The sequence below is a fragment of the Paraburkholderia sp. RL17-347-BIC-D genome (assembly GCF_046027915.1).
In the GTDB taxonomy this organism is placed as follows: Bacteria; Pseudomonadota; Gammaproteobacteria; order Burkholderiales; family Burkholderiaceae; genus Paraburkholderia.
The window spans coordinates 1-57,671 of record NZ_JARESS010000050.1; the positions used below are offsets into that span (position 1 = coordinate 1).

The window sequence follows — 57,671 nt, forward strand, 5'->3', positions numbered from 1 at the left end:
GCGGCACCGGATGAACGCCGCATGCCATCGCACCGAACTGAAGGCGCGTCTGCTCGCATGGCAGGAATGGACGGGTGTGAAAGCTTCTCAGGAAAATTAATAAGGAAACCATATCTTCTCGCGATAGCCAAACTATCTACCTCAACTTGACAAAGCCCTCTGCAGGGATATCGTCGCCGACAGGTGGTCGGCCATTGCGGAGGTTCGGCTGTCGGCGGTGGTGAGGTGGCTCCAGGCTACTTCTCTGCCGTTCTGAGAATGATCAGGCGACTGTACGTCATCGGCCTGGTGTGGACCGATCGGCGCGGCCGCGATGCTGACCCACAGACTCGCTGCCTTCTCACTCCCAAGCCCCGCTTTCACCAACTGCGCGCCGCAACGTCGCCGGCAGCGACGTTGCGGCAGCGCGACGAGTCGGCTCAGCGCGTGCCGATCGTCATCACCAGATTTGCCTGCGAGCTAAGCCCCGCCGAATCGACCGCGGTCAGCGTTAGCGTGTAGGTTCCGGCGACCGGGTGCCGCCATTTGGCAACGAAGCCCGGCCCGCTCTCGATGAACACCATGCCGGACGGCGCGCCCTTGATGTCGACCTTCACGTTGTCCGCGCCTGGGTCCTCGATACCGATCACGCCGCTGACCGCGCGGCCCTCAACACCGCTGATCGGCGCAGCCGAGATCGCGGGGCCCGTTGCCACGGACGAGATCCGCACGCTCATCGTCGCCGAACCAGACTGGCCGTTGCTGGTGTCGGTCGCCTTGACGCTGACGCTATACGTGCCCTTCGCAGGCGTTCTCCAGCTGATCACGCCGGCGCTGCTGATCGACATGCCCGAAGGCGCGCCGCTGAGCGAGAACCTGACCGGATCGGCCGCACTGACGTCGACCTGATAGCTGAGCGGCTGTTTCGCCTGGCCCACGATCGTCGCTGCCTGCACGACCGGCCTCGATGCCGCGACGACGGTCACGTTCGCACTCGCGCTGCCCGTCGAGCCGGTGACCGTATCCTTCGCGGTCACGGTCACCTTGTAAGTGCCGGCGATCGGCTGCGCCCATGTCACCTGACCGGAGCTATCTATGCTCATGCCCTGCGGTGCATTCACGAGCGACCAACTGAGCGGGTCCGACGAGCTGGCCGCCACCGTGAACGACAGTGCGCTGCCCGCCGTACCCTTGACCGTCGCGGCCGACACGACCGGCGGCGGCGCCTTGGACACGCCGAGCGTCGACAGCAGGCTGCCGACCACCGGTGTACCGAGACCCGACGGCTGATCGTAGCCGGTATGGGCCGAGCAGCTCGAGCAGTAACCGTCGTTGCCCGAAGTGACGTCGTAAAACGCAGTCGCGTACAGACCCGCGTCGGTCGAGACGGTACCGTACAGCTGCGTCTGCGCGAGGCCGAGTGCGCCGAGACTGTTGCGCGCCCGCTGTGCATTGGCGACGGCGACGATGCCGGCCCATTGCGGGGTCGACAGACTGGTGCCGCCGACGCTGTACCAGCTCGGCGCGGCCGCGACGGGCGTGATGACCGCGACGTACTGACCGCTGAACGGATCCGCGTTGAACGACACGTCTCCAACCGATCGCTTCGTCAGCGTGCCGAGGCTAGGCACCGACGTGTTCTGATATGCCGGTACCGAGGTGTACTGACTGATGCCGCCGCCGGTACCTGACCACACCGTTTCGTTCTTGGCGGTGCCGTCGTAACTCAGACGGGTGCCGCCGACGGCCAGCACGTTCGGCGACACGGACGGCCATTCGACGCCGGTGCCGTTATCGCCGGTAGCGGCCACGTAGGTCATGTTCGCGTGCTTGAACGCCGAGTCGAGGGAGCCGGTCCACGAGCCTTCGGGGGCGCCGAAGCTCATCGACACGACGCCGGGCCCCATCGCGTTCGCGAGGTTGACCGCCGCGGTCATGCTGCCGGTCGACGCATCCGGCGCCTGGATCAGCACGATGCGCGCGAGCGGCGCGGTAGCGTGGACCCACTGCACGTCGAGCGCGATTTCGGTGGCCCAGCCCGAGTCGTACGACGGCGCGTTCGACGTCATCGCGCCGCTGGTCGTCGAGTGCACGACCGAGAACTGGCACGCGTTGCTGTCAGGGGCCGCGAGCGGCAGCGACGCGTTCGGCGCGATGGTGGTCGTCGTGCAGCCCGGCAAGCCGAATTTCTGGTCGAACGCCGCGAGTTCCTTGACGATGTTCGGATCGCTCATCGCATCGATCACGTAAATCGTCTGGCCGGCGCCCATTTGCGCGGCCTCGCTCGCGCTCAGATTGCTCCACGACGACGGCAGCGGCGGTAGCTGATAGGCCGCGCGAATTTGCGCCGGCGTATACGTCGTCACCTGCGTTGAATTCGACGCCGCCCGCGCAGTTTTCGTGGCGTACCGAGCAATCGTTTGCGGCGTCAGCTGCGCAAGCGACACGACCGCCATTGTCGACGTCGACGCTTGCGCGGCAGGAGGCTGATTGGCCGACGCGAAAGGCGCCGCGCTGTCGATGTCGGAAGGCGCGTTCAACACCACCGGGGCCGTGTAGAACGCAGGCCTCACCAGCGTGCTCGCCACCGTGCTCGACAGCGGCGACAACGACACCGAACTCGTGGCTGACGAGGTGTCGGCGAGCTTCACGGAGCTCGTGCCGCTCGACGCTGTCGAGTCGTCACTGCCGCCGCCGCATCCCGCCAGCAGTAGCGGCGCGAGCGCTGCGGTCACAAGGGTGGCACGCGCGAGCGTGCACAGAACCGGTCGGATAGTTTTCATTTCGATCGTCCTTCTTCGGGAGGCTGGACCGGAATTACCAGCACGGGTGGAGAAACCGCGGAGGCGGGCAGATCGGGCACGCGTCGCTGCCAGCCGCTCGAACAGGTCTGTACGGACGGGTAATAGCCGGGCGGTTCGGCGCACCAGAGTCTGACGCTTGCAGGTGGCTGGGCAGAAGGTGAAACGCGCGATGTCTGCGCTTGCGAGCTGCATGCGCCTAATCCGGACACCAGCGCGCAGGCGGCGCAGATTGCCGTGACGATGCCACGTAAGCGATTCAAGCCTGCCCACGCGTTACGTTTACCTAATGAAATAGAACGGGCTGCCGGCCTCGCGACATAATCAGAGAATTGAGCGTGCTCGTCGGTTTCAACAAGGCCAATAGCAATCCGATTGAGCTGGATCATCGTTGTTCGCGTCAGATTGGATACAGGGTTTGGGCGCACAAAGCGATGATTGGCCTGTCGGCACCGCGCGAGCAAGCTTGATGGCCATTCGCGGGTTAGTTGCCGGACAGACGGTGAGAGGACCTTACCATTTTTTATGCGACGGGAATATCGCATGCAGCGCGCGAAAACGGGGCCACATTTTCGGCCCCTACGACGCCCCGCTTCCACGTCTGGATAGTAGGGATTGTCCTTAAAAAAGAAGGGCCGTGCGGCGCATCACTAAACACGATCGTTCGATCCCGCGCGGCGGATTGATGCCGCTGACTTCTCGCGCGGCATACCGCGCAGTGCTCATCCGGCGGCTTGCGTGTGCGCGGCAACCGCATCGAGCGTGCGCGCCGAGTACACGGGCGTCTCGCGCGGTGCATGTCCTTTCGCGGAGGTCCGGGACCGATCGGAAAACGCCGATTGGTCCACACCAGGCCGATGGCGTACAGTCGCCTGATCATTTTCTCCGAACGGCAGAGAAGTAGCCTAATGCCACCTCACCACCGCCGACGGCCGAACGTCCGCAATGGCCGATGACGAGCGTTGGTCATTTACGATTCGACGGCCGGTTACGAGGTGTAGCCGACGCTTGAACGTCCGACCGCCGGTGCATGTGAACGGCAGGTTGTGGCCGGTTGCTCCCCCTTGAGCTATGACGCCACAAAGCGGCCACTTGCCCGGGCGAATCGTTCCGACCCGCGGCTTAAGGTGCTGAGAGCTGAATGCGTACAGTCGGCCAGTTTCCGCCATAGCACATCGACTCGCGACCGTCCGTAAGTGAACTCACAGGCGCCGCTCATTCATGGGAAAATTCAAAAAGTCGCTTCCGCGCGAAGAAGCATCGTCTTTCAGCTAACGAGCCATCGCCTTTCCGATATGTTCGGCGAACGCCTTCACCGTGGCCGAATGCGGGCGCTCCAGCGGGCTGACCACATGGATCGGTATCGGGATGGTTTCCCAGTCCGGCAATATCTGCTGTACCTGGCCACTTGCCAGTTCGTCGTCGAACAGCCAGGACGGGAAATATCCGATACCCATATCCCGCGAGGACCGACGCCCGCATGACCTCACTGCTGTTGGTTTGCAGATTCCCTTCGATCCGCACGATCCATATGGTTCCACCGGACGCTGATCACCTCGTCACGCAGCGGGCGCAGGCGGGGCATCCGATGTGTATTTGCGTAGTCGCTGCGAAACCAGATGAGAAGGCCTCTCGATCATCCGATAAAACGCATAGCTGATGACAAACGCCAGTGCCACCTGCACGAACCATGCGAATCGGGAAGTACTGTCAAATTGAGTCATTTCCAGAAGTGCAAGCGCCATCTTGTGACAAAGATAGAGGCTATAGGACCATGCGCCTAAAGCAGCGAGTTTGGTCCATACGCTTGCCTCGGAGGGCGTGGCTGTCTCCGTCGCGATCCAGATTGCCGCGAGGAACTGAAAAAGCGGAAGCGTGATGTCCGGCGTGACAATCGGCACGAATGCCGGTTTGAGATTCGACCCGGATAGCAGAATCATGATGGCCGCGCCTGCCATAACAACGGTCACCCTTAGCGCCACGAGGTGGCGCGCCAGGAACCGGGTGCTCAGATCAAGGCCGCGACTGATGATCATGGTGAACGGCGAATAGGCGCCGCGAACGTTGAACTGCGTCGTGTCGCGCTGCGTTTCCGCGATCAGGCAACCGGAAATCCATCCGGCGGCATACAGCAAAGCTGTACCGGGAACTCCGTAAGTCTCGTACACGCATCCGTGACATGCCGGGTGCCCAACGAGGCGAACCACCGCCACCATCGCGCCAGCCACAATCGCGCTGCCAACAATCATTTCGCCGATGTATCGGAAGCGCGCGCGCAAGAGTGGGTACACGGCGTAATACACCATCTCGCAGTAGAGCGACCAAAGCACGGACTCGAGATAGTTTTGTCCGGTGGGTAGAGGCTGGACGAGGCATAGCAGGATGACCAGTGGCAACCCGATGCGGACGAATCTGGACCCGTAATAGTTGATCGGTTTGAGAGAGACGTCCCTCTGATATGCGTTGTGGATGCAATAGCCGGAAATGACAAAGAAAACGATGACGGCGGCGGGGCCGGCAAACAGCGCTGTTGACCCCGACCACAATGCGTTGCCCAGAAAGGCTAGCCGATGTGGTATCAGCTCTTTAAATTCGGGCGGTCGAAAGTGGTACATCAGGACCCAGACGGCCGCGAGGAATCGGATGGCATCTAACTTGGGCGACTTCTTCAGATTTGCAGACGCTAACGGATTCGATGTGGTTGCCATTCTGTCTCCCCCATATTCTGTCTGTGACGATTCTGCCTCCGCTAGACACGAAAAAAATCGAAAACAATGGCGAAATTAATGCACTTCCCTGGTTGCGTCGAAATGCGTGTGTGCTGAAGGGCGATTCAGGTGGCGATGCGGAAGGGCGCTACGGATGCGGTTGAAAAAGTCGCTGACTGTCTCTCTCGCGTTCGACCGGTTTTACGAGGTGGCAATCCGCTGGCAAATAGGTGCGACAAAACAAACCGCTGCCGTCGTCGCTCAACGCCGCGGTTCTATCCTTGCGTTTGACATTGGGTGGTGTATAGCGAGTGTCTCGTTTGCGCCGTCTCGGAGACATTGGCCGGAGAGGCATGATTGACTTTTGTGGGTCGACGACGCTAATCACGAAGTTCGCCGATGGGAGGGTCACGACCGACAAGCCCCAATTTGATTAGTGGGTGACTGAGGCAAGCAAAGTGCATTGAGGCTGCAGACTCCTCCATGCCGGTCGGCACACCACTCGCGGCACGAATGAAAAGGCTCCCGATGCACTGGGAGCTAGATCATCTCGGTCCATACGGGACTAAAACCCGCGACCAACGGATTAAACGGTTGGGTTAAAGCATCACGGCACCGCTGTGCGCGCGCTTACAGACTCCGCGACTGCAGGCACCGTGCTTTCGGGGGCTGCGCCCACGGGCACCGCGGCTGCAGGTAGTGCTCGATAACTCCGGTCCAGATACGCAGCAATGCTGACGCAGATAGTGATTACGAACCCGACGTTCAACATACTGAAGTTGCGCAATTCTCCAGGATAGCAAAACGCCAGGAATAACGGCACATTGACCAGCAGGGCAATCTTCAAATGCTGTCGCACGGCCGGCAAAAGTTTGCCCCACGCGGTGCGCACGAGCGCCGCGACCAAAACGATATTGATCACATTGAAGCCCTTGGTCATTGGAATGCCGTAGTTGTATTCGAAGCCTATGTAACTCGACGGATGGATAAGGAAAACGAGATTCTCCATCAGGTGGTATGTCACGACGCCGCCGCCGTTGTGCGCGTACTTCAGCTTGATCACCACGTTGACCGCCCCTGCAACGACCAGCAACACACACTGGACCGCCAACGTTGCTTTAACCGAAAACCGTGTGCGCAAGAACGGGAACAACGTGAGGATGAAAAAGAAAAAAGACTCCTTGTTCAACGTCGCCAGTGCGGTAATCGCGATGAGCCATAACACCCGCCCTCGCATTGAGAACCAGACCGCTATCGCCATGAACAGAAGCTCCGGCGGATCATAAAAATAGCCGCCAACGGTGAGGATAAGCGGCAGGATCGCTGCAAAGGCGATCGGCGCCAGCGTGGCGGCAACCCGGTTGGGCTGCATGTCGATGCATACCGCGCGCAGGGCGAACATCGCCAGCAGCAGCGACGCGAACGACATGGCATAGATCAGGTAATAGCGTAGGGCGTATTGGGGGTTGCGGGCGTCGACGGCATTTGGGTAGAACTCTGCAATGGGATGATAGTTGCGCTTTTTGTCGAACAGTACGGCGGTGGCGTGATCACGGACGCTGATCGGCAACGCGCGCTCAATGCTGTTGGCAATGAGCGGCAATAGTTGTCGGTATACATACGGGCGCTCGGCGGTTCCGTCGACCATCGCAGGCAGCGACGCGTTGGTCGCAAACAGAACTGGCATGTCCTCGCGAAACTGCCACTTTGTGAAGAAGCCGCTGAACGACGCGGAAGCCATCACGAAATAGATGAAAGCGAGAAAAAGCCAGCGAATGCCCGGACGGGAAAGTGGTTCGTTCATCAGGACTTCCTCCAAGAAGATGGGATTGCTGGCAAGGCGCCAGATATCTTTCCCTACCGCAGTCGCCGCATGTAGCCGCGTGTGCGCACAGGAATACGTCGAGCAAAAGAAATGCGCTGGCTGAATGTTCCCCGGTTTTCGGGGCGATGAAGGTGGCCTATCGCACGGATCGATACGATACGCCGCGTACCATCGCATGCAAATCACCCCAAGCAGGCTGTTCATAGGCCGACAGTTCGTTGCGTCGGCATACAAGTAAAACTAACGACGACAGTCCGAGGCAAAACATGTCTGATGCAAGCATTCCCCTGTGTGTCGACCTCGACGGGACGCTAACGTGCACCGATCTTCTTGTTGAGTCTTTTCTTGTTCTTTTTAAGAGGAATCCTCTCTATGTGTTCTACTGCATCGTGTGGTTACTGCGAGGGAAGGCGAATCTGAAAGCACAGATTGCTTCGCGCGTGGCAATCGATGTGTCGGTGCTTCCGTACGACCCGAGGTTTGTCGAGTTCTTGCGCGAGGAACAGTCGAACGGGCGCGACCTGTACCTTTGCACTGCATCGAACCAACGATTCGCGGAACAAGTCGCCACCCACTTCGGCTTTTTCAAAGGTGTCATGGCGAGTAACGAGGCGCGTAATCTGTCCGGCAAAAACAAGGCGGGCGCGCTATCGGCGGAATTCGGTGTGGGTGGCTTCGATTACTGCGGCAATGCGCTCGCCGATGTCGCCGTCTGGAAGCAGGCACGCAGGGCGATTGTCGTGGGAAGCCGTCATATCGCTGCCGCGGCGCAGAAGGTCAACAATACGACCCTTTTCTTCGAGCGGAAACGTTCCTTCGTGCGCCTCGTCATCAAGGAAATGCGGGTTCATCAGTGGGTCAAGAATCTGCTGATCTTCGTGCCGCTACTGGCGTCGCATCGCTTCACCGATGTCAATTCCATCTTCGCCGAAGGCATCGCCTTTTTGTCTTTCAGCTTTTGCGCGTCATCCGTGTATTTGCTGAACGACATGCTCGATCTCGATGCCGACCGGCGTCACATGCGCAAGCGCAACCGGCCGTTCGCGTCGGGCCAGCTATCACTGACCTTCGGTATTTTTCTGACGCTTGCGCTGCTCGCGGCAAGCGCCGCGCTGACGGTTTTGCTGCCTTCTGAATTCGGCCTGGTGCTGGCGTGTTATCTCGTCGCGACCGTGGCTTATTCGTTCGCGCTCAAGCGCATGATGCTCGTCGACGTCTTTACGCTCGCTGCGTTGTACACCGTACGTATTGCCGCTGGCGGCGCGGCCGACGACATTCCGCTTTCGCATTGGTTGATCATGTTTTCAGTACTTATCTTCCTGAGCCTTGCGATGGTCAAGCGTTACACGGAACTCGATGCACTCTTGTTGCGAGACGGCGAATGCGCGGTAGCAGGGCGCGGTTATATCACTCAAGACCTGGGGATCCTGCGTTCATTCGGTACCGCGTCCGGATACCTTGCCGTGCTGGTTCTTGCACTCTACATGAACTCTTCCGAAATCAGCATCCTGTATCATCATCAACACGCCCTCTGGTTCTTGTTCGGCCTTTTGTTGTACTGGATCAGCCGAGTCTGGATGCTTGCATTCCGCGGCCAGATGCACGACGATCCAATCGTGTTTGCAATCAAGGACCGGCTGAGCATGCTGGTCATCGGCCTTTGCATCGCGACAGTTATTGTCGCTATCTGACTGGTTCCCTTCGTTCCTATGTCCATTTTATTTCTTTTGCTGAGCGGTACTTTTAGCGCGATGGCCAGTATTTTGTTGCGTGTGGCCGGGAAAATAGTCGTTGCTCAAGGAGACGTATTGATAGCAGGGTTTGCTAGCCGACCCTTGCTTTTGCGGATGGCGGCGATTGGTGCGTATGGAGCTGGATTCCTGTTTTATGCGCTGGCACTAAGGCGCGTTGAACTCAGCGTTGCCTATCCATTGATGGTCGCGGTGACGATCCTGGAAATCCTGTTGTTCGGCTTTTTTGCCGGCGAGGCGGTATCGCTGCGTACCTTGGCGGGCGCGGCGCTCCTGCTCGCCAGCGTCCTGCTGCTGTATCTACCGGCGGCAGCAGCGGTTCGGCCGTGAGAGTGCCTTGCGGCTGGCCCATTAGATGCGCCGCATAACTTGGCGAACTGACGATGGGGCGGATCACAGGTTGCAACGAACCCGCCTGCTGCCGCGGGGAGAAAGCAACCGCTTTGCACCGGTTGAATCCGCCACCCGAAAGCCGCCGTTGAGAATGGCTGTTCTGACGGGCCGAAGTGGGCGCCGCGCATTGAGATCGGGTGCCAGACGACACGTTCGGATGGTGGGGGCCTTGCAAGCCCTGTGAGGCTGGAAAGGCGGCGATGGGCAAATAGCGCGAGGCCGCACGACGTGTGGGCCGTGCTGTTTATCTCCCGCGCGAACGGGATGCTCTGACACTGCAGACGATTGCAGAGACGGGCATAAAATGCTCTTGTATATTGGGCGTCAAAAGGACCGCTATCGAACCGGTAGCGTTCGGTGGCGTCCTGTCAGTCGAATGACCGAGGGGGCGATGGTCGAAATTTGTCGCGACGACGCTTTCGTGGATCAACTGGGCGGCGACGAACGTTCGGGAGCAACTGGTGCTCGATGTGCGAACCGACGAGCATATGGCGGCCGACTACCGCATCTAGCGCGTATGCTCCCGAAAAGCATCGCAGTGAAACAGTAAGTAGCCAGCATTAAAAGAAACCGTAGCACTCACACTCTTGCGAGGTCGTCATGCTTTCCTTCATTGGTACGGTGATCGTAGGGCTGGTCGTCGGATTGATTGCGCGGGCGCTTAAGCCCGGAGACGACAGCATGGGCCTCATTTTGACCATCATCCTCGGCATTGCGGGCTCACTGATTGCGGGCTATGTCGGGCGTGGGCTGGGCTGGTATCAACCAGGCCAGGCGGCGGGCTGGGTCGCGTCGGTCATTGGCGCGATCGTCCTGCTGGTCATTTACGGACTGGTGCGCCGGCGGCGTTAATCTGCGCGCTCGCGAGAATCGGGCGAAGCATGCCGTTTGGGTAGGCCAGTATCCTGGCCACATTCAGCCATTCGGCATCAACCGGCGGCGCGCACAGGTTTTCCGGTTCACTCGATCGTGTACTTGACAGGGCTTTCGCACATTCTGCAATGTGCAAGTTGCGTCTTCGCCAGATGGCGAGTGCCTTTTATGTAGTTCGTGGGCCGGGAGAACGGGCTTTCCGTGCTGCTCCAGGCGCGGCATGACGCGCTTGGTGCGCAGCCGCAGGTGGTCGCGCTTGTCGCGCAGCCTCGCCTTGGGAAGACCCGCGTCTTGCAAGAGTTCTACCGTTGGCTGAACCAGTTTGAGGATCCCGGCAACTACTGGCCCGACGCGCTTCCTGGCGGCGATGCCAGCCTGCGCGTCAATCCGATCTTCGAAGGGTATCTCCCACCATGTTCAATATTCTCCTCGTTCCGCTGGACGGCTCAGCCCAGAGTGTCTACGTCGTCGACCTGGCCAGCCGCGTGGCGGTGCCAGGTACGGCAACCGTACACCTTCTATGCGTTGTCGACCCATCCTACGCGTTGCCTCCCGGTTCCGAAAACGGTGTCGCGCCCGATGGCCTGACCTATCCGCCAGCACAGGCGCAGACATCTTTCGCACGATCCGTCCTGGCTGCCGCAGCCGCACAGCTTGCCGACCGGAATCTCACGGTGGAACAGCACTTCTGCGCGGGAAATCCGGCCGACGTCGTCATCGAACAAGCCCGGCTGCTGACAGCGGAGGTCATTGTGATGGGACATCACCATTTGTCACGGCTACGCCGCTGGGCCAACCCGTCGACCAGCGGAGAAGTCATCGACCGGTCGAGCTGTCCGGTACTGATCGAAACCCGCGACAAGGGCTAACCTCAGACCCTGGTCAGGTGGTAGCCGCTTTAGAGAGCTGCGAGTGGCGCTTGTGGGGCGACTCCTGCCAGAGGAACAACCGGCGTCGGTCACGCTTGCGCTCAGCGTAAATTAACTTTTTGGGGCGTCTGCGCGAGCGTTATCAAAAAATCGACTGCCCGGTAAGCGTGGTCAGCCGTTCCAATGCCCGGGCGCCGACAAGCGAATTGCCATTGCTATCCAGCCCCGGCGACCACACGCACACCGCCATCTCGCCGGGCAGCACGGCGACGATCCCGCCGCCCACGCCGCTTTTCGCCGGCAAGCCGACACGGTAGACGAAATCGCCCGCCGCGTCATAGGTGCCGCAGGTCAGCATCAGCGCGGAAAGACGCTTGGCTGAACTCGTGTCGAGAATCCGCTCGCCGGTGGCCGGCACCACCCCGTGATTGGTCAGAAACAGCGCCGCCGTCGCCAGCTCGACGCAACTCATCGAGATCGCGCATTGCCGGCAGTAAGCATCGACCACCACCTCCGGTGGCATCTCCATGTTGCCGAAGCTCGCCATGAAATGCGCCATCGCGCGATTGCGGTGGGCGTTCTGCAACTCCGATTGCGCGACGCGCGAATCGTAGTCGATGCTCGTTTCGCCCGTCAGCCGGCGCATGAATTCGACCAGCGCCGTCTCGGCTTGCACGAAACGGCGGCACAGCACGTCGGTGACGACCAGCGCGCCCGCGTTGATGAACGGATTGCGCGGCTTGCCCTGTTCGGCCTCGAGCTGAACCAGCGAATTGAAGGCGGTGCCCGACGGTTCGCGTCCTACGCGCTGCCACAACGCGTCGCCGAGCAGGCGGAAGGCCATCGTGCAGGCGAACAGCTTCGAAATGCTCTGAATGGAAAAGCGCGTGTCGGCGTCGCCGGTACGGAAGACCTCGCCCGATGCCGTGACGATCGCCATGCCGAAACTATCGGCGGGCACTCTGGCGAGTTCGGGAATGTAATCGGCAACTTTGCCGGTGCCCAGATAAGGCTGCAGATCGCCGTGGATCTGTTCGAGGACGGATGCGTAGTTCATGGGGCTCGGACCGTTGGAGCCGCGATTCTACTGGCAAGCCGGAACGAGTTGTTCCCGCCGCACATCGCGCAGGTCGCCGTGCGTCGCGTCCAGGTTCGGGCGGCGTTCGGCGAGCGTCCCCGAGCGTCCCCGAGCGGCTATGCTAATCTTGCTGTCTTTCTGGCAACAATCGGGCAAAACGGACTCCATGATGGAGACTTTTGATCCAGACGGCGTCGAGCAACCGGTCTTCGTGATCGGGGAGCGGTACGAGACGCTGGACGAACCGTTGGGCGCCTATCGTCGCGCGCGGCTGATCCACGTGAGCGCCGGGGTGCTGATCGTGCGCACCGAGACCGAGCGCTGGGTCGTGCCGCCAGGCCACGCGGTCTGGATGCCCGCGGGTCTGCTGCACCGCTTGTCCGCCGCCGGTCCTGTCGAGTTTCATGCGCTCTATGTCGGCATGGACGCCGCGCCGCTCCCACCGCACAGCTGCGCCGTCGTGCCCGACCCCTTGGTGGCAGCGTTGCTGATCGCCGCGGCTGATCTGCCGCGCGACCAACCGTTCGACGAACCCGCCGCGCGTCTCGTGCAAGTGCTGCTGGACCGTCTGCCGACTCTGCGCACTGCGCCGTTGGGGTTGAACTGGCCGCGCGATCCGCGTGCCGAACGGATCGCCGACGGGTTGAGCGCTAACCCGGCCGACGCCGCGGTACTCGAAGAGCTGGCCGCGGCCGCCGGCGTGACGGCCCGCACGGCGGCGCGCCTGTTCGTCAAGGAAACGGGGCAAACGTTCGGCCAGTGGCGCCAGCAGCTTCGCCTGCTGGTCGCGCTGGAACACCTTGGCGCGGGCGCGAGCGTCACGCAGGTGGCGCTCGAGGTGGGCTACAGCGACGTGTCGTCGTTTATCGCCGTGTTCCGGGACGCGTTCGGCGACACGCCCGCACGTTATTTCCGCTGACGCATGGCCATCGGCATCGCCCTCAATGCGCGCCCGCCGCATCCGGGCCGCCACCGCCCTTGCTCGGCCGCGTAATCCAGATCAACGGAATGATCAGAATAAAGATGACCGCGGAGACGAAGAAGATATCGTTCAGGCCCATCATCGCCGCCTGCGTGTTCACGGTGAAATCGAACAACGCATGGGCGGATTGCGGATTCAGATGCAGCAGCGACTGGGTCGAATCCATCTGCTGATTGAACACCGGGTTGTTGATGGAGGCCTGCTCGGTAAGCCGTTCGTGATGCAGCACCGTGCGGTTGTTCCACTCGTTGCCGGCGATCGACGTGCCCACCGCGCCGCAAAATACGCGAGCGAAATTCGACAGACCCGCCGCCGCTGGAATCTTGCTCGACGGCTGGCCGGACAGGATGATCGAAGTCAGCGGCACGAAGAACAACGCCATTGGAATGCCTTGCAGCAGCGTGGGTATCACCAGATGCCAGGTGTCGATCTCGATCACGTACTTCGAGCGCATATAAAACACGATCGCAAAGCCGATGAACGCCAGTGTGGCGATCACACGCGCATCCGAGCGCGGCAGCACGCGGCCCATCACCGGCGCGAGCAGCACCGCGAACACACCGAGCGGCGCGGTCACGAGACCGGCATCGACGGAACGGTAGTTCAGATACTCCTGCATCCATTGCGGCAGCAGCACGAGGTTGCCGAAGAACACGCCGTACGCGACCGAAATCGCAATGGTGCCGCCGAGAAAGTTGCGCTGCTGAAAAAGCCGCAAATCTACGATCGGATTTTCCTCGGTCAATTCCCACACGAGGAAGAACGCGAAACTGACGAGCGCGGTAATGCCGAGAATCACGATCACCGGCGACGAAAACCAGTCGAGGTCCTTGCCCTTGTCGAGCATGATCTGCAGCGAGGCGACCCACGTGATCAGGAGGCCCAGCCCGACCATGTCGATGGGCGGCTTGCGGGTCGGCGACTCGCGGGTGCGGTAGATCATCCAGGTGACGCCGGCCGCGAAAATGCCGACCGGAATGTTGATGTAGAAGATCCACGACCAGCTATAACTATCCGTGATCCAGCCGCCGAGCGCCGGGCCCGCAATCGGGCCGACGGTCGCGGTCATTGCCCATAGGGCGAGCGCGGTCGAGGATTTCTCCTTCGGATACGAGCCGAGCAGAATGGCTTGCGACAGCGGGATCAGCGGGCCGGCCACGGCGCCCTGGAAGATCCGCGCGAGCAGCAGGATCGGCAGCGTCGGCGCAATGCCGCACAACCACGACGCCAGCACGAACATCAGGATCGCGCCGACGAACAGCTTCACCTGGCCGATGCGTTGCGTGAGCCAGCCGGTGAGCGGAATCGACACGGCATTGGCCGCGGCGAACACGGTGATGACCCACGTGCCTTCATCGACCGAGACGCCGAGATTGCCCGAAATGGTTGGGATCGCAACGTTCGCGATCGACGTGTCGAGCACGTTCATGAAGGTGGCGAGCGCGACGGCGATCGTGGCCAGCACCAGTTGGCCGCCCTTCAGCGGCGGCGGTGGTGCAGGCGGCGCCGAGGCAGGCGCGGAAGTGGACTGGCTCAAACGGTTCTCCGGATCGGTGTGCCGCGGACATGCTGCGGGGGAGTTGTATTTCGTGCCCGCGCGATGCGTCGGGCCGCAGGTCCGCTGAATGCTCGCAAAAGCATACCTGTATTCACGTTTGGACGTCATCGGCGCGCGCAAAGGCGGCGGCGAAAACAAATCCGGCAGCGTATGCTCGCGGCTGAGGCTGCACACGGCCGCACGGCGCGATCCCTCGTCACGCCTGGCACAGCGCGTGCGGAACGACCATCCACGAATCGACAAATAGAAGGAACGAATATGGCCTGGGAGCAATTCGAACACGGCTGGCGACGCGCGCCGGCGACCGCGCCTGCCAAAGGCTTGGTGGTGCTGATGCACGGCGTCGGCAGCAATGCGCGCGACCTGATGCCGCTTGCGGACATCTGGAGCGAGAGCCTGCCCGATGTGGCCTTCACTTCGCTCGACGGCACCGACGCCTTCGACGGCGGCTTCGGCGGACGTCAATGGTTCAGCCTGCGCGACGTCAACGAAGGCAATCGCGAGGCCCGTGTCGCCGCGGCCTATCCGGCGTTGCGGCGCATGCTCGAAGCCGAGCTTGCGCACTGGCGGGTATCTTTCGGGCGCCTTGCGCTGATTGGTTTCTCGCAAGGCTCGATCATGGCGATGCACCATGTGGCGACCAGCGCGGAAGGCGCGGCCGGCGTGGTCGCATATTCGGGGCGGCTCGCCTCCGTGATCGTCGCGCAGAACGGCACGGCGCTCACGCTGATCCACGGCGAAGACGACGAAGTGATCCCGGTGCAGGAACTCGAATACGCCGCCGACGCGTTCAGCAACGCCGGCTATACCGTCGACGCCTATGCGCTTCCAGGCATTGGTCACACGATTAACGCCGACGGCGTCGCGCTCGGCCAGGAGGCGCTGGAACACGCGCTGGGCGCTTTGTCGCGCGACTGACACGGTCGTGCCTGAAAAGCGGCCCTAAAGTTTTCTGATCTGCTTGCCGTTAACTGCTCATAGCATGAGAATCACCCCCGCCGCGCGGACCGCGGAACGCCCAACAGGGCGGCCCATGCGGCTCGGGTGACCGGGGGCGCATTTTCCAGACTGCCCGGTACGGGCGGATAACGACACATCAGAGCCTTCCTATGGCCAGACCGACGCCGCATTACCCGCTGTTCGATCGCTTGTTCCGTCATTCCGTGACGGTGGACCTCGGCACGGCCAACACCCTGATCTATACCGACGACGGCGGTATCGTGCTGAACCAGCCGTCCGTCGTGTGTTTCCAGAAAGAGGCCGCCGACCGGCCGAAACGCGTCGCCGCCGTAGGCACCCAGGCGCGCCAGCTTCTGGGCCGCGCGCCGTGCAACCTCGAAACCGTGCGGCCGATGCGCCACGGCGTGATCGCCAACTTCTCCGCCGCCGAGCACATGATCCGGCAATTCGTCGACATGGCGCGCCTGCGGCCGCTGTTCAGCCGCCGCGCCGCGTTCACCTTGTGTGTGCCGGCCGGCGCGACCCAGGTCGAGCGTCGCGCGATCAAGGAAGCGGCCGTGGCGGCCGGCGCATGGAAGGTGAGCCTGATCGGCGAATCGCTCGCGTCGGCAGTCGGCGCGGGCTTGCCGGTGTCCGAGGCGACCGGTTCGATGGTGGTCGATATCGGCGGCGGCACGACGGAAGTCGGCGTGATCGCGCTCGGCGGCATGGCGTATAGCGGCTCGATCCGCGTGGGCGGCGACAGCTTCGACATGGCGATCGTGAGCTACGTGCGCAATCTGTACGGCGTGCTGCTCGGCGAACAGACCGCTGAGCACGTCAAGAAGAGCATCGGCTCGGCCGTGCGCGACGTGCCGCGCGAGCATATGAACGCGACCGGCCGCAGCCTCGACGACGGCTTGCCGCGCACGGTTCAACTGAGCAACCACGATATCGCCGATGCGATCGAGGGGCCGCTGCGTCAGATGATCGGCGCGGTGAAACGCGGGCTCGAAGAGGCACCGGCCGAACTGGCGACCGACATCGCCAACAACGGCATCGTGCTGACGGGCGGCGGTGCGCTGCTCGGCAACCTGAGCCGCCGCTTGACGAACGAGATCGGCCTCGACGTGCGCGTCGCCGATGAACCGCTGACCTGCGCGGTGCGCGGCGCGGGCACGGCGGCCACCGCCGGTCTGCTGGACGAATTCGCGTACGAATGATTTCGCGCAGGGCTTGCCGCGCTGCTGCCTTCGTGAGGCTCGCGTCCGGCCGCTGGACCGGGCTGCCACGCTGATCGACCGGCTGTGTGACAATACGCTTCGCGTCCCAATCTCAGGGACGCACTTTCGCTCCCCATTCCATTCCGAGCCGACAGCGCCGCACTCCGGCGTTGCCGCGCTGTCCGTGAACCACTCGTGACTCAATCAGTTACCGCTTCGTCTGCTTCGTCATCTTTCATCGAACTGCGAAGCGGTTTGCGCATGCCGTACGTGGAAGCCGGTGAGGGCGAACCGCTGTTGTTCGTGCATGGTTCGCTGTGCGACTACCGCTACTGGCAACCGCAACTTGCGGGCCTGTCGAAGCACTACCGCTGTATCGCGGTGAGTCTCACGCACTACTGGCCGGCGGTCGATACCGAGCCCGGCCTGCCGTTCAGCTGGAGCGCGCATGGAAACGAAGTGGCGGAGTTCATCGAGCGTTTAGGCACAGGACCGGCGCACGTGGTCGGACATTCGCGCGGCGGTTGTGTGGCGTTTCATTTCGCGCGACGCCATCCTGAGCATGTACGGACGTTGACGCTAGCCGACCCGGGCGGTCCGTTGCAGATTGCCGGACGCCCGCCCGCGCGAATGCCTGAGACGGTCAATGCGTTGCGCGCGAAAGCGGCGCAACTGATCGAAAGCGGTGAAGTGGAGGCCGGCTTGCAACTGTTCGTCGACTCCGTCAGCCGGCCCGGTTTCTGGGCGATGAGCACGCCGGGTTTTCGCCGGATGGCGACCGATAATGCGCACACGCTCGCGCGTCAATTCCGCGATCCGCTGCCCGCCTATGTTCCCGAGGAGGCCGCCGAGGTGCGCTGCCCGGTGCTGCTGATCGACGGCGAAAAGAGTCCCGACATGTTTCGCCGTACCGCGGCAGCGCTGCAAAACTGGCTGCCGGATGCGCGCCGCGAAACGGTGCGCGGCGCGTCGCACGGAATGAATCTCGCGCATCCGTCGGCGTTCAATCGCTACGTCGACGAATTCATTCGTTCAGTGAGCGACAAGTGAACGACCCATGAGCGCAATGAGCTCGTAATAAACGTGCAATGAATGCACGACGACGCCGTGCCGGGTGGCTCGCGCTCGCGGCGATGATCCGCAGGCTGGCTCGACCCCGGCGACGCATCAAACGCTCGACCTCATGCCTTGCGATGCGCGTCTTTATCGAGCGCGCGTTCCGCCGCTTCGCCCACAAGCCCGTGATAGTAGAGATGCACGCCGATCGCGAGTGAGTCGTTGCGAATTTCGTGGAAGGCTTTCCACGCTTTCACGGGATCTTTGAACAGCAGATAGTGCGCTTCCTGCGCGATCAGATCCGCGACTTCATGCAGGCCGTGACCGTGCAACACGTTGACGAGCGTATCGAGGCTGCGATGCGTGCGCGCGTCGGTGCGCGGGTAGAGCATATGCAACACCGCCACGTCCTGCGTCTTCAGCGCCGCCGACAGCGCGACGACGATGTCCTGGTGATTCAGCGCGGTGACGATGTTCTCGTCGGTGTGGACGTGATCCGGAAACAGCGTTTCGAGCGAGGCGTTCATGTGGTCGTTCCTGTTCTTTTGGCTGATTAAAAAGGCCCGCCGTAGAACGGCGGGCCAAACACAGCGATGTGTTCGCAGGGGAAGCAAAACACGAGTGCAGTATCGCAGATGCACCCGCGCCTCCGCAGCCTGACTGCCGCAAAACATTGTTGCAATAAGCGCTCAACTTTCATTTAGCTGGCAGCGTGTGCAGGCGCCGCGCAGCCGGTTTGCTCGCGCCGCGCCGTTGCGGGTTTCCCGGCGACGTCAAGCCTTGTAAGAGGAAACGCCGGCAACGAATGTTGCGCCAGCCGAGATGCATTGTTGCGGTCAATCGTCGCAATTCGAGGGCCGCTGGACCTTAAAATGCCAAGCGGAGCCTGAGCATGCCAAAGCGCCTTTGACGATCGAGCATGCCGGCACGTGTGCGATGTGAAAGTAAAAGGAACGTGTAGATGAACTCGAAGACACACGCAACGCTGAGCTTTTCCGACAGCGACCAAACCATTGATCTGCCGATTTATCAGGGCACGCTCGGACCGGATGTGATCGATATCCGCAAGCTGTATGGCCAGACCGGCAAGTTCACGTATGACCCGGGTTTCATGTCCACGGCGGCATGCAACTCCGAAATCACCTATATCGACGGCGACAAAGGCGAGCTGCTGTACCGCGGTTACCCGATCGACAATCTGGCGCAGAATGCCGACTTCCTCGAAACCTGCTACCTGCTGCTGAAGGGCGAATTGCCGGATGCGAAGCAGAAGGAAGAGTTCGTCAAGACCGTCACGCAGCATACGATGGTGCACGACCAGATGCACTTCTTCTTCCGCGGCTTCCGTCGTGACGCGCACCCGATGGCGATTCTGGTTGCCGCTGTCGGCGCGCTGTCTGCGTTCTATCACGACTCGCTCGACATCAATAACCCGCTGCACCGTGAAATCTCCGCGATCCGCATGATCGCGAAGCTGCCGACGCTGGTGGCCATGGCGTACAAGTACACCGTGGGTCAGCCGTTCGTTTTTCCGAAGAACGACCTGTCGTACAGCGCGAATTTCATGCGCATGATGTTCGCGAACCCGGCCGAAGAGTACAAGGTCAACGACGTGCTGGTGCGCGCACTGGACCGTATCCTGATCCTGCATGCGGACCACGAGCAGAATGCATCGACCTCGACCGTGCGTCTCGCCGGTTCGTCGGGTGCGAATCCGTTCGCGTGTATCGCAGCAGGTATCGCGTGTCTGTGGGGCCCGGCGCATGGCGGCGCGAATGAAGCGGCGCTGAACATGCTGGAAGAAATCGGGTCGGTCGACAACATCCCCGAGTTCATCGCGAAGGTGAAGGACAAGGATTCCGGCGTAAAGCTGATGGGCTTCGGCCACCGCGTCTACAAGAACTACGATCCGCGTGCGAAGCTGATGCGCGAAACCTGCCACGAAGTGCTGGAAGAGCTGGGCCTGCACGACGACCCGCTGTTCAAGCTCGCCATGGCGCTCGAAAAAATTGCGCTGGAAGATGACTACTTCGTGTCGCGCAAGCTGTACCCGAACGTCGACTTCTACTCGGGTATCGTGCAGCGCGCGCTGGGCATTCCGACGGCCATGTTCACGTGTATCTTCGCGATGGCACGCACGGTCGGCTGGATTGCGCAGTGGAACGAAATGATCGCCGATCCGGAACAGAAGATCGGTCGTCCGCGTCAGCTTTTCGTCGGCGAATCGCAACGCGAAGCCGCGCCGCTGGCCAAGCGCTAAAGCGTCGCGGCGGCCACCCGCCCGACGCCCGCGCGGCGCTCTCACGAGGAGCGCCGCGCCATCCCTCTGCACGTCCTGTGCCACTGAAAAAAAACCGAAACTCCTCTGTGATAAGTTCGTCTGACGCGGACAGACCCTCTACAATCGGAAGCGACTCAGGTAGCAACCGGATGTAGACCGGACGCAAAAGCGTGAACGCAGCAGCGAACCCATAGGAGTGACCCTGATGCAGCAGCCAGAAGCCCTCGGCGGCCTTTCGGGCGGAATCGATCACCGCGAACCCGAGCCGGACGGCGTATTCATCCCGACAGAAAACCTCAATGTCGCCAGCGCCACTCAGCACGTGCTGAAGTCGGGCGACACCTTCATCGTCAACGATCCGCTCGGCGATATCACCGGCCACGACGACGGCCTGTTCGTCAACGACACACGTGTTCTCTCGCAACTGCGCCTCACCTTCGGCGGCCGCGCGCCGTCGCTGCTATCGGGCAGCGTCAGCAGCGACAACACGTCGTTCACCGCGCATCTGACCAACCGTCCGTTGCCGCCGCTCGGCGGCGACAGCACGCCCGAAGGCGTGATCCACGTCGAGCGCGTGCGGGTGCTGTCGGGCACCGTGCTCAACGAAGCCATCGAACTCACCAACTACGGCACGAGCGACGCCGTGGTGCCGCTGTCCATCTCGTTCGCCAGCGACTTCCGCGACATGTTTGAAGTGCGCGGCCTGAAGCGCGACAAGCAGGGCCGTGTCGAACCGGCGCGCGTCGAGAATCGGGAAGTGCTGCTCGGCTATGTGGGCCTCGATGACGTGGCGCGCAATGTGCAGATTGCTTTCTCGCCGGAACCGGACAAACTTTTCGCCGACCGCGCCGACTACACCGTCAAGCTGCCGGCCCAGGCGTGTGTGTCGATCTATCTGTCGGTGTCGGTGCAGGTCGTCGCGCAGTCGGACAAACCCAGCGCCGGTGTCTCGCAGCCCACGCATGCGTTGAGCGAAGCGCACCTGTCGCAGATCGACGCTGAGCGCCCGCGTGTCGGCCGCGCTGCCGTGCGTGCCGCGCTCGTCGACGCTCACCTCGTGATGCGCGAGCGCCGCCGCGCCACCGCGCGCGTGCGTTCCAGCAATCCGCTTTTCAATGCATGGATCGACCGCTCGCTCGCCGATCTTGGCCTGCTGACCACGGACCTCGTGACCGGCCCGTATCCGTACGCCGGCATTCCGTGGTTCTCCACGCCGTTCGGCCGCGACGCCGTCATCACGTCGCTGCAGACGCTGTGGCTGCAGCCGCAGTTGGCCGCGGGCGTGCTGCGCTTTCTCGCCGAACATCAGGCGCGTGAGAACTCGCCGTTTCGCGACGCCGCGCCCGGCAAGATCATGCATGAGATGCGCAAAGGCGAAATGGCCGCCACCGGCGAAGTGCCGTTCGCGCTCTATTACGGCGGCGTCGACACCACGCCGTTGTTCATCGTGCTGGCGGGCGCCTATGCAGCGCGCACGGCCGACCTCGCGTTGATCGACGAATTGTGGCCGGCGCTCGAGCGCGCGGCGCAGTGGGTCGCGGGCGTGTGCGACAAGAATCGCTTTGGCCTGCTGGACTATCAGCGCGAATCTGACGGCGGTCTGGCGAATCAAGGCTGGAAGGACAGCCACGATTCCGTCTTTCACGCCGACGGCCGCTTCCCGGACGGCCCGATTGCGCTCGTCGAAGTGCAGGCCTATGCGAGCGCCGCCTTCGACACCATGGCCCACTTTGCGAAGCTGCGCGGCTTGCACGACTCGGCGGCTCAATACAGCGAGCGGGCGAAGAAAATCCGTCAGTGCGTCGAAGAAAAGTACTGGATGAAAGAGGCCGGCTTCTACGGCATCGCGCTCGACGGCCACGGCGAATTGTGTCGCGTGATGGCGTCGAACGCCGGTCACTTGCTGGCCTTCGGTTTGCCTTCACGCGAGCGCGGCGAATCGGTGGTGCGCGCGCTCGAATCCACGCTGTTCCACACCGGCTGGGGCGTGCGCACGCTGGCCGCGAGCCAGTCGCGTTTCAACCCCATGGCGTATCACAACGGCTCGGTTTGGCCGCACGACAACGCGCTCTGCGCGCGCGGCCTGTCTCGTTACGGCGGCAAGGCGGCGGCCGTGCGGCTCTTGCAGGCGCTGTTTCAGGCAGCGGTCAATTTCGACATGCGCCTGCCCGAACTCTTCTGCGGCTTCCCACGGCGGCGCGGCGAGCCGCCCACCGCCTATCCGGTCGCCTGTCTGCCGCAGGCGTGGGCAGCGGGTTCGCCGTTCATGATGCTCGAAGCGTGCCTTGGCATCACGATCGACGCCGAGCGGCGCGAAGTGCTGATCGAACAGCCGATGCTGCCCGAAGGCATCGACTGGCTCGAAGTGGGCGATTTGCGGGTAGGCGACGCCTCGGTGTCGATCACGTTCCGCCGCATCGGCGACAAGGTCGTCGCCTCGGCGGAGCAGGGCGACGTGCGAGTGGTCGCGCTTCTTTAAACAAGCGTCGAGAGCACTGGTGGCTCGAAAACGAAAGTTGGCCCAAATCGGTGGTGTAAGTTATCGATTGGGTTGGAATTGTAAAAAATTCACGGAAGTCGATTTGCAAATCAATGTGGCCTAGCCCGAATCGAGCCACATCTGCGGGTGGTAAACGATTGTTGTCCCGGGATTTGCAATCAAACTTGGCCCTGCACGGTGTGTGAATTGACTCGCGGAGAGCAGACTTGAGCAGTCTGCGTACCCGTGTCACCATCGTTGTGTTTTTATATAGCGACACAAAAAAGGACCGTCCAAATGGACGGTCCTTTTTTGGGAGCAGCGAAAGCGCGACGTGCGACGTTGATGCATTAAGTCACCCGGGCGAACGCACTTTCTGTCGGAAGGGTTTTGGGCTTTCGCGTCTTCACAATTGTTGCTTCGACGATTGGCCATTTTCTAGACCGACGGCATGATTGGTAAAACGAACTTACCGCGGAGGTTGTTCCACATTCTGCGTTCACAGCCGACCAGCCCATCCCGGTTCCAAGTTTCATAATAATGGCTCCAATGTAGTGGCGCGCACGGTCGCCCGTAACCAGTCGCGGGCCGGGCGGAAATAAGGGTTCAAGCAAGGACCATTCGATATCGGACAGTTTCCACCCGTCGAGCCCCTCGACAATGTTCGGGTTTGTCAGAACGGGGTTGAGGTGCGTTGACGGACCGCGTCCGGACAGAGCAAATTCATGTGGCTGAAGTCCAGCCCACTCAAAAGGCGCTTCCAAGGGGCGGAACGAGTTAACCGTCGCGATGAGACCATCAGCGTTTCTCCAGGCAACAGTCCCTTGACGGAGACGCTTGCCTCGATGTTCGGCAGGGTAAGTCCAATGGTTCCACAGGCAGCGTGCGCATATACCGAGTCGTACGCCATTCGGGCGGATGGAAAGCAATACAGCCATTGCAGGCGAGCCAATCCGCGATGAGCGATTGGCACGTGTTGCCGAAGACGACTAGGAATCAGCGCAACTGATACTGAGCCGCGTGTCGACACTGGAGCAAGGAGCATATCGAGTCCGGACGGTCTAAAAAGGTATTGAAAAACGGTGGCGTTCGGCTTGAAGAGCGCCTTGAGAAAAAGAATTGCCGGGGCTAACAGTCGAAGCCCGTTTTGATTTGCTGCGTAAACTTTGTGGCGGTTATTGAGTCCCTTGCGCGCGATTCCCATCTTGTCATCAGTTCAGCGAGCTTAATATGTCTGTTGGCGGCTGGGACATTGCTATGCGGCGAATCGATGCTGAATATGACATCCCGCAGAATGTCGCGTCATCCCTGGTCCGCAAAATCGCGCCAAACGGGTTTCGTCTGCCTGCGGCTGACCGTCAGAAGTTTCAGCGGCTACCCGACCACGTGATTGCTCGCATAGAACAGATTGTTCGCGACGCGTACATCGAGGCCGGCGAAGACGTTGGCGGCGATATCCTGCGCGAGCATATTTGGCAGCAGGCACTTGCTGCGCGCCGCGAGATGATTGCAAATGGAGAACTGCTGGCACTAAGTGACTTTAGAAAGCGCATCGGCGCGACTGAAAAACGACTCGCGCTCCTTCTCGAAGATGGCAGCGTGTTCACCGTCGCGGTCGACGGAGCCTCATACATTCCCGCTCTGCTTGCAGACCCGGCAGTCAACCGAAAGCGCGTGCAGGCAATTTGCCGAATCATTGTTCCTGCTGAACCGTTGAGCCGACTTGATTTCCTCTCGTCGCAGCGGGGTGGCTTGGGTAACCGCCGTCCGCTCGACATGCTCGACAGCGACGTTGATTTCAAATTGCTGCAGCGGATTGCAGCGGCGTGGGCGGCCGAGTGGTCGCGCACCATCGTTAAGATGTATAAGGGTGAACACCAGTGCGAGCCAAGCGATGTTGAACCGCTGTACACAGCGACGGTGGAAATCGACCCAAGAAAAGCATTGTGGAACCGCGCCTCTGAGGCGCTGCATGCACACGGATACGAATGGCCGCTGAGCCCATATCGGGAGGCTCGGATATTTACCCTCTTTGTCGGCCGACAAGCGGTTGGGGATTCCGCGCCAATACCGGAAGCTTGCCTGCAAATCCTTGTCGTCGGCGAGCTCGTTCGAATCCGAATCGTAGCTGCGCCAGGCACTGCGCTCAACTCGCAAACAATTGCGGCTGGCAAGCACGAGACGTTTGTTGACGTCGCGAAGCAAGTCATCGCTCACTTCCTTGCGCTGAGCGCAGGCCGCTAGGGAGCGGTGTTAAATGATATGTCGCATTCGACCGATAGCAATCGAAGTAATCGTGAATGCTAAAAATCTGACTGTTTTCCTAAAACACGGGGGCACGTTGCGACTTCCGCTGCGATTGTTCCCAAAACTGTGGGTGGCAAGCCCTGAGCAACGTCGGGATGTCCGCATTTCTGCGTCCGGCGAGGGGTTACGTTGGGACCAGTTGGATGAAGAAATAAGCGTCAGCGGGCTGATGCGCGATGCCGAGAGGCGCCATCGTGATGAGCGATTGACCTCGTGCGTACCGGTCGATTTTCCATGGGACCCAACGCCTGCCTTGTTGTCGGGAACGCAGCCAAAGCTAACTGGCAGGTGGATTGACGGCAGGTTTGTTGTCGGGCTGACTGCCGAAGAACGCTTCATAGGATGGGACCTTTGTGAGGATTTGGCGCAGCAGCTGGTTCCAAAGACCCTCAAGGATGCAGCTAATTATCCGGACAATTCGCGCGACGTAACGCTGCGGCGGATGAGGAGGGCGATTGCAAACAAAGAGTGGACGGAACGCGTGGAGACCGATTGGCTTATGCAACGGCTGCGGGCCCTGCTTGGCTGGTGACAGGCAACAGCATGAAGGCTCACATGTGCATCGATTTGATGCCAGTGCGGTGCGAGAACTGGCTGCTGCGGGCGGTGGCTATCTTCGCAAGCGCTAAGCGCAGGGCATGCGCTTGCGAACGCGGGAAGCCTCTCTCGAAGACAAGACGCACATCACAAAATTTCTTTATTGAAGGTTGAACCAGCTCACCCGGTGCTCCATCGGAACCAACTCTAAATCCTGGATTCCGCAGTCCCGGGCGATGACAATTGCTCCGAGCGGCACCGCCGCGTCCGAATTAAGACGGCGAGGCGCAGAGAACGTCGTGCCCACGCTTTGCAAGAGAACCCGGTCATTACTTCCTTCTCCCGGCACAATTGCTTTTATTCTCAACAGTCGCTCCCCAAGCGCGCCAGCTATGTTTTCCAGCCAGTCCAACGCGGATTCCCAAGGCAAATCCTCCTCGAACTTTGCACGGAACACCCGGATTCTCGGATGGAGCAGACGCCGTCGGACGCGCTGCCTAACCTCTCCGTTTCCAATGGGAGAGCCGGTGTCGCTGAAGGATAGAAACGCCTCCCGTGCGCGAACTGACGACGAGAACTCGTCAACGATTCTTGCTACTGGATTTGCGGACGCAACCACTCCTAGCGCCTCGTCGCGTCTCTCGTTTGATACGAGGTCCAGCTTGGTAAGAACAATCGTGTTGGCTGCAGCCAGCTGAGCTGCGGCGTCTTCAAATTCGGAAGTCTGCAACGCAGGCCGACTGCAATCGTAGGTCGTAATTAAATGGAGCTTCAGCCGGAGGTCCGCTAGTTCCTGCAATGACGAGACTATGGGACCGGGGCGCGAAAGGCCACTGCACTCGAGAATAATGCGGGAGAGGGGACCTTGCCCGGTGAGCCGACGAGACTCGACAAGGTCTTGGACGGTAGTGACGAGGTCGTTCGTCAATGAGCAGCATACACACCCGTTGCTAAGCGTCGCCATCGACATGCCACGGGCCGATTCAGAAAGAATCGCTCCGTCAATGTTGATTTCGCCTGCTTCATTGACGATGACGGCAGTCTCGGACGCGTTCTCGCTTGCAAGCAAGCTTTCGAGCAGTGAGGTCTTGCCGCTGCCCAGCATCCCTGAAACGATGACGAACTGAGGTCCGGATTGCATGTTTTCCCTCATTGCGCGCGTCGGTTCTCTGACGAACCCGGCCAGCTGCCAGCGACCATCTCGCGGACATCGGAAAGCAGTTCATCCACGTCAAAGACCATACCTGCTCTGATTGTCTTTTGCAGACATCGCTTGTGTTCTGGACCATTCGTCTGTTCATTCAAGCGGACGGTGCCAGTGCCGTAAAGCAGCTTGAAGTCAGTCAATGGGTTCTGGTCATGGACGAGGATGTCTGCACGCTTGCCAACTTCCAGCGTCCCCGCGTCGTCTTCAATCCCGAGAAGCTCAGCTGCATGAGACGTCGCTGCACGCAGCACCTCGAGCGGTGAAAAACCTGCTTCCTGGAAGAGCTCAAGTTCCCGAACAAAGCCGAAGCCGTAGACTTGATACATGAAACCTGAGTCGCTACCGGCGCAGACTCGTCCGCCGCGATTCTTGTATTCGTTGAGGAATGTCATGAGAATGCGGAAGCTCTCCTTCCACTCAACCTCGTTTTTCACCGACCAGCGGTAAAAATACGCGCCGTGTCCGCCGCGTTGCGGCTGGAAGTATTTCCACGTCGTACTGTCCGTGTACTCATCGTGCCATTCGGCGCGACGTACACGCATAAGGTCGCGGTTGCTGTCATAGACGTTCATTGTCGGAACGAACGTATGTCCAGCCTCCAGGAAGGCTTCGATGACTTCGTTCCACTTCGCGCTGCCCGGCTTCGCCGCTTGCAGAAAAGTCTGCCCAGCAGTTGCAAAGCGCATGTATTCGTCGTTGTAGTTGTAGTCGTCGTCGACCGTCTGGAGCGTTCGACCGTCAAACAACGCTTCCGGAATGCCGTACGAGTGCTCAGTGCTCGTCAGGCCCCAGCGCGCAGTCCGCAAAGCATTCATCCGTCCGACTGAAAGCTGTGCGTGGTGGCAGCAGGAGCGTAGACCGAGCTTCTTGCATTCGTCCAGGGCGGCTTCCATGATTGCCGGTGGTGCGCCAAAAAACTTCACGCCGCGCGCGCCTTTCGCGTGCGCCTTGCGCAGCCACTCCCGTCCTTGCTGCGGCGTATAGATAGTCTTCAGATAGTCGTTGACTGCCGGGAAATAGACGTAGGGGTATAGCGTCGGAGCGGCGATTTGCCCTTCATCTGCGGCTACAGCCTGCTGCTGCGTCCAGGCAAGGCCGTTCATGGTTCCCGCCTCGCGTACGCTCGTTACGCCATGCGCAAGCCAGAGCTTGTAGATGTAATCCGCAGGCATCATCTCGCCATTCGCCGCATGGAATGGTGTCCCAACATGCGCGTGGCAATCTACAAAACCCGGGGTGACGAATTTGCCCGTACAGTCAATCTCATGGTCGCCGGCTTCCGGACGGCGTACTGGGTTGATGGGCAGACCGGGAACTCCAACGGCAGCAATCTGAGTAATGCGTCCACCTTCGACAACGATGTCCGCCGGACCCCAGGGAGGCGCACCCGTGCCATCAATGACCATTGCACCGCGCAGCACGAGCCTCTGAAAAGGACCCGTGCCACGGTCGCGCGTCGTTGCCGCCTGCACCTGACCTAACCCTTTCTTGGCAAAACCCGCGACCATCTCTTCGCCAACTTCGATTTCCGCTATGGGCGTATTCATGCCGTCTCCATCCTTTAATCGCCCTACGCGGGCATCCGATAGTCGTTAAAACACTTTCGTCCCAGGTGCGATGTCGCGCTCGGGCTTTAGATAGACAACAGAGCCGTCTGCCTGCTCAACGCCGAGCATCAGTACATCAGACTTGAATCCACCGATACGGCGGCTTCCAAGGTTCACAGCGCAGACGACCATTTGACCCATTAGCTCTTCCGCTTTGTAGAGTGCCGTATATTGACCGCTGCTCGCCAGTTCTCCGAGTTCGCCGAAGTCAATCCAGATTTTGTACGCGGGCTTACGCGCTTCGGTGTTGAGTTCGACTCGGGCAATACGACCAGCACGCATGTCGACCATTGAGAAAGCTTCGAAAGGGGTAGTCTCGCTCATGTTGGGACGATTCAAAAAGGTTTGCAATCTAGTTGCTGTTGTAGCTGCTCGGTCTCGACCAGTCGCCGCGCTCGCCTGTAACTGACGGTGTCAGCGTATTGGTTGTGAGGCACATCGTGCGAGGAAGTTCTGATTGGTGACCGAACCTGATGACAGGAAGAATCGGGCCTTCGGCCTCTTCGACACAGACGCGCATGAACGGCTTCGCATGGTCCAGAACAATGGGTTGAATCAGCCGGCCATCCAAGACAACCAGACCGGCCGCGAGCGTTGCACCGTCGAGCAGCGCGTCGTCGACTTGCTCGGATACAAAAGCGGCGGCCACGTCGTCTATGACGGGTCCAATCTGGGTCTGTTCATCGACCGGGTCGCCGATATGAAGTCGGGCCGCCCTGTCGATTAGGATTGGGACAAGAGCATCGGCGACCGAGTTGTGCACATACAGGCACGATACGCGCTCGGGGCCAGCGAGAAGAGGGGGGAGGAATACCCGCTCGATAACCGCATCACATCCGGCGTCAATGTCAGCATCCGCATCTATCACCATCGGAGCCCGCTCGCTCTGAGAAATCTTCACGGGCACGACGGCTTCATGGCATGCACGCGAAACATAAGACCCCACATCGCGGCTTCCATGGAATCGCACTTCGGTAACGTGCGAACTCCTGAGTGCGGTTCGCAGCATACCGATTGCGTTGATTGAAGGCGCAACGCACAGGAGTTTGTCCAGATTGCCGCCCTCGGCCCAAAGCGATGCAAGCGTTCGCGAAGCCAATGGAGCCCGCGAGGACGGCTTGATGACAAGGGCTCGCCCTGAACTCAATACTGCGATTGCCTCTTTAACTGTCGCAAGGACTGGGTCACGCCAGTTCAAAATGGAGAAAGCTGACCGCGCTGCGGTCCAGTCGCGCACGAGCGGAATCGACGGACAAGAACAGTAAGCATTCAGCGCCGCCAGAGCAGTTGCCACCTCAACCCGTGCAAACCGGATGGGCTTCCCCGTCTCGAGACTGACGACGCGCGCCAATTCTTCATGTTGGGAGCCAATCTTGCCTGCCCAACTACGGAGCCGTTCCTGAATTGGATGAGTGTTTTGCAGGTTCCCTGCGACGCGTGAACCCTCGTCGAAGCTCGATGCTAGCGTTTGAACGTCGATGTCCGGCGCGCGACCTATGACGGTGCCGTCATAGGGGCTCAGAACGTCGAAACGACGCGTCGCACTTGTCCCCGCACCGGAATGGCAAACATGCCTGGCGAGTTCCGGGGCGTCGGTTTGGCCGTCACGCATCGCTCAGGTTGCAGCTTTCGCAGCAGCGACTGCTCGCCCGAACATCCCAAGCGCGTCAGATACATCCTGGTCAGACACGGTGAGAGGCGACAGAAAGCGAACCACGTTGCGTTCAACGCCGCACTTAATCAGCAGCAGACCTTCTTCGCGGGCGGCGTCGAGGATACGCTGCACAATTGCGCTATCGGGGGTTCTGGCCGGTTGGTCGGACACGAACTCCACCGCGACCATCGCGCCAGTCTGGCGGATTTCCCCCATCTCTGGATGCGTCACCTGGAGTTTCTCCAGACCGGCACGAAGTTGCTCGCCGATTTTCACGCTGCGCTCAAGGAGGTTTTCCTGTTCGAAAATGTCGAGTACGGCGTTGGCCGCAGCGCAAGCGAGCGGATTGCCGCCATACGTACCACCCAGCCCGCCTGGTTGCGGCGCATCAACAATCTCGGGCCGACCGACCACGCCAGAGATGGGCAAACCACCTGCGAGGCTCTTCGCTACCGTCACAAGGTCGGGCTGGATACCGGAGTGCTGGAAGCCGAACATCTTGCCAGTACGACCGAAACCCGTCTGAATCTCGTCGCAAATCAACACGATTCCGTGCTTTCTTGTCAGCTCGCGTAAGGCCTGCATGAACTCCGCCGGCGCAGCGAGGAAGCCGCCGTCGCCCTGGACCGGTTCGAGAATAATTGCTGCCACCCGGTCGGCTTGAATTTGCGTGCTGAAGATTGTTTGCAGCGCCTTCAGCGCGTCGTCCGATGTGATGCCGTGATACGCATTCGGGTACGGGGCGTGATACACGTCCGGCGCGAACGGCCCGAAGTTCTGCTTGTAGGGAGCGCTCATACCCGTGAGCGACATGCCAAGGAGCGTACGGCCATGGAACCCGCCGCGGAATGCAATCACGCCCGGGCGGTTCGTGTAGCCGCGAGCAATCTTGATTGCGTTTTCGACCGCCTCGGCACCCGTGGTCAGAAACACCGACTTGTAACCTTGGCCCGGAGCAACCAGCTCGGATAGACGCGCGGCCAGGCGGATATACGGCTCGTAGCCGACGACCTGAAAGCAGACGTGTGAGAACGATTCGAGCTGCTGCCGGACGGCGGCGACCACCGCCGGATGGTTATGACCGACGTTCAGCACGCCGATGCCGCCGACGAAATCGAGGTATTTGCGTCCTTTGTCGTCCCAGAGATACGCACCCGCAGCACGGGTGGCAACAATGGAGTGTGCCGTCGCGATATCGCGGGCAACGTATGTTTCACGCAGCGCAGCGGCGCTTTGGTTTTTGTCGAGTTCCTTGTTCATCAAATCACCTCCTTGGATGGAACCCATAGTAGGAAGCCAGAAAAGGGGCGAATACCTATGGAAAGTAGGAATCGGGTGTCGATTTTTCGTTTTTTTTGACGCAATTCGTACTTCATGTACTAATCTGACACCGTCTGTTCCTATCAAACGTGGGTAGTTTTGCGATTTCTGGCTGAGTTCAATGGGATACGGCTGGTTCCTGACCGGGGCCACACCGACCATTGGAAAAGGCGTTGAGCACGCATCGGGAGCGGAGATGAACACAGTGAATCTGGCAGCAGACTATCAGGACGAGAAGACCGTACGACGGCGCGCAATCGTCGCAACCGTCCTCGGCAACGGCTTCGAATGGTTTGACTTCATGGTCTATGGCTTCTTTGCCATCACCATCGCGAAGCTTTTTTTTCCGACCGGTAACGACCTGACATCGCTGATGCTCTCGGTTGCGACATTCGGCGTCGGCTTTCTCGTGCGTCCCTTCGGCGGCATCCTCATCGGCATTTACTCCGACCGCGCTGGCCGCAAAGCCGCCCTGTCCTTGACCATCCTGTTGATGTGCGCAGGCACGGCCATCATCGGACTTACTCCGACTTATTCGCAGATTGGGATGGCCGCCCCTTGCCTGATTGTTCTCGCACGTCTGTTGCAAGGCTTCTCGGCTGGCGGTGAGATGGGTACGGCTACAGCGTTCCTCACGGAACACGCGCCCAAGGGCAAGAAAGCGTACTACTCGAGTTGGATTCAAACGAGCATCGGTTTCGCCGTGCTGCTGGGTGCCTGCTTCGGTACAGGCATTACGCTTGGGCTCTCCACGGCTGACATGGAAAACTGGGGTTGGCGCATCCCGTTTCTGTCCGGCTTGCTTATCGGACCCATCGGCTTCTACATCCGTCGTAACCTCGAAGAGACGCCGGTCTTCTTGAATGAAACTGACAAGTCGAAGACCCCGTTGGCCGACGTGCTTCGCGACTATCCGAAGCAAGCCTTCGCAAGTTTCTCCATGGTCGTGCTTTGGACGGTCTGCATTTATGTGATTCTCTTCTACATGCCGACCTTCTCAGTGAAGGTTCTCAAGCTTCCGCAGTCGGCATCGTTTATCGCTGCAATGGTCGGCGGTGGCGTCATCACTTTCTTATCGCCTTTCACCGGCTGGTATTCCGACAAAGTCGGGCGCAAGTGGCTTCTCGGCGGGGCTTCAGCAGCGATGCTTGTACTCGCTTGGCCGATGTTCGCGATGATTGTAAAAGCGCCGTCGGTCGCTACCTTGTGCGTATTCCAAGCGGTGTTCGGCGTACTCATCGCGATTTACACGGGACCCATCCTTGCCGCGCTGTCCGAGACGTTTCCGAGCAAAGTGCTCTCGACCGGCCTCTCGGTTGCCTACAATATGGCTGTGATGACGTTCGGTGGATTCGCTTCGCTTATTCTGACGTGGCTCATCAGCGCGACTGGCACACCTATGGCGCCCGCGATTTACGTAATTTTCGCAGCGGCCTTCAGCCTGCTCGGCGTACTTCTTGGTTACCGACAGCCCAAAGAAATCTAACAGCTGCCGCGGTGTCATGCTGATACCGCGGTGACACTATTCGCCGCCATGAAGCTTGACACCGCGATTCGTGAAACCGTCTTACGTGACGCAGAAGTCGTTGCCGGTCAGGAGAATCTCCAGCGCGAGATTACCTGGGTTCACATGGTCGACCATCCGGACATCGTCAACTGGGTCAAGCCGGGCGAATTGCTGCTGACGACCGGGTACAACTGGCCAAACGATGCTGATACGTCGCGACGGCTGGTACGTGACCTGGGCGAAGTCGGGCTCGCCGGCGTCGTACTGGCGGTCCCGCACTTTCGCGAGCACTTCCCCCCAGAAGCCATCGACGAGGCTCGCAGCGTCGGCTTGCCTCTCCTGGAGTTGCCGTGGGACGTCCAGTTCAGCCAAGTCACCCACGAGATACTCGCGAAGATAATTTACTTCCAAGCCGAGATTATCGAGCGCTCGGAGCAGTTGCACCGCGCGTTAACTAATGCGGCGATGACCGCAAACAGCCTGAGTGACATCGCGAACACGCTGCGAAAGCTCGTGGGCCGCGAGGTCACATTCACGAATCTGTCCGGCGAGCTCCTCGGCACTTCCGCGACCGAAGCGGACGCACCATCGCTGGAAGAGCAATTCGTTGCCTCTCTTTCGGATTCACCCATTGACGCGAAAGACTCTCAAAGACCCACTCGCGTCAAGTTTCAAATCGCCGACCGTATTGTCTATCGACTGCGACTCCCTGTTCGCCTCCACGATTCTCTCGTTGCGGTTCTTTGGCTTGATTTGGACGGCTCGGACGCTGATGAGCTCGACGCGCGTGCAATGGAGCACGCGAGCGTCGTAGCTGCGCTGCATCTAATGCACCAGCAACAACTCACGCAACAGGAAGACCGCTTGGGGTTCGCGCTCGTGGCGGGATTACTTGACGGCGAATTCACCGCGACGCCCAGTGCGCTTGAACGCGCAAAGGTATGCGGATGGAGTCAGACAAGCCCGTACCGAATCTGTCTCGTGCTTCTCGACGAACCCATACCCCTTACGACGGAGGGTCTCAACCGCCGCGAGCGTTGGGTTGGAGCGCTCAAACATCAGCTTCGCGCGAACGGGCAGCCCGAATTGCTTGCGATATGGTTGAACCAGATTAAGTTTATTCTTCCCGCGGATGCATCACCCGAAGCACTATGGGACGCAATCCGCGACCAACGCGCGGCCCTGGCGGTCAGCCGCGTTCACACGGGCATTGACGGGATGGCGACGGGTTCAAAAGACGTGGATGCCTTGCTACCCACGTTGCGGCCCGGGAGATTGCATCGGTTCGACGAGATTCTGTTCCCACGTGCGCTTCTTGGCGACGCGAACGCACGCGAGATGCTCATTGAGCGGCTCGTCACACCCCTCGTCACGCGACCACGCGGCGAATCCCTGCTTGAAACGCTGGGCACGCTCGCCGATGAAGGCTTTCAGTTGGTCAATGCGGCTCGCTCGCTCGGCATCCACATCAGTACGATGCGCTACCGCCTCGAGAGAATCGAAGAAATTCTCAACGTCACACTCGAGGACCCCAAGGTCCGTTTCCAGGTTCAAGTCGCCATGACCCTCTACCGTCTTCGGGAAGACTGACCCGCGCGTTCCTACTTCTAATAGGAAGACTTCCACTTTGTGTCGCGCTTTAATTTGGAATGACGCGGGATGTCTCGACAGACGTAAGGTCTGCGCCAAGGGCTCCTCTCGCCGCTCCTTCCGTTTTTCGCGACCAAATGAATTCGAACTTGTCCTCCTCACGCCGCGACCTCAACAAGCTTCTCTCTTTGCAGCGCCAACTCGCTCAGACGACGGACGCCGAGATTAGGTTCGATGCCGGGTCTCGAGCGGCATACGCTTCCGAAGCATCGAACTACCGACAGGTTCCGATAGGCATCGTCTTGCCGCGTACAGTCGAAGACGTCATCTCTGTGATGCGTGCATGCCATGGGGCGGATGTACCCGTACTCACACGCGGCGCGGGCACGTCGATGTGCGGTCAAGCCGTGAACGTTGCGGTGATTATCGACACGTCTCGTCACTTGACCCGGATTGAACAACTTGACGCCGAAAGCCGGACCGCCGTGGTTCAACCGGGCGTCATCTGCGACCAGCTGAAGAGCGCTGCTGCGCTCAAGGGTTTGACGTTCGGCCCGGACCCTGCCACGCACAGCCGTTGCACCATCGGCGGTATGGTTGGCAATAATTCCTGCGGGGCTCATTCGGTTATGGCCGGCAAGACGGCTGAGAACATCGAGTCGATGGAAATCCTGACCTACGATGGAGAAAGGTTCTGGGTCGGGCCAACGGACGAGGCTGCATTTCAGGCACATTTGGCCGCTGGCGGACGTCGCCGAGAGATTGTTCAGGCTCTACGCGACCTGGTCGACCGTCACGCGGTCGAGATTCGTGCGGGATTCCCCAAGCTCAAGCGCCGAGTCTCGGGCTATAGCCTTGACCAGTTGCTGCCAGAGAATGGCTTCAACATTGCCCGCGCACTCGTGGGCTCGGAAGGCACATGTGTCTCGGTCTTGCGCGCGACGACGACCCTGGTGCGCAACCCAACGGCTCGGGTGCTTACCGTTTTCGGATTTCCCACTATTTTCGACGCTGCCGACTGCGTTCCGCAACTGCTGCCGCTCGAACCCATTGCGATGGAAGGGCTCGATACAGGCATAGTCGGTGGCTTGCGTGAACGAGGGGTCGCGCTTGCTGACATCGCTGAGTTGCCGGATGGCAATGCATGGCTAATGGTCGAATTCGGTGCCGACAATCTCGAATCGGCGCTGCAGCGCGCGCAAGCGGCGGCGGACCTGACCTTCTCGCTGCCCGGTTGCCCGAATGCGCGCGTGGTGTCCGATGCGACACTGATGAGGCGGCTCTGGTCGGTCCGAGAGACCGGCGCGTCCGCGACGTCCATTGGCGATGACCCTTTGAAGCCGGACCCGGTGGTCGGCTGGGAAGACGCAGCGGTCGAACCGCGGCTGCTGGGCGCGTATCTTCGAGAGTTCGCAGCGTTGGTTGAGCGTTACGGTTACACCACCAACATGTACGGCCACTTTGGCGACGGCTGCATTCATTCGCGTATCAACTTCGACCTGCGCAACAGCCAGGGCATTCACGCCTGGCGCCAGTTCCTGGAAGAAGCAGCGAAGCTCGTCGTCAAGTACGAGGGTTCGCTGTCTGGCGAGCATGGCGACGGACAGGCCAAAGGCGAGTTGCTCTCGCTGATGTACCCGCCGGCAGTCATGGATGCGTTCCGCGAGTTCAAGTCCATCTGGGACCCGAAGAACCGGATGAACCCCGGAAAGCTCATCGATGCGATGCCTGTCGACGAGAACCTGCGGCTTGGCCCCACCTATCGTCGGGTCGACGTACCCAGCCACTTTTCGTTCGGGAACCTTCAGACGCCCGATACTTTTGCGCGCGCCACCGAAAGGTGCATTGGCATGGGGAAGTGCCGCTCCCTCGACGGTGGGACGATGTGCCCCAGCTATCGTGCAACGCGCGAAGAGAAGTATTCGACGCGGGGCCGCAGCCGCCTGCTGTTCGAGTTGCTCAAGGGCGAGGTCATCACTGACGGTTGGGACAACAAGGACGTCAAGGACTCGCTGGACAACTGTCTCGCGTGCAAGGGATGTCGCAGCGATTGCCCGACGCATGTCGACTTGGCTAAATACAAGAGTCACTTCCTGTACGAGCACTATCAGAAAGCCAAGCGTCCGCTGATGGACACGATGATTGGACACATCGGCACATGGCTGCCTATAGCAACTCGCATCAGTGGCGTCGTCAACACCGCGATGAAGATGCGGCCGTTCCGAGCAGTAGCAGAGAAATTCGGGCTTGCATCGCACGTCAAGTTCCCTGCCGTCGCATCATTGGCCTTCCGCAACAGCGAAACCTGCAGACAGCTCGTGCAGGACACTCACACGCTGAATGGCGAATTTAGAACGGTCTTGCTGTGGACCGACACGTTCAACAATGGGTTCTCTCCCGAAGTCCTGGAAGCGTCTGTCCGAGTGCTGCAGTCGTACGGTGTGACGGTTCGGCTCATGAGCAAGCAGATTTGTTGCGGGCGTCCCTACTACGACGCCGGAATGCTGGACCACGCCAGGCGCAATCTCGTCGACATCATGGCGGAACTAAAGGAGGTAATCGCCCTGAAGTTGCCCGTGGTTGTTCTCGAACCTAGCTGCCTCTCGGTCTTCCGGGACGAACTGCGCGCGCTTTTTCCTAAAGACGAAAAAGCTGCCGCGCTGGCTACCTCCGTCAAGACGCTGGCCGAATACCTCGAGGCAGAGGGCTTCGATGTTCCGAAGCTCGACGAGAGCGTCTATGTACACGGGCACTGCCACCAAAAAGCCTGTGGCGGAGTGCAAGCAGAGTCGCGCCTTGTCGGCAAAGCCGCCCAATCAGGAGCAGTTCTGCAGACAGGATGTTGCGGGATGGCTGGCGCATTCGGTTACCACACGAAGACTGCAAACGTCGCTCGGTCTGTCGCCGAATCTGAACTTGTACCAAAAATCCAACCCCTCGATGAGAACGCAGTGCTGGTTAGCGACGGTTTCAGTTGTCGTTCACAGATTCGGAACACCACGGGACGCTCCGCGATACACCTCGCGCAGTGGCTCGATGGCAGGGCTAGAAAAAGTCCGGCACTACGCCCCGTCAAACCTTCCACGCAGGAAGAAACTGTATGAATCGTAGAAACTTCACCAGTCTCGCCGCATTAGGCGCTTCGGCCGTTTTCCTCTCTCGGCCGAGCAACGCTGCAACGAACGTCAATACCAATGGCCGGTCGGCGACGCTTGCCCAAGGTCAGACCGCGATTCGACAGGCGACGTCGAGAGGCTCTGCAATTCAAGCGTGGCTCGAAGTCGTCAAGCTGCGACTGCCGTTTCTTCAGGCCACTGCACTCGTGTCGCGCCCACGCCCAGATGCCCCTAAAGAACTTGGCGCGGTAAGACGGATTTACTCAACGGTCCCCCGCGCTTATCCCGTGGGCGGATGGAAGCAGCTCTCGGGGTCTGACTGGGCTCGGAAGGTGCTCGAACGAGGCGACGTTCTCGTGGCCAACAACGACGTAGACCTGGAGCATTACTTCCCTGACCATCAACTGCTCAAGTCGCTTGGCACCGCCACTCTCATCAACATTCCTGTCGTCGTCTGCAAAAGGACGGTCGGCGCATTCGCCTTCATGTGTGCGGAAGTCGTTCCCGAAACCGCGATAACCGAAGAAATTTGGCTGCTGACCGCACTGACCGCGCCGCTGTTCTCCGACGACCTAGTGCCGACAGCCTGACCAGACAGCAGAAAATGCCGCGCGGAGCGCTGAGTTGAATTGGGGAACCCATACATGGCACGGACGGGCGAAACCAAATGCCGTAGCCTCCAGATATTCTGAGGTTAGGCAGAAACCTATCAAGGATTGTGAAATGTCACTAGCAACGCTTATTGAGTCAGACCGCAAGCATCTCATCCATCCGGTCGCCAACTACCGCGCACATGAGAAGCGTGGCGTCACCGTTCTGGAACGCGGCAAAGGCGCTTGGTTGTACGACGCCGAGGGCAATGAGCTGCTCGACGCGTTCGCGGGACTCTGGTGCGTGAACACCGGCTACGGTCACGAAAGCATCGTCAAAATTGCGGCGGAGCAAATGGCAAAGCTGCCATACGCGACCGGCTACTTCCATTTCGGCTCTCAGCCGGCAATCGAGCTTGCACAGCGTCTCGTAGAGCTTTCGCCGCAGAGTCTTCAACACGTCTACTTCTCGCTGGGCGGCTCGGACGCAGTGGACTCCGCATTGCGTTTCATCACCCATTACTACAACGCCATCGGCCGGCCTAGCAAGAAGCACTTCATCGCTCTGGAGCGTGGCTATCATGGCTCGTCCTCCATTGGTTCGGGCCTGACTGCAATCGCCAGCTTCCATCGGAACTTCGATGTGCCGCTGCCGACTCAGCACCACATTCCGTCGCCATATCCGTATCGCAGCGGGACGCCGGACGATGCGCAAGCCATCATCGCAGGCTCGGTGAAGGCGCTTGAAGACAAGGTCGCTCAACTCGGCGCTGACAATGTGGCGGCATTTTTTTGTGAGCCTGTTCAGGGCTCGGGCGGCGTCATCGTGCCGCCGAAGGGATGGCTCAAGGCGATGCGCGACACGTGCAAGCGACTTGACATCCTGTTTGTGGCAGACGAGGTCATTACTGCCTTCGGCCGTACAGGTCCGATGTTCGCGTGCGAGACCGAAGGAGTGGAGCCCGACCTCATGACCATCGCGAAGGGCCTGACGGCTGGTTACGCTCCGATGGGCGCTGTCCTGATGTCTGACGCCGTGTACCAAGGCATCGCCGACGGCAGCAAGCCCGGCGAAGCAATCGGTCACGGCCAAACCTACTCCGCGCACCCCGTGAGTGCGGCCATTGGACTCGAAGTGCTGCGCCTTTACACCGAAGGCGGCCTTCTGGCGAATGGGCAAGCGCAGGCGCCGCGTTTCGCGAATGGCCTGGACAGTCTTCTCGACCACCCACTTGTTGGTGACTCACGACACGCTGGCCTTCTGGGCGCAGTGGAACTGGTTGCGGACAAGGCGACCCGAGCACGCTTCGACCCCGCGCTGCACCTCGCCGACCGGATTTTCGACGCCGCTGCTCGCAACAAGATTATCTTCAGGGCGTTCGGGGACAATATTCTCGGCTTCGCGCCGGCCCTCTGCTACACGGCGGGCGAAGTCGACATGATGGTGGAGCGGGTTCGCAAAACGCTCGATGACGTTCTGGAAAGCGCCGACGTGCGCCGTGCGATTAAGAGCTAACGCCCGTTTCAGTAAGTTGCACGGGTGATAAGCAACGTATTCTTTGAGGGTATCGAGTATGGAACTGAGACTGAAACGTGAAGAACTTCTGCGTCGGCAGAACCTGATTGGTGGCGAATGGACGGATGCGGCCAATAACGCCCGCTACCCGGTTACGAATCCCGCTACCGGTGAACTCATCACCGAAGTTGCAAACAGCGGAAAGGCCGACGCACGCGCGGCGACGGACGCGGCAGCAAAAGCGGCCAAGGACTGGCGTGAACGTCTGCCCCGCGAACGTGCCGAGATTATCCGCTGCTGGCACGCTCTCATTGTCGCTAACACCGAGGACCTTGCGACAATCATGTCCATGGAACAGGGAAAGCCGATGGCTGAGAGCCGCGGTGAAGTGGCCTATGGCGCATCCTACGTCGCCTGGTTCGCAGATGAGGCAACTCGCGTCTACGGCGACCTCATCCCGCAACAACAGCGCGGCAAGCAGATGCGCACCATCAAAGAGCCTGTCGGGGTTGTCGCGGCCATCACGCCGTGGAACTTCCCGCTCGCGATGATTGCACGCAAGATTGCTCCTGCTCTGGCAGCAGGCTGCACGGTCGTCGGCAAGCCCGCAGAAGACACGCCGCTGACGGCCCTCGCGCTTGCAGCGCTTGCTCAAGAAGCGGGTGTTCCCGCCGGCGTTCTCAACATGCTCAGCGCGTCACGCGACCAGGGCATCGAAGCGGTAGGAGACTGGCTTGCCGATGAACGCGTCCGCAAGATTACGTTCACGGGCTCCACGGCGGTTGGGAAGTATCTCGCTCGCGAGTCGGCCGGCACGCTGAAGAAGCTTTCGCTGGAACTGGGCGGAAACGCTCCCTTCATCGTCTTCGACGACGCGGACCTCGATGCCGCTGTGGTCGGCCTGATGGCTGCAAAGTTCCGTAATGGCGGACAAACGTGCGTTTGTCCGAACCGGATTTACGTGCAGGCGGGCGTATTCGACAAGTTCGCTGAGCTCCTCGCCGCACGAGTGGGCGCACTCAAGGTCGGGCCAGCGACCGACCCGCAGTCGCAAATCGGGCCGATGATTAACGTGAGGGCAATCGACAAGATTGACCGCCACGTGAGCGACGCTGTTTCGAAGGGTGCAAAAGTGTTGACGGGTGGCAAGCGTCTGATGGAGATGGGGCCGAACTACTATGCTCCGACGGTATTGGCGCATGCGAACAACGAGATGCTCGTCACCTGCGAAGAGACTTTCGGGCCTGTAGCCCCGTTGTATTGCTTCGAATCCGAGGAAGAGGCAATTCGCCTGGCTAATGACACGCCTTTTGGTCTCGCTGCGTACTTCTACACGCAAGACATGCGGTGTGCTGACCGCGTCTCCCGCGCTCTCGAAGCGGGAGTCGTTGGGATGAACGAAGGGGCGGTGGCAAGCGAAGCGGCGCCGTTCGGCGGTGTCAAAGAGTCCGGTTACGGCCGCGAGGGCTCGAAGTATGGCCTCGACGACTACCTGTCAATCAAGTATATCTGCCAAGGCGGTCTCGACTAAGGTAGCCGGCCTGCCGCGAGGCCATCATCCAGCACGGACGGTGGCCTTTTTCTTCGCCGGCTCAGAACGCCTGGCGAACGCCGACGCGTACAAGTGCGATTCAGTGAAGCAGAGCCGTCAGCTCGGACGCGCACCATTTCTGGAACGCGGCGGCCCGGCCGTAGTTAATGTGGTATCCAACGGCGACGACCGCCCTGTGGCTCAACAGGTACTTGCTCCGGTCGTACTGTTTGACATCGATGTCTGCGTTGATTTCGCCGGTCGCGCCGACTTGCCAGAGCAACTGGGCCGCCTTCTCGGGCTTGATGCCAAACAGATGGGCAACTTGATGGAAGTCGAACCAAGCCACGTTCTCGTTCAGTTTTCCGTGGATTGTCCTGCTGCTAGAGTTGCAGACGTACTGAACCCTCGTCATCCCGCACATGCTCCGTTAGTCGTCTTCAGACATCAACTTGTCGAGCGGCACTGTTTGCTTGACGAACGTTGACCGAATCACGATATAGCTGAAATACTTCTCGATTCCGATATTGCGGTCTACCAGCTTTTCGATGACTTCCTGGTAGTGCCCGATGTTCTTGACGATGGACTTCAGCAAGTAGTCGTATCCACCACTGACCAGGTGACACTCCGTAATCTCATCAAAGTCCCGCAGGTTTGCTTCGAAGCGCGTGAAGTCTTCGCGCCGGTGGTCATGCAGCATGATTTCGGTGAACACGGTCACCGTGCTGGTCAGCTTGGCCAGGTTCAAATGCGCCCCGTAGCCAGAGATGATTCCCGCTGATTCGAGACGCTTCACACGTTGCAGACAAGGGCTCGCGGACAACCCGACGGCGCTTGCAAGGTTGGCGTTCGTCATATTGCCGTTCCTCTGCAGTTCGGCAAGGATTTTGATATCGGTCCGGTCAAGCTTCTGTCGCATATCGTGCGTGCTCGAATTGGCTACTGTGTCAGTCGAAGGCGACTATGCTATCCGTTAGCCAGGTCCTCATGATGCGCCTTGACCAACTGCGCCATGCTCGTGAATTTATAGTCGACGGCTGGTTCGACAGATGTCTTCAGCGTTGCGCCGAATCCACGCTGCTCGTAGCGCCGGTGAATCCAGCATGAGCGAAGCTGCAGCTCACTCGCAGGCTCATGGTCGTGGTAGATGCTATCTGCGATATGGAGTGTATCGTCCTTCTTGATTCCCATCGCTGACAACGTCGAGAAAAGATACTCGAAGTTATTTCGCGATGGCTTGTATGACCCGACATCCTCGGCCGTCACGATTGCATCGAAATCAACCCCCAGCTTCGCGTTGCTCGCTTTGAAGCTTCGGTTATCCACGTTAGACAGGACCACCAGCTTGAAATATTTTTTCAGATATTGAAGCGTGCTAGCTGAGTCTGGGAAAGCGGGCCAATCGCCGACCGAGGCACCATATGCAACCGCTTCATCCCAACTGTAACGTACGCTCCAGTCCTCCGCTAGACGCTTGAACACAACCCGGAGAAGTTGGTCGTAGGGCATCGCAGGCGTGATTTTCTGCTGATACGACTCATGGCGCGCGTGCGCTTCAAGGATTTCGTCACGCGTTAGAGGTTCTGCCACCCTCGATGCGAGTTCCGACAAACCTGATGCGATGCCTGACTCCCAGTCAATCAGAGTCCCGTAGCAGTCGAATGTGAGTGCCTTGAAATCTGTCAAAGCCACAGCGCCTCCTGTGTTTCAGTATCTTCAAAAACCCCATCACGCGGCAATGGTCTTGTCAGCATCCTGAATACGAGAACAGCACGCGTGTCTTCGATGCCGACAAGACATTATTGTCTTACTTCTTCGAAAATGCTTCCTCGTGTGCCTTGGCGAAATCCGCCATGCTGTTGAACCGGAAGTCAATTTTCGGCTGCGAGCCAGGGTTCATCGTCGCACCGAAGCCCGTTTGCGAATGACGGCGGTAAATCCAACAGGATGCGAGCCCGAACTCATTCGCGGGTTTGTGGTCATGGAAAAGGCTTTCGGCCGTATGAAGGATTTTCTCCTTTTTTATCCCACGGTCGCCGAGCTTTTCCAGCATGTATTCGAAGTTTCGCGGTGATGGCTTATAAGAGCCAACGTCTTCCGCCGTGATGATTGCGTCAAACTCGACCTTCAGCTTGGCGTTGCTGTAAGTGAAGCTCTCGTTGTCGATATTCGATAGGATGACAAGCTTGTAGTGCTTTTTCAGGTACTGCAGCGCAGCCGCAGTATCCTCAAATACGGGCCAATTCCTGACGGACTGACCGTACGTCACGCATTCCTCGTGTGTGAACGACAGGCCCCATTCCTCGGCCAGTCGTTTGTAGACGATGGGCAGCAATTCCTGGTAGCGTTTCGCCGGCGTGTACTTCTGCTGCGAAGACTCGTGACGGGCATGCGCTTCCAATACCTGGTCTCGCGTGAGCGGCACCTTGGCGCGCTCGAGCAAGGGCCGCAGTCCCGCGAAGATGCCAGTCTCCCAGTCAATCAAGGTTCCGTAGCAGTCAAAGGTCAGTGTGTCGAAGTCGGTGAGTTCCACGGTAGCTCCTATCAGATGTCCAGATGAAGACCACAGTGTATTGAGCACGGACGGCAATCAGAACTTTAATCCAGCAGTCGAACAGCAGCTTTTACTGTCTTCATCAGGTTCCGCAGCAGGTTCTGCTGGACGTCCCGGTCGCTTTGTTGCTCGCGGAGGCGACGACATGCCACCGCGCGGGAACCTCATTTGAAAACAAAGACACTCGCTTACGGCCTGTTTATCTCGTCTCTCTAAAAGCTACGAAACGCCATCGTTGAATTACTGTTTCAGGCAGGAAGACAGCGGCAGGTAGGTGCTGCAGATTGGTCATTTTGGGAGAGACAAGATGGCCCTTTTTGGTATTGCGATGACGATTCTGATGTGGAGCACGCTTGCGACTAGCGTTGACCTCCTGCACGGCATACCCATCTTGTTCGTCAATGGTATTGCTTTGACGATAGGCGGCGTTATCGGTCTGCCATGGGTGCGGCATTGGAAGCTACCCCTGGGCCTTCTGCTGCTCGGAAGCGGGTTGATGTTCGCCTACCACGTCATTTACTTCTTCGCGCTAAAACTCGGCGACCCCATCGGCGTGAGCCTCGTTCATTATTTGTGGCCGATTATTATCGTGTGTATGGCTGGCCGTCCATCATCCGGAGAAGGAGAGCGCCGAACTCTGTTCCTCAGTGCTCTTCTCGGCTTCGGGGGGGCAGCTGCCGCGTGTTGGTCGGTCCAGCAGCCGCTCTTGGCAAGCGACCCAACAAGCCTTGTCGGCCAACACGTCCTCAGACAAGCCGCCGCATACTTCCTCGCTTTGGTATCAGCGTTCGCTTGGGCCGGATACTCAATACTCGGCAAGCGTTACAGCTCCGTCTCCAGCCTCTCGGTTGGTGCATTTTCACTACCCGCGGGATTGGCGTGTCTCGCATTACATTTTGCGACGAGGGAAACGCCGAGCTTGACGGCACAGGACTGGCTAGTTCTGGTCTACATGGGCGTAGGCCCCATGGGCCTTGCGTTTTACCTTTGGGACTTCGGAATGAAGAAGGGAAATACGGGCACAACGACTGCGTTGAGCTATGCGACGCCCGTTCTCTCGACCATATTTCTCGGGTTCCATGCGGAACAAAAGTTATCACCTACGTTGTGGCTAGGCGTCGCCATGGTCACTGCTTCCATAGCCTTGGCTCGGAGCGGCAAGAAGGCCCGAGCGAAGAAAAACAAGCTCTACGAAGTCAAAGGCACTGTTGGGTCGAGCGGCGACGCTCCTACGCTCTGACTGAGTCGTGAAGACCTTACTTCGGCTCCTGACTTGTAGGCGGCGAGCTAGGCTTGGCGATTCGTGGGTGTGTCGGAGCGCAGCTGAGCATTCAGCCGACCCAGCCATTAAATTGATGCATCTCTCTGCGCAAGAGAAAATGAGTAAGCGCATCGTCATGCGGGATGTTCGTAGCGATGCGTTCGACGAAAAGGATTTGCTAACCGGATAGGATGCGAGCCGGATAGACGGCGAAGTCAGAAGCGTCGACTATTGTCGCGAGACCGATGCACGCGGTGGGTGCAGCGGCGCTAAAGGGAGACTTTCCGTGCGCACGACAGTTTCTTCACATGAAAGCAGAAGCTTGCGATACCTGGCGACGCTGTGGATGGGAGGCTGTGTCGCGCTCGGAGCCGTTACTGTGACCTGCGGCCTTCTGGAGCAGGAACTGGGCACCGCCGGCTTCTTTCTGCTGGTTATCGTTGTTCTCCTGTCCCTGCTGGACAGCTTCATCTCATCGCTTATTTTCTCGGTTGCCGGCGCCGCGTTGCTCGGCTATTTTTTCATGGAACCCATCAATAGCTTCCACATCAGCAAACCCGGGGATTTATTCTCCCTTGTTGCCTTTCTCGTCACGTCAATCGCAATCACCACCCTCGTCAGGCGGATTGGCCGCGTGGAAAAGACGCAGCGCGCGCAGGCACAACTGCTGGAACTGACACACGACATCATCATCGTGCGCGATAAAAATAACGTGATTACGTACTGGAACCAGGCAGCAGAGACACTCTATGGATGGAAGAAAGAAGAGGCGATTGGCAAGTTCATTGACGAATTTCTGTGTTCGGCGTTCCCGCTGCCTCGAGACGAGCTCCAGCGGATTTTTCTTCGCGACGGCCAGTGGGAGGGCGAGTTAGTCCACACTAGGCGGGACGGCACCAAGATAATCGTGACGAGCCGCTGGGCGCTGCAGCGCGACGGCGCGGGAAATCCGTTGGCCACGCTTGAGACCAACAACGACATCACGCAGCGCAAGCATGCCGAAGAACTGCTCCGGAAGAGTCAGGCGCAGTACTTCGCCGAAGCGCAGAAGCTAAGCAGGACCGGCAGTTTTGGCTGGAATGTCTCGAGCGGCGAACTCCTCTGGTCCGACGAGACTTTTTCTATCTTCGAATACGACCTGGCGGTCGCGCCCAGCGTTGAACTTATCAGGCAGCGGGTGCATCCCGACGATATGCCCCTGTTCGAGGAGAAGATTACAAAGGCACGCGGTTTCACCGTCGACTTTACCATCGAGCATCGTCTGCTTTTTCCTGATGGACGCATCAAGCACCTCCACGTCGTTGGGAGGTCAGCGAGCGGTCAGCCGGACAATAGAGCGTTCATCGGGGCTGTGATGGACGTGACGGCGGCGAAGCAGACAGAGGAGCGGTTGCGGCATGCGCAAAGCGAACTGGAACGCGTAAGCCGGGTAACGGCGCTGGGTGAGCTGAGTGCATCAATTGCCCACGAAGTGGGACAGCCCCTGGCCGCCATCGTAACAAGCGGTGAAGCATGTCTGCGCTGGCTGCATCGCCAGCCTCCGAACATGGAAGAAATAGAGGGTTGCGTGAGCCACATGACAGACCAGGGGAATCGAGCTGCAGAAATCGTGCAACGTGTGAGGGCGCTCATGAAGGGGGCGCCGCCGGACCGGGCAGCGATTGCAATCAATGACGTGGTCGAAGAGGCGATTATCCTTATCAGGCGGGATATTGAGCGGCAGAGTGACTCGCTGACACGTCGGCTTGCCAGGGACCTACCGCTGATACGGGGCGACCGTGTGCAGCTCCAGCAGGTGCTCGTCAATTTAATCATCAACGGTCTGCAGGCGATGGCGAGCGTCGACGGCAGGCGCGAACTCATCGTCCAGTCCCGCCTTGACCCTGAAGGCAATGTTGTCGTGGCGGTAAGGGATTCGGGGGCTGGCATCCCGGAGGCCAATCTTCCGCAACTCTTTGAACCGTTCTTTACGACACGCAGTTCCGGCATGGGAATGGGGCTGGCTGTTTCCAGTTCTATTGTTGAAGCCCACGGTGGGCAAATCTGGGCCTCCAACAACCCTGACGGTGGTGCGACGTTCTCGTTCAGCCTTCCGCCATCCATAGAGGAGGAGGTGTGAAAGTGACACACGGCGACCGGCGTGCACATGGTTCGGTTCACATAAAAATTCGTACGATGTCACTGAACGCCGTTGCGCAGTAATCTGCTGATCAGGAGAGACGGGCGGCACCGACCACACGTTATGCCGAGAGAGAATAGTCGAGGGCCTCGTTTTGCAAATTACGCCAGTCGTTTCGATTGTCGACGACGATTCAGCTGTCCGTGTCGCGTTAGGCGGCCTTATCCGGTCGCTTGGCTGGCAGGTGCAGATGTATGAGTCGGCAGAAGAATTTCTTGCATCCGGGCAGGCCGCCCATACCTCCTGCCTGATTTCCGACATCCGCATGCCCGGGATGTCGGGTATCGAGATGCATGAGCGCCTTTGTGCCCAGGGACATGCCCCGGCCACCATCTTTATCAGTGCATATCCGACGCCGGCATTGCAGGCAAAAGCGGCGAGTAACGGCGCACTTGTGTTGTTGCAGAAGCCTTACCAGGCCACTGCAATGATTCACTGGCTCTCGGTCGCTGTCGGAAATCCCTAGCGAGTCATCGACGCTTTGCAGAAGTGCTAACGCACGACGGCGCTCAATGATGACCGCGGTGGAACAGACGGGGCTGGATACCACGCGATTCGGCCTTGCGGACAAGGTCTGGCATCGAGCGCGCATTCATCTTGCACATTACCTGTCCACGGTGAACCTTGACCGTGATTTCGCTGAGGTTCATCTCGGTGGCAATCTGCTTGTTCAGCAGGCCGGAAAGCACAGAGGCCATCACCTCTTTCTCGCGCGTTGACAGGGATTGGTACGAGGCGCGCAGGCCGGCTAACGCGGCCTCTGCCGCGAGCCGCTCACTGTCTTGTGCCAGCGCCTGAGCCACTGCGTCGAGCATGTCCTGGTCGTTGAACGGGTTGGCGAGGAAGTCCAGCGCGCCGGCCTTCATCGCCTTCACTTCCATCTCGATGTCTCCATGACCGGTCACGAAGACGACGGGAATGCGCATGCCGCTATTGACGATTTCCTGGTGAAACGCCATGCCGCTTTTCCCGCGGAGCCGCACGTCGAGGATGAGGCGGCCTGGCCCGGTGGAGCGAGGAAACCGGAGAAATTCGTCCGGGGACTCGAACGTTTCGACGCGCAAGCCTACTGAGCGCATAAGCGTGTCGAGGGCATGCCTGATTCCCTTGTCGTCATCGACGACAAAGACGACCGGACCGTCGGCTCCAGCGGTTTCAGTCGTCATTCGGTGGGTCGGACCAGCAGTCACCTGGGTACCGCGCGAAGCCGCAACGCGGTCGCATCACATCGCATGATAGTGGAGGGGGTACTCACCATCGCCGGACAGCGCGGCAAACATCACGGTACCTTCCAGCAGAATCAGCGGCAACCCATCGAAATTACCTACGAGCCAGGGCCAGGGTCAGAGCCATCCGTTGACGAACCGAGGAACAAGCACCGATTCCCTCAGTGTGTGCCGCCCCCAACGACGACCGATGAATGGTTGACCTTTTCGCCACCGTTCCACCCGGCCGAAATCTGACGCGTACTGTCCTTCAATTCCGGGACGTCCGGGCATCGTGCTTGCTGTAAGGTAATTGTATTAAAGACGCGCCGCCTGTAGCGTCGCATCGGACCTTGGAGCACGTTATGAAAACGCCGGATGCAACGTCGCGCGCGGGCGGCCTCGTTGCGGTGGTGGTCCTGTCCGCAGCTTTGTCCGGTTGCTACTACTACGCGCCCTACGGCTACGTTCCATACGGCGAAGTGGCGGCGGCCGCGCCGCAGCAATATCCTTTCTCGATGCCCGATGCCGCAGCCGGTACAGCCGCGTCAGATGCGACTGCGTCGGCGACCACTTATATCGCACCAGCCGTGCCCGTCTTCGTCGCCCCTGCGTATTACCCCGTCGCGTATCCGTACTACGGACGGCCCGCGTGGTGGGGGCCGTCGGTGTCGCTGAGCTTCGGCTATTGGGGCGGCTGCTGTTACGGCGGTGGCCGGCACGGCTACTGGGGCCGACACGGCTACTGGGGCCACCACGGCTATTGGGGTCACGGATATCGAGGCGGTCGGGGCGGTCATGGCGGCTGGGGTGGCCACGGATACCCCGGGCGTGGTATGGGTGGCGGCCATTACCGGGGCGGTGGCGGAGGCCACGGGCATTCGCATTGAACGCTAACAGAGATGCGCTCGTGTTCAACAGTTCCCCCGACAGCTGAGCCCGTGGATGAACTGGACGCAGCTCGCCAACGCGCGGCAGCGTCGCACCGTGCGGTGACTAGTTTCAGCCTTCATTGCACGTCGACGAGTCTTTCAACACTTCCACTAACAATTAACTGGTGTATGAAGTTAAGCAGAACTATCTGCCAGCGGAAGAGCGCGGACTTCGAAATTTGACTACAAGGCCTTTCTGGCGGGGCTGTCAATTGCCCGCGATAGAGAGTGAGGCTAGGCAGGTCCCGCGCGTTGAAGCGAAGCCCCGGAGCCCTTGGGGCTGCGCTGCTGCCGTTATGTCCTGTTATACTTAGATATTAATTTGTAAAACTAACGTATAGGCAACGCCATTTAATAATATCTTATTACATAAGAAGCATTCTTGGCAGCGCCGCGAACTTCGCGTAATAAGGATATTGAATGAATGTGCTCGTCGTCGACGATAACGAGTTCGTCGCGGACAGTCTGGTCTTCCTGCTCGACTGCATTGGTCACCGCGCCGTTATGGCGCCCGACGGGGAGACTGCGCTGGAGCTGCTCCGAGCCGGCGCTTTCGACCTCGTTCTCCTGGACGAAAACCTCCCCGGCATCAACGGCAGTGCCGTTGCGCTGTCGCTGCTTGACAGGCCAGTCTTCCCCAGGCCCTTTGTTGCCTCGATGACGGGTGACAGCGATAGCAATGCAGAGTTTGCTCGGCTCTTCGATGTGTGTCTGCAAAAACCATTCTCTCTGGAAACGCTCTTGCGGGTCCTCGAAGACGCGCGGCGCGACAGCAATGCGAGCTGTCTTCTGGCAGCCTAGCCCCCCGTCATATTCGCAGTCCACAAACAGGATGACGAATTCCTCGCCGCCGTATGGTAGCCAGCTATTTTTCGGGATATCGATATGCCCAGGACTCCATACGACGTCTCTATGATTTGGGGCAGTACTGTCCGGATAACCGCGGTGGATGCCTGGCCGGGTACGGCGGGAACTGTCGAAAGCCTCTTTGCCTAACGTGGGCGAACGACCTTTCGCAACTGAAGCAGAGGCCCTGATGGCCGGATTTAGCTTGTTCAACGGCTGATTGAAAACGCGCTCGAACAACCGTGAGAGCTTACCCCTCCGCAGCGATGCGAAGGGTTCTGGGCTCATCACGTCGTATGATGGTGGCGAGGATCTGTTTGCGCACTTCTCCGAGTTTCAGGCACAAGGCTTCAAATCGCTGCAGGAAAACCAGAAGGTCAGCTTTGACGTGAAGCAAGGCCCGCGGGTAAGCAGGCGGCCAAACATACAGCTCATCTGACACCGCAGCGCTCTCGCTGTCGCGTGGCCACAGCATGTCATGTTGGTTCTCATCGGACGCGACTTCGCAAGTGGTTCGACTTGTCACCACTCACTGCCACCTCGGTCGGCTCACGTGCCTGGCCCCTGCCATTGACCGGCGCCACGGTCGAAATGGCATGTTTGAAAACAACTTGCACACCTGGACCAGACTCCAGCAGAACTGCAAACTGGTCAAAGGCGGCCAGTTGACCGTTCAGTCTGATGCCGTTTACGAGGAACACGTTTACCGCGGTCTTGTCGTTTACGAGCATCCGCAAAAAAACGTCCTGTACGGCCGGGGGTGCGGTCATGTTCGAGGTCCTAGCGATAGGTCCTTCGATTGTACCGGCGACACCTGGAACCGCCAGTCAATCCAGATGAAGTGCGTTACTGCGGCCCTGCGGCGTAGAGTCGCACCACGCGAACACGAACGGTCTGCGATTCTCTTCTCATTATGGATGTCTAATTGTCTCTCTTCGCTCAATCAGAAACTGCTCGAACTTGCTCGCATCGGCGGGGCTGGGCACATGGATATCGAAGCGCGTCTCAACGGCTGCCTTCCTGCCCGCGTCATCGGCATGACCGGTAATCGCCACAAAGGTCGTCGCGGCAAGGCACTCCAGTTGACGGAATGTCCGGACCAGTTGATACCCGTCCCATGTCCGGCAGTCCGATGTCACTCATGACTCCGTCACGATACGGCTTGCCGGTGCCTATTACCTGCCCGGATTCAACTCAGGGTGCCGGTGTGAGTAAGGCGCTCCGTACTTCAGCTCGTAGTGAACACCGACGCCAGTGCGCGTTGGCGGGAAGCGGTCACCCTCAACGCATGTGGCATCGAATGTCCGGCCCTCGTTGTCGCCACCTTCAAGAACGACCGAATAGACACCCGACACCGTGACGATTTCGCCGGGTTTGAAAGCGTCTGCCATGATGCCTCCTTTGCTTGCGCCTCTCATTACTCGGGCGAATCTTCATCAGTTGCAACGGGCATGCCCAGGAACCCTGCACCGCGCTGCTCGCCTTACGTTTTGAACCCGAGCAAGATTTCCCATCGAAAAAGTGTAGCAGTAGCTCTTTGCAGGGCGGTTTCCACGAGGTGCGGTTGGTCGTTGGCTTGCCTCTGCCCTACCAAACGACGTCCTTCCGCGGTCTCACGTGGGTATAGCGCTTGCTCACCTCTGTTAATCCCTATTTTGACAGGAGGAAATCATGAGCGCACTCGACCCGCAAGGAAGCCCGTCTGGCGCCGGGGCCCGCATTGTCGGCACGGGAGTAGGCGATGGCCCGGGCCCGGACGTCATGGCTGCGGACACCCTCGATGGAACCAAGGTGGTGACTTCCGATGGCGAAGACGTCGGAAAAATCTCGGACATCATGCTCGACGTTCGCGCTGGCAGGATTGCATACGCGGTGCTGTCCGAAGGCGGATTTCTTGGAATGGGCACGACGCTGCACGCTATGCCATGGAGCGCATTGACACTCGATACCGATGCGAAATGCTTCCGCGTGGACATCAGCGCGCAACAGCTCAAGGATGACCCTGGTTTTGACAAGGACCATTGGCCTGCAATGGCAGATACAACGTGGGGGACTCAGGTACATCAGTATTACAACCGTTATCCCTACTGGTCGGCGACGCGGGACCTCGACTCGGGAATAGACACCGATATTTGAACGCGCGAACCAACTGCATGGTGATAGCCGCGCCACGATTGACGGAAACGGCATGGCGCGGCAACCAAAATTTTCAGGAGGGATGCAGTCACGTTTGAACCAGATGAACGTTAACGGACAGACGAATCCTTCCTTCGAACGTTCACCCAAGTTGGAAATCATGGTGCCGTGGTCTTCACTGCCGTCCAGGACGAACTCTGCTGTGAACGAACGCATGTTTTCCGCTCCGGCGTATCGTGACTTCCCAGAAGACCCTATCGAAAAAAACTCTTTTTACGCGGGCCCTAGGACCGTCATCCACGATGGAAAAAGACTGCCATCCAGTCAATGGCTTGGATGTCAAAGGCAATTCTTTCTCGAAGAAAGAACTTAAAGACATTTCTAGCTAAACGAACTTATATTTTTCGCGACACACCTCGGTCGTAGCTAGGACCTCGGCGACCTCTGACGGAAAGCAATCGGCATCTTGCCAGCGTATTTAAGGGCAATCCGCGCTAGCCGAGGGTGCTACAAAGGCTCGATGTGGCGCTGACCGCCGCGGAGGTGCGTCACGTGTTCTCAAAAAGCACAATCGGCCCAGGACCACGCCGACAAGTTCTCGTCGCGTCAAGGAACTGCACGAGTTCGTGGAGGCCAGCATCTGGCTTCGTGTTCTCAGGCGCTCGGAGTAGTATGGTCATGTACACCTAACCACTAGGAAGGGAGACCATGACTACCTGTCAGCAATGTGGTGGCCAAGGAAAAATCAAGTGCGAAAAATGTGGCGGGACGGGAAAAGTGCAGATAACTGAAATCGAGACTGTTTCAGACATGTCTCACACGTCCAACACCATCACGTGCCCAAAATGCGACGGAGGGCGGTGGCAGCTCTGTACACGATGTTACGGTTCCGGAGAAGTCCACAATAACGAGACCTCCGATACTTTCTACCCCGAAGGCAGAGATACTTGACGCGTGTTGTCGCTCCGCCTCCTGGACCACTCGCGAAGTTTTGGAGACGACCGGCCGCTCGCTGGTCTCGCGAACTTCGACACAATCTCCTTCAGGTCGACGTGGGCGCCGGACGGTCGACCGGGCGACGCCCATCAGAAGCATGTTCCTCGCGCAAAACCGAACGCCAGCCGTCAGGCGTCAACGGGCAGGACTGTTGGTACGTGTGCCCCCACTTCCGCGTGCGGCGCGTACTGCGGCGTCGCTGGACGAGCCGCCTCCTTCCTCGTAAAGGGGTTGATGGCGAAAGCCGAGACTGCCGGACCCCAGAGCGATGATTGCGCCCACGACAAGCGCGGCGAACGAAAACCACGTCGCGCGAGCGACGGCACGGGCAGCGGTATCCGCAGCCTGGCGTGCGTTCTGCTCGGCTTGCGGGCTCGAAGCTACCGAGGCTGCCGACGCGACCACGCTCTGAACCTGTTGTCTGACCGAGTCGACCACCGGGTTGCCGCCGGGCGCCTGGCCCTGCGCGGCGCCTACAGTCGCGCCCGCCGTGGCGACGTTGCCGGCAACGCTGACAGCACCCCCGACGAGGGACGCCATGGCGTACACGACGAAAAGAATCATGACTGCCCACGCGAGCACGCCGTGCAGCCATCCGAGGACAGGTGCACATCGACCAGCGAGATACGAACCGGTGAAGACCGCAACGACCGTCGTGACAATCATCCAGACGCCTGAGCCAAAACCGAATGCGCGCATCGGGTCAGGCTGCGATAGCGGAGACAGGAGTGTTGCGCCGATGGCTGTCCCGAGCACGCTGAGGACGAGATAGACAATGAGTGACAGGATTACGCCGGCGAAAATGGCACCCCATGACACGCGAGGCAGGCCGGTTTGAGTGGCAAGAATCTGCATGATGGCGTTTCCCAGGTTGAAGGCTGTTCAAACGCGGTCTCAACAACTAAGAAATCCGAAGCTTCGACCGCGCAATAGCGACGCAACAGGCGTTCCCGGGAGACTTGGATAGCACAAACGGCGTCACGGTCCGGCTCCGCGTAGACGCACATCGTAAGTGGATTGCGCGACGGTTTTGGCGGCATGGGGGGCTGGGTGCGGGGCGCTCGGCTTGCACCTCTGAGGCGGAATAATCGGCTCGTATCATGGCGGTGTCTGTTGCGGCTATTTTGCTCGCCGTGTTGAGCGTTCTCTCTTTTTCGCACCTCGCAGTTTCGCTAAAGGCGACCAGTATTTCAACATTGAGCAGGTCCCGCCGCAACTTCGAAGCTAGGCACAATGTCGCATGGTGTGCCCGCATCACCGATGAACGGTGCGACTCTGCAACGGCTGCGTGCGTTAACGTGGTTCGCCGCATTCGCTCGGTTAGCCAGGCACTTCCCACCACGGCGTCGCAAAACTGGCCGTCGAATCAAATCACGATTCCTGGCTGCGGCAGACCTTCCGGTGGGGTGAGAAGCGCCAGTGGCCGGCCGCGTCCTTTACTGCGAGCGCGCCATAGTCGTAAAGCACCTCGCAAGCGGTGGCGGGTCTCAGGCCAGTTATGTCCTCAATAATAAGAAGCGTACGCGAGGCTGTGTCCACGCCCACGGGAGCCACAGTGTCGGCGCTGAGGCCAAAATCTTCCGTCTCCGGGTTGTATCGGTTCGCGCCTGCGCACGGACGCTCGCCATGCGCGGCATACTCCGCGAACTCGTGGAGGTGCCAATCCAGCTCTGGAGTATTGACAGGAACAGGCATCGCCGGGGCTCGTTTTCCTGCCTGGTATAAATGTCCACGGTCCAGGCTTAACCCCAATGCCTGCAGCGCGCGAAGCGCCTCGTCGCCGTCATGATATGAGCCGAACAGCGCAACGATAACTTGCGGCATGCGGTTCCTCCATACGTCATCAGCTGATGCGCACTCAAGCGCGCAAGGGCTATACCTGGCCGGGCAAGCGCGCAAGCAGCATGACTTCCAGTTCGTCGTACCGTCTGTGTTTTGGCGCAGCGCCTATCTCTCTCGCCTCTTATTCCGGTGCGTCTTCGTCGCGCATTTCGTCGTGCTGTTCGTTGTCCTCGGACTGTAGGATAGGGGCAGCATTGTCCGGCGTCGCTGAGTCACGGTCGCTGTCTGCGATATCATCCGCGAGTTTGTCCTGGTCATCTTTGCGGCTGACACCGCGTGTCTGTTCCTTTGGATGGTTCGTCATCGCATGCTCCGAAGAGGAAAGCAGTAACTCGGTGCGCCACCCGCACGCGATGCTGCAGTCAGGGTTGAACGATTTGCGGCCGACGGTCGAACCGTTACGCTGCCAGAAGTGGGGACGGGCTCGCAAGGAAGGGCTTGCGAGCAGCTAGTGCCGGTGGCCGTCATTTCGCGGGCAGGTACTCCGCATCCGTCTCTCCGGCTGCCTGTTCCCAAAATTGTGCGTCGCGTCCTTCCGGGGCACCGCCCTGTTCCCACAATGTTCGCGCGCGGGCACGGATACGGGCGTCGCGTTCAGAAGTGCACTCGAGTTCTTCGACTTGCGCGCCATTTGCATCAACATGAATGCTCACGACATCGTATCCATTGGCGACCGTGGCCCAGTTCGAGACGTGCTGAGTTTTTTCAAATTGTGCGATGGCCGCTTCCACCGCCTCCTGTTTCGTTCCCTGGGCGACCGAGACGCGCATCAGCTCAGTGTGATGCGGCAGGCCCGCATAATCCAGTATTTCCTTGTAGAAGATGACTTCGTAGGGGCGCCGTTCCGAGGCACCACCCTCCACATCGCTCATGGAAATGATGCCGACCAGATGTCCGTCGCCGTCGATGACCGCGAGCCTTTGTACATGTGCCGTCCGCATGGTCAGCACTGCAGATTCGACTGAGTCGTCCTTGCTGCACCGAATTACGTCCAACGACATCACTTCGCTCACTTTCATCCGATTGGAGTCACGGTCATCCGCCACGCCGCGCATCGCGATGTCGCGGTCGGTAATCATTCCCAGAACTTTGCCGTCCAGGCACACGAGAAGACAGCCGATATTGTCCCGCTTGAGCAGACGCGCTGCCGCGGCCAAGGTCTCCTCCGGCTCCAGACAGACCGCCGCTTTCATCCGTTCTCTAACTAGCATGGTATGCCCCTTATTAAGGTCAATTGTGAAATAGGTACGCGCGCGCGAACTACCTTGCGGATTGCGGTAGTGGACACGGGTCTGGCCATTTATCGGATGGCCCCGATGGACGAGTGGCCCCGAGCGAGGGTGACGCGCCCGGACTGGGCATCGTCTGGCGGATAATAAGCCGCTCCAGGGCCTTCGCCAGGAAGTCTATGTGCCTCGGACCAGACACGCAACAACAGCAAAGTCACTGAACCAGTGGCAGACAAAACGACATCAATCGGGCGCATCGATTTTTTGAGGTGACTGTTCGATGCGACAGTCTGAAGAGAATCGCGTGCCGACAAGATGGCGAAGGCTGACCCTGGCGGGAGGTGCAGCGGCCAATCGTTTGGCCCGCCCTCGCGGATGTCACTGAGGTCAACAACCGACTCTATACCGGCGTTTTTAACCGTCGGTACTTCGACCGCGAACTGGCACTTCAATCGCAGCCGGAGTTCTGGAAAGAAGGCCGCAGTTTTGTCGGGATTGTCATGGTCGATATCGACGGATACAAGAGCTACAACGACCGATACGGTCATCAGGCTGACGATGAATGTGTGCGCGCAATAGCGCAAGCTATTGCATACTCGGTGAAACGTCCTGGAGACACAGTCGCGCGCTACGGTGGGGATGAGTTTTCATTGATTCTGAAGGAAACGGACCCGGACGGAGCGCGCGTAGTTTCCGAGCGCATCCGGCAGGCCGTTGAAAGTCTCCAGATTCCACATGTCGCTTCCGCCGCCGGTATTGTCACTGTCAGTTGCGGAGTGGCGGCGCAACAAGTGGACAGTGGCGGAGCCAGCCTTAGCCTGGTTGCGACCGCGGATAGAGCGCTATATGCGGCGAAGCGGCGAGGACGGAACCAGACATGTGCGGCCGGGGCCGACGACAAAGATGGCTCAGGATTGTGACGCGAACAGTGCATAGCAAACCACGGACAGCGGCCCTCTGTACTTGACGTAGCGAGTGCGGGCAAGCATGTTGCCGGGCGCGCAGAGCACCAGCCCTCTGGCGCCGGCAAACTTCAAGGCATTTACTGACACAAGGCACGTCCCTTGCGGCACCTATTCATGTGAGCGGCACACGCTTGCATGGAGGTGAGCCATGAAACATATAACCAGGACGTTTTTCGCTTCGACTCTCGTGATGGCACTCTCGCCAATTACATACGCACAAGCCGGCGGCGCCGCTGGCGGGCTCCCGAC

At 59.6% G+C, this 57,671-nt stretch carries 53 protein-coding genes (1 of these 53 running past the window's edge); 28 read left to right on the forward strand and 25 right to left on the reverse strand.

The genetic code is table 11. From position 1 onward, the window contains the following. Positions 1-419: 419 nt before the first annotated feature. From P0D96_RS38535 to P0D96_RS38555, 5 genes are all read right to left on the reverse strand, one after another. Complete coding sequence (locus P0D96_RS38535; protein ID WP_408319053.1) at positions 420-2,762, reverse strand: S53 family peptidase; 2,343 nt, start codon at positions 2,760-2,762, stop codon at positions 420-422. Continuing rightward, positions 2,759-3,169 (reverse strand): hypothetical protein, encoded by a 411-nt coding sequence (locus P0D96_RS38540; protein ID WP_408319055.1) that lies wholly within the window; start codon positions 3,167-3,169, stop codon positions 2,759-2,761. The genes P0D96_RS38535 and P0D96_RS38540 overlap by 4 nt, the downstream gene beginning before the upstream one ends. Positions 3,170-4,051: 882 nt before the next feature. Continuing rightward, positions 4,052-4,237, reverse strand: a complete 186-nt coding sequence (locus P0D96_RS38545) for a LysR substrate-binding domain-containing protein (protein WP_408181742.1) — start codon at positions 4,235-4,237, stop codon at positions 4,052-4,054. A gap of 102 nt (positions 4,238-4,339) precedes the next feature. Continuing rightward, positions 4,340-5,488 (reverse strand): acyltransferase family protein, encoded by a 1,149-nt coding sequence (locus P0D96_RS38550; RefSeq protein WP_408291860.1) that lies wholly within the window; start codon positions 5,486-5,488, stop codon positions 4,340-4,342. 607 nt (positions 5,489-6,095) lie between these two features. After that, positions 6,096-7,292, reverse strand: coding sequence for a hypothetical protein (locus P0D96_RS38555; RefSeq protein WP_408319057.1), 1,197 nt, complete (start codon positions 7,290-7,292; stop codon positions 6,096-6,098). Positions 7,293-7,579: 287 nt separating this feature from the next. On the opposite strand from P0D96_RS38555, the gene P0D96_RS38560 reads away from it, so the two are divergent. The 4 genes from P0D96_RS38560 (at position 7,580) to P0D96_RS38575 (ending at position 11,199) form a co-directional block, all read left to right on the forward strand. Then, positions 7,580-9,004, forward strand: a complete 1,425-nt coding sequence (locus P0D96_RS38560) for a UbiA family prenyltransferase (protein ID WP_408181746.1) — start codon at positions 7,580-7,582, stop codon at positions 9,002-9,004. 18 nt (positions 9,005-9,022) lie between these two features. After that, positions 9,023-9,394 (forward strand): ligand-binding protein SH3, encoded by a 372-nt coding sequence (locus tag P0D96_RS38565; RefSeq protein ID WP_408319059.1) that lies wholly within the window; start codon positions 9,023-9,025, stop codon positions 9,392-9,394. A 663-nt stretch (positions 9,395-10,057) separates the two neighbouring features. Continuing rightward, positions 10,058-10,309, forward strand: coding sequence for a GlsB/YeaQ/YmgE family stress response membrane protein (locus tag P0D96_RS38570; RefSeq protein ID WP_132377436.1), 252 nt, complete (start codon positions 10,058-10,060; stop codon positions 10,307-10,309). Between the two features lie 434 nt (positions 10,310-10,743). Beyond that, positions 10,744-11,199, forward strand: a complete 456-nt coding sequence (locus tag P0D96_RS38575) for a universal stress protein (protein ID WP_408181747.1) — start codon at positions 10,744-10,746, stop codon at positions 11,197-11,199. Between the two features lie 142 nt (positions 11,200-11,341). On the opposite strand, the gene P0D96_RS38580 is transcribed toward P0D96_RS38575, so the two are convergent. Beyond that, positions 11,342-12,256 (reverse strand): glutaminase, encoded by a 915-nt coding sequence (locus P0D96_RS38580; protein ID WP_408319061.1) that lies wholly within the window; start codon positions 12,254-12,256, stop codon positions 11,342-11,344. A gap of 187 nt (positions 12,257-12,443) precedes the next feature. On the opposite strand from P0D96_RS38580, the gene P0D96_RS38585 reads away from it, so the two are divergent. After that, positions 12,444-13,196 (forward strand): AraC family transcriptional regulator, encoded by a 753-nt coding sequence (locus P0D96_RS38585; RefSeq protein ID WP_408291871.1) that lies wholly within the window; start codon positions 12,444-12,446, stop codon positions 13,194-13,196. A 22-nt stretch (positions 13,197-13,218) separates the two neighbouring features. Here P0D96_RS38585 and P0D96_RS38590 read toward each other — a convergent pair whose 3' ends face one another. After that, positions 13,219-14,796 carry a DHA2 family efflux MFS transporter permease subunit gene (locus P0D96_RS38590; protein ID WP_408319063.1) on the reverse strand — a complete coding sequence of 526 codons (1,578 nt, stop codon included), beginning with the start codon at positions 14,794-14,796 and terminating at the stop codon, positions 13,219-13,221. A gap of 279 nt (positions 14,797-15,075) precedes the next feature. Here P0D96_RS38590 and P0D96_RS38595 point away from each other — a divergent pair, with 279 nt between their 5' ends. The 3 genes from P0D96_RS38595 to P0D96_RS38605 all read left to right on the forward strand — a co-directional run bounded on the left by P0D96_RS38595 (position 15,076) and on the right by P0D96_RS38605 (position 18,029). Then, on the forward strand, positions 15,076-15,735 hold the full coding sequence (locus P0D96_RS38595) for an alpha/beta hydrolase (RefSeq protein WP_408319064.1): 660 nt from the start codon (positions 15,076-15,078) through the stop codon (positions 15,733-15,735). A 191-nt stretch (positions 15,736-15,926) separates the two neighbouring features. Then, complete coding sequence (locus tag P0D96_RS38600) at positions 15,927-16,979, forward strand: rod shape-determining protein (protein ID WP_408319065.1); 1,053 nt, start codon at positions 15,927-15,929, stop codon at positions 16,977-16,979. Between the two features lie 261 nt (positions 16,980-17,240). Beyond that, positions 17,241-18,029, forward strand: coding sequence for an alpha/beta fold hydrolase (locus tag P0D96_RS38605; RefSeq protein ID WP_408319102.1), 789 nt, complete (start codon positions 17,241-17,243; stop codon positions 18,027-18,029). A gap of 131 nt (positions 18,030-18,160) precedes the next feature. Here P0D96_RS38605 and P0D96_RS38610 read toward each other — a convergent pair whose 3' ends face one another. Further along, on the reverse strand, positions 18,161-18,562 hold the full coding sequence (locus P0D96_RS38610; protein WP_132377429.1) for a hypothetical protein: 402 nt from the start codon (positions 18,560-18,562) through the stop codon (positions 18,161-18,163). Positions 18,563-18,996: 434 nt separating this feature from the next. On the opposite strand from P0D96_RS38610, the gene gltA reads away from it, so the two are divergent. Beyond that, positions 18,997-20,295 (forward strand): citrate synthase, encoded by a 1,299-nt coding sequence (gene gltA, locus P0D96_RS38615; protein ID WP_132377428.1) that lies wholly within the window; start codon positions 18,997-18,999, stop codon positions 20,293-20,295. Between the two features lie 226 nt (positions 20,296-20,521). After that, positions 20,522-22,795 (forward strand): amylo-alpha-1,6-glucosidase, encoded by a 2,274-nt coding sequence (locus P0D96_RS38620; RefSeq protein ID WP_408181756.1) that lies wholly within the window; start codon positions 20,522-20,524, stop codon positions 22,793-22,795. Positions 22,796-23,468: 673 nt separating this feature from the next. Here P0D96_RS38620 and P0D96_RS38625 read toward each other — a convergent pair. Continuing rightward, positions 23,469-23,999 carry a hypothetical protein gene (locus tag P0D96_RS38625; RefSeq protein WP_408319067.1) on the reverse strand — a complete coding sequence of 177 codons (531 nt, stop codon included), beginning with the start codon at positions 23,997-23,999 and terminating at the stop codon, positions 23,469-23,471. Positions 24,000-24,025: 26 nt separating this feature from the next. Here P0D96_RS38625 and P0D96_RS38630 point away from each other — a divergent pair, with 26 nt between their 5' ends. Next, the gene (locus P0D96_RS38630; protein WP_408319069.1) at positions 24,026-25,039 is read left to right on the forward strand and encodes a hypothetical protein; all 1,014 of its coding nucleotides are present in this window, start codon (positions 24,026-24,028) and stop codon (positions 25,037-25,039) included. Positions 25,040-25,091: 52 nt separating this feature from the next. Further along, positions 25,092-25,634 (forward strand): DUF2442 domain-containing protein, encoded by a 543-nt coding sequence (locus P0D96_RS38635; protein WP_408181760.1) that lies wholly within the window; start codon positions 25,092-25,094, stop codon positions 25,632-25,634. 165 nt (positions 25,635-25,799) lie between these two features. Here the strand turns inward: P0D96_RS38635 and P0D96_RS38640 are convergent, their stop codons facing one another. Genes P0D96_RS38640 through gabT form a run of 5 tightly spaced genes read right to left on the reverse strand, consistent with a single transcriptional unit; the run spans position 25,800 to position 31,367 of the window. Continuing rightward, positions 25,800-26,780: a CobW family GTP-binding protein gene (locus tag P0D96_RS38640; protein WP_408319071.1), complete on the reverse strand. Its 981-nt coding sequence runs from the start codon at positions 26,778-26,780 to the stop codon at positions 25,800-25,802. An 8-nt stretch (positions 26,781-26,788) separates the two neighbouring features. Beyond that, positions 26,789-28,393: an amidohydrolase family protein gene (locus P0D96_RS38645; RefSeq protein WP_408181763.1), complete on the reverse strand. Its 1,605-nt coding sequence runs from the start codon at positions 28,391-28,393 to the stop codon at positions 26,789-26,791. Between the two features lie 45 nt (positions 28,394-28,438). Next, entirely contained in the window at positions 28,439-28,777 is a 339-nt protein-coding gene (locus tag P0D96_RS38650; RefSeq protein ID WP_408181765.1) for a tRNA-binding protein, read from the reverse strand. A 28-nt stretch (positions 28,778-28,805) separates the two neighbouring features. After that, on the reverse strand, positions 28,806-30,065 hold the full coding sequence (locus P0D96_RS38655) for an aldehyde dehydrogenase family protein (RefSeq protein ID WP_408181767.1): 1,260 nt from the start codon (positions 30,063-30,065) through the stop codon (positions 28,806-28,808). A 3-nt stretch (positions 30,066-30,068) separates the two neighbouring features. Then, entirely contained in the window at positions 30,069-31,367 is a 1,299-nt protein-coding gene (gabT, locus tag P0D96_RS38660; protein ID WP_408319074.1) for a 4-aminobutyrate--2-oxoglutarate transaminase, read from the reverse strand. A 256-nt stretch (positions 31,368-31,623) separates the two neighbouring features. On the opposite strand from gabT, the gene P0D96_RS38665 reads away from it, so the two are divergent. The 6 genes from P0D96_RS38665 (at position 31,624) to P0D96_RS38690 (ending at position 41,277) form a co-directional block, all read left to right on the forward strand. Then, a complete protein-coding gene (locus P0D96_RS38665) occupies positions 31,624-32,913 on the forward strand; it encodes an MFS transporter (RefSeq protein ID WP_408319076.1) in 1,290 nt (429 codons plus the stop codon). Positions 32,914-32,961: 48 nt separating this feature from the next. Further along, on the forward strand, positions 32,962-34,524 hold the full coding sequence (locus tag P0D96_RS38670) for a PucR family transcriptional regulator (RefSeq protein ID WP_408291888.1): 1,563 nt from the start codon (positions 32,962-32,964) through the stop codon (positions 34,522-34,524). A 137-nt stretch (positions 34,525-34,661) separates the two neighbouring features. Beyond that, complete coding sequence (locus P0D96_RS38675; RefSeq protein WP_408319078.1) at positions 34,662-37,628, forward strand: FAD-binding and (Fe-S)-binding domain-containing protein; 2,967 nt, start codon at positions 34,662-34,664, stop codon at positions 37,626-37,628. Beyond that, complete coding sequence (locus P0D96_RS38680; RefSeq protein WP_408319080.1) at positions 37,625-38,230, forward strand: hypothetical protein; 606 nt, start codon at positions 37,625-37,627, stop codon at positions 38,228-38,230. The genes P0D96_RS38675 and P0D96_RS38680 overlap by 4 nt, the downstream gene beginning before the upstream one ends. Before the next feature lie 133 nt (positions 38,231-38,363). After that, complete coding sequence (locus P0D96_RS38685) at positions 38,364-39,746, forward strand: aspartate aminotransferase family protein (RefSeq protein ID WP_408181776.1); 1,383 nt, start codon at positions 38,364-38,366, stop codon at positions 39,744-39,746. A gap of 58 nt (positions 39,747-39,804) precedes the next feature. Beyond that, positions 39,805-41,277 carry an NAD-dependent succinate-semialdehyde dehydrogenase gene (locus P0D96_RS38690; protein WP_408181778.1) on the forward strand — a complete coding sequence of 491 codons (1,473 nt, stop codon included), beginning with the start codon at positions 39,805-39,807 and terminating at the stop codon, positions 41,275-41,277. Between the two features lie 100 nt (positions 41,278-41,377). Here the strand turns inward: P0D96_RS38690 and P0D96_RS38695 are convergent, their stop codons facing one another. From P0D96_RS38695 to P0D96_RS38710, 4 genes are all read right to left on the reverse strand, one after another. Then, positions 41,378-41,626, reverse strand: coding sequence for a hypothetical protein (locus tag P0D96_RS38695; RefSeq protein WP_408181779.1), 249 nt, complete (start codon positions 41,624-41,626; stop codon positions 41,378-41,380). A gap of 81 nt (positions 41,627-41,707) precedes the next feature. Further along, complete coding sequence (locus P0D96_RS38700) at positions 41,708-42,196, reverse strand: Lrp/AsnC family transcriptional regulator (protein ID WP_408181781.1); 489 nt, start codon at positions 42,194-42,196, stop codon at positions 41,708-41,710. Between the two features lie 47 nt (positions 42,197-42,243). Beyond that, a complete protein-coding gene (locus P0D96_RS38705; RefSeq protein WP_408181783.1) occupies positions 42,244-42,969 on the reverse strand; it encodes a haloacid dehalogenase type II in 726 nt (241 codons plus the stop codon). A 115-nt stretch (positions 42,970-43,084) separates the two neighbouring features. Next, entirely contained in the window at positions 43,085-43,810 is a 726-nt protein-coding gene (locus P0D96_RS38710) for a haloacid dehalogenase type II (protein WP_408291900.1), read from the reverse strand. Between the two features lie 328 nt (positions 43,811-44,138). Here P0D96_RS38710 and P0D96_RS38715 point away from each other — a divergent pair, with 328 nt between their 5' ends. From P0D96_RS38715 to P0D96_RS38725, 3 genes are all read left to right on the forward strand, one after another. Continuing rightward, positions 44,139-45,071 carry a DMT family transporter gene (locus P0D96_RS38715; RefSeq protein ID WP_408319083.1) on the forward strand — a complete coding sequence of 311 codons (933 nt, stop codon included), beginning with the start codon at positions 44,139-44,141 and terminating at the stop codon, positions 45,069-45,071. Between the two features lie 307 nt (positions 45,072-45,378). Next, positions 45,379-47,211: an ATP-binding protein gene (locus tag P0D96_RS38720; protein WP_408319086.1), complete on the forward strand. Its 1,833-nt coding sequence runs from the start codon at positions 45,379-45,381 to the stop codon at positions 47,209-47,211. A 154-nt stretch (positions 47,212-47,365) separates the two neighbouring features. Then, positions 47,366-47,737, forward strand: coding sequence for a response regulator transcription factor (locus tag P0D96_RS38725; protein WP_408181790.1), 372 nt, complete (start codon positions 47,366-47,368; stop codon positions 47,735-47,737). Positions 47,738-47,780: 43 nt separating this feature from the next. On the opposite strand, the gene P0D96_RS38730 is transcribed toward P0D96_RS38725, so the two are convergent. Beyond that, positions 47,781-48,437 (reverse strand): response regulator transcription factor, encoded by a 657-nt coding sequence (locus P0D96_RS38730; protein WP_408319088.1) that lies wholly within the window; start codon positions 48,435-48,437, stop codon positions 47,781-47,783. Positions 48,438-48,841: 404 nt separating this feature from the next. On the opposite strand from P0D96_RS38730, the gene P0D96_RS38735 reads away from it, so the two are divergent. The 3 genes from P0D96_RS38735 to P0D96_RS38745 all read left to right on the forward strand — a co-directional run bounded on the left by P0D96_RS38735 (position 48,842) and on the right by P0D96_RS38745 (position 50,693). Continuing rightward, positions 48,842-49,366 carry a hypothetical protein gene (locus P0D96_RS38735; protein ID WP_408319090.1) on the forward strand — a complete coding sequence of 175 codons (525 nt, stop codon included), beginning with the start codon at positions 48,842-48,844 and terminating at the stop codon, positions 49,364-49,366. A 462-nt stretch (positions 49,367-49,828) separates the two neighbouring features. Beyond that, a complete protein-coding gene (locus P0D96_RS38740; RefSeq protein ID WP_408181793.1) occupies positions 49,829-50,209 on the forward strand; it encodes a response regulator in 381 nt (126 codons plus the stop codon). A gap of 265 nt (positions 50,210-50,474) precedes the next feature. Next, entirely contained in the window at positions 50,475-50,693 is a 219-nt protein-coding gene (locus tag P0D96_RS38745; protein WP_408319092.1) for a cold-shock protein, read from the forward strand. 49 nt (positions 50,694-50,742) lie between these two features. On the opposite strand, the gene hfq is transcribed toward P0D96_RS38745, so the two are convergent. Then, complete coding sequence (gene hfq / locus P0D96_RS38750; protein WP_408291911.1) at positions 50,743-51,024, reverse strand: RNA chaperone Hfq; 282 nt, start codon at positions 51,022-51,024, stop codon at positions 50,743-50,745. 405 nt (positions 51,025-51,429) lie between these two features. Beyond that, complete coding sequence (locus tag P0D96_RS38755; RefSeq protein WP_408291913.1) at positions 51,430-51,645, reverse strand: hypothetical protein; 216 nt, start codon at positions 51,643-51,645, stop codon at positions 51,430-51,432. A gap of 280 nt (positions 51,646-51,925) precedes the next feature. On the opposite strand from P0D96_RS38755, the gene P0D96_RS38760 reads away from it, so the two are divergent. Both P0D96_RS38760 and P0D96_RS48830 read left to right on the forward strand, forming a co-directional pair. Next, positions 51,926-52,390: a PRC-barrel domain-containing protein gene (locus P0D96_RS38760; protein WP_408319094.1), complete on the forward strand. Its 465-nt coding sequence runs from the start codon at positions 51,926-51,928 to the stop codon at positions 52,388-52,390. 708 nt (positions 52,391-53,098) lie between these two features. Further along, a complete protein-coding gene (locus P0D96_RS48830) occupies positions 53,099-53,341 on the forward strand; it encodes a hypothetical protein (protein WP_494478617.1) in 243 nt (80 codons plus the stop codon). A gap of 180 nt (positions 53,342-53,521) precedes the next feature. Here P0D96_RS48830 and P0D96_RS38765 read toward each other — a convergent pair whose 3' ends face one another. The 4 genes from P0D96_RS38765 to P0D96_RS38780 all read right to left on the reverse strand — a co-directional run bounded on the left by P0D96_RS38765 (position 53,522) and on the right by P0D96_RS38780 (position 56,421). Next, on the reverse strand, positions 53,522-54,241 hold the full coding sequence (locus P0D96_RS38765) for a hypothetical protein (RefSeq protein ID WP_408181801.1): 720 nt from the start codon (positions 54,239-54,241) through the stop codon (positions 53,522-53,524). Positions 54,242-54,757: 516 nt separating this feature from the next. Beyond that, complete coding sequence (locus P0D96_RS38770; RefSeq protein WP_408181802.1) at positions 54,758-55,210, reverse strand: hypothetical protein; 453 nt, start codon at positions 55,208-55,210, stop codon at positions 54,758-54,760. Between the two features lie 139 nt (positions 55,211-55,349). After that, positions 55,350-55,532 (reverse strand): hypothetical protein, encoded by a 183-nt coding sequence (locus tag P0D96_RS38775; protein ID WP_408319096.1) that lies wholly within the window; start codon positions 55,530-55,532, stop codon positions 55,350-55,352. A 160-nt stretch (positions 55,533-55,692) separates the two neighbouring features. Beyond that, complete coding sequence (locus P0D96_RS38780) at positions 55,693-56,421, reverse strand: CBS domain-containing protein (protein ID WP_408319098.1); 729 nt, start codon at positions 56,419-56,421, stop codon at positions 55,693-55,695. Between the two features lie 377 nt (positions 56,422-56,798). Between P0D96_RS38780 and P0D96_RS38785 the strand changes: the two genes are divergently transcribed. Together P0D96_RS38785 and P0D96_RS38790 are read left to right on the forward strand one after the other, a co-directional pair. Further along, entirely contained in the window at positions 56,799-57,377 is a 579-nt protein-coding gene (locus P0D96_RS38785) for a diguanylate cyclase (protein WP_408319100.1), read from the forward strand. A 193-nt stretch (positions 57,378-57,570) separates the two neighbouring features. Beyond that, positions 57,571-57,671, forward strand: partial view of a hypothetical protein gene (locus P0D96_RS38790; RefSeq protein WP_408183678.1) — the 5' portion only. Its footprint extends 214 nt past the window's final position; 101 of the gene's 315 nt are visible here — the first part of the coding sequence; the start codon lies at positions 57,571-57,573; the stop codon falls past the right edge of the window.

Coding starts and splice junctions, on each gene's coding strand:
- P0D96_RS38535 (WP_408319053.1), bottom strand. CDS start 2,762: ATGAAAACTATCCGACCGGTTCTGTGCACGCTCGCGCGTGCCACCCTT.
- P0D96_RS38605 (WP_408319102.1), top strand. CDS start 17,241: ATGCCGTACGTGGAAGCCGGTGAGGGCGAACCGCTGTTGTTCGTGCAT.
- P0D96_RS38655 (WP_408181767.1), bottom strand. CDS start 30,065: ATGCGTGACGGCCAAACCGACGCCCCGGAACTCGCCAGGCATGTTTGC.
- P0D96_RS38740 (WP_408181793.1), top strand. CDS start 49,829: ATGAATGTGCTCGTCGTCGACGATAACGAGTTCGTCGCGGACAGTCTG.
- P0D96_RS38715 (WP_408319083.1), top strand. CDS start 44,139: ATGGCCCTTTTTGGTATTGCGATGACGATTCTGATGTGGAGCACGCTT.
- P0D96_RS38555 (WP_408319057.1), bottom strand. CDS start 7,292: ATGAACGAACCACTTTCCCGTCCGGGCATTCGCTGGCTTTTTCTCGCT.
- P0D96_RS38735 (WP_408319090.1), top strand. CDS start 48,842: ATGAAAACGCCGGATGCAACGTCGCGCGCGGGCGGCCTCGTTGCGGTG.
- P0D96_RS38760 (WP_408319094.1), top strand. CDS start 51,926: ATGAGCGCACTCGACCCGCAAGGAAGCCCGTCTGGCGCCGGGGCCCGC.
- P0D96_RS38630 (WP_408319069.1), top strand. CDS start 24,026: ATGTCTGTTGGCGGCTGGGACATTGCTATGCGGCGAATCGATGCTGAA.
- P0D96_RS38700 (WP_408181781.1), bottom strand. CDS start 42,196: ATGCGACAGAAGCTTGACCGGACCGATATCAAAATCCTTGCCGAACTG.
- P0D96_RS38640 (WP_408319071.1), bottom strand. CDS start 26,780: ATGCAATCCGGACCTCAGTTCGTCATCGTTTCAGGGATGCTGGGCAGC.
- P0D96_RS38670 (WP_408291888.1), top strand. CDS start 32,962: ATGAAGCTTGACACCGCGATTCGTGAAACCGTCTTACGTGACGCAGAA.
- P0D96_RS38770 (WP_408181802.1), bottom strand. CDS start 55,210: ATGCCGCAAGTTATCGTTGCGCTGTTCGGCTCATATCATGACGGCGAC.
- P0D96_RS38680 (WP_408319080.1), top strand. CDS start 37,625: ATGAATCGTAGAAACTTCACCAGTCTCGCCGCATTAGGCGCTTCGGCC.
- P0D96_RS38585 (WP_408291871.1), top strand. CDS start 12,444: ATGATGGAGACTTTTGATCCAGACGGCGTCGAGCAACCGGTCTTCGTG.
- P0D96_RS38665 (WP_408319076.1), top strand. CDS start 31,624: ATGAACACAGTGAATCTGGCAGCAGACTATCAGGACGAGAAGACCGTA.
- P0D96_RS38755 (WP_408291913.1), bottom strand. CDS start 51,645: ATGGCAGACGCTTTCAAACCCGGCGAAATCGTCACGGTGTCGGGTGTC.
- P0D96_RS38730 (WP_408319088.1), bottom strand. CDS start 48,437: ATGACGACTGAAACCGCTGGAGCCGACGGTCCGGTCGTCTTTGTCGTC.
- gabT (WP_408319074.1), bottom strand. CDS start 31,367: ATGAACAAGGAACTCGACAAAAACCAAAGCGCCGCTGCGCTGCGTGAA.
- P0D96_RS38560 (WP_408181746.1), top strand. CDS start 7,580: ATGTCTGATGCAAGCATTCCCCTGTGTGTCGACCTCGACGGGACGCTA.
- P0D96_RS38625 (WP_408319067.1), bottom strand. CDS start 23,999: ATGGGAATCGCGCGCAAGGGACTCAATAACCGCCACAAAGTTTACGCA.
- P0D96_RS38545 (WP_408181742.1), bottom strand. CDS start 4,237: ATGGGTATCGGATATTTCCCGTCCTGGCTGTTCGACGACGAACTGGCA.
- P0D96_RS38610 (WP_132377429.1), bottom strand. CDS start 18,562: ATGAACGCCTCGCTCGAAACGCTGTTTCCGGATCACGTCCACACCGAC.
- P0D96_RS38685 (WP_408181776.1), top strand. CDS start 38,364: ATGTCACTAGCAACGCTTATTGAGTCAGACCGCAAGCATCTCATCCAT.
- P0D96_RS38620 (WP_408181756.1), top strand. CDS start 20,522: ATGCAGCAGCCAGAAGCCCTCGGCGGCCTTTCGGGCGGAATCGATCAC.
- P0D96_RS38570 (WP_132377436.1), top strand. CDS start 10,058: ATGCTTTCCTTCATTGGTACGGTGATCGTAGGGCTGGTCGTCGGATTG.
- P0D96_RS48830 (WP_494478617.1), top strand. CDS start 53,099: ATGACTACCTGTCAGCAATGTGGTGGCCAAGGAAAAATCAAGTGCGAA.
- P0D96_RS38780 (WP_408319098.1), bottom strand. CDS start 56,421: ATGAAAGCGGCGGTCTGTCTGGAGCCGGAGGAGACCTTGGCCGCGGCA.
- P0D96_RS38550 (WP_408291860.1), bottom strand. CDS start 5,488: ATGGCAACCACATCGAATCCGTTAGCGTCTGCAAATCTGAAGAAGTCG.
- hfq (WP_408291911.1), bottom strand. CDS start 51,024: ATGACCGCACCCCCGGCCGTACAGGACGTTTTTTTGCGGATGCTCGTA.
- P0D96_RS38595 (WP_408319064.1), top strand. CDS start 15,076: ATGGCCTGGGAGCAATTCGAACACGGCTGGCGACGCGCGCCGGCGACC.
- P0D96_RS38575 (WP_408181747.1), top strand. CDS start 10,744: ATGTTCAATATTCTCCTCGTTCCGCTGGACGGCTCAGCCCAGAGTGTC.
- P0D96_RS38565 (WP_408319059.1), top strand. CDS start 9,023: ATGTCCATTTTATTTCTTTTGCTGAGCGGTACTTTTAGCGCGATGGCC.
- P0D96_RS38600 (WP_408319065.1), top strand. CDS start 15,927: ATGGCCAGACCGACGCCGCATTACCCGCTGTTCGATCGCTTGTTCCGT.
- P0D96_RS38650 (WP_408181765.1), bottom strand. CDS start 28,777: ATGAGCGAGACTACCCCTTTCGAAGCTTTCTCAATGGTCGACATGCGT.
- P0D96_RS38690 (WP_408181778.1), top strand. CDS start 39,805: ATGGAACTGAGACTGAAACGTGAAGAACTTCTGCGTCGGCAGAACCTG.
- P0D96_RS38645 (WP_408181763.1), bottom strand. CDS start 28,393: ATGAATACGCCCATAGCGGAAATCGAAGTTGGCGAAGAGATGGTCGCG.
- P0D96_RS38580 (WP_408319061.1), bottom strand. CDS start 12,256: ATGAACTACGCATCCGTCCTCGAACAGATCCACGGCGATCTGCAGCCT.
- P0D96_RS38765 (WP_408181801.1), bottom strand. CDS start 54,241: ATGCAGATTCTTGCCACTCAAACCGGCCTGCCTCGCGTGTCATGGGGT.
- P0D96_RS38775 (WP_408319096.1), bottom strand. CDS start 55,532: ATGACGAACCATCCAAAGGAACAGACACGCGGTGTCAGCCGCAAAGAT.
- P0D96_RS38540 (WP_408319055.1), bottom strand. CDS start 3,169: ATGATCCAGCTCAATCGGATTGCTATTGGCCTTGTTGAAACCGACGAG.
- gltA (WP_132377428.1), top strand. CDS start 18,997: ATGAACTCGAAGACACACGCAACGCTGAGCTTTTCCGACAGCGACCAA.
- P0D96_RS38675 (WP_408319078.1), top strand. CDS start 34,662: ATGAATTCGAACTTGTCCTCCTCACGCCGCGACCTCAACAAGCTTCTC.